Source organism: Streptomyces sp. CC224B, from assembly GCF_030010595.1.
Taxonomy (GTDB): domain Bacteria; phylum Actinomycetota; class Actinomycetes; order Streptomycetales; family Streptomycetaceae; genus Streptomyces; species Streptomyces longispororuber.
Map to the genome: position 1 here is coordinate 1 of NZ_JASCXL010000034.1, position 56,622 is coordinate 56,622.

At 73.5% G+C, this 56,622-nt stretch carries 51 protein-coding genes and 2 pseudogenes (1 of these 53 only partly in view); 16 read left to right on the top strand and 37 right to left on the bottom strand.

Translation table 11 applies throughout. From position 1 onward, the window contains the following. Window positions 1–20: 20 nt before the first annotated feature. Entirely contained in the window at window positions 21–518 is a 498-nt protein-coding gene (locus tag QK440_RS15995; protein WP_282793761.1) for a hypothetical protein, read from the bottom strand. A 42-nt stretch (window positions 519–560) separates the two neighbouring features. Further along, window positions 561–623, bottom strand: a pseudogene (locus QK440_RS41405) (hypothetical protein); the annotation flags it as partial. 557 nt (window positions 624–1,180) lie between these two features. Between QK440_RS41405 and QK440_RS16000 the strand changes: the two are divergent. Then, on the top strand, window positions 1,181–1,666 hold the full coding sequence (locus tag QK440_RS16000; RefSeq protein WP_282793762.1) for a nuclear transport factor 2 family protein: 486 nt from the start codon (window positions 1,181–1,183) through the stop codon (window positions 1,664–1,666). 128 nt (window positions 1,667–1,794) lie between these two features. On the opposite strand, the gene QK440_RS16005 is transcribed toward QK440_RS16000, so the two are convergent. Then, window positions 1,795–2,760 carry a zinc-binding dehydrogenase gene (locus tag QK440_RS16005; RefSeq protein ID WP_282793763.1) on the bottom strand — a complete coding sequence of 322 codons (966 nt, stop codon included), beginning with the start codon at window positions 2,758–2,760 and terminating at the stop codon, window positions 1,795–1,797. Window positions 2,761–2,950: 190 nt separating this feature from the next. Here QK440_RS16005 and QK440_RS16010 point away from each other — a divergent pair, with 190 nt between their 5' ends. Further along, window positions 2,951–3,613 carry a TetR/AcrR family transcriptional regulator gene (locus QK440_RS16010; RefSeq protein WP_282793764.1) on the top strand — a complete coding sequence of 221 codons (663 nt, stop codon included), beginning with the start codon at window positions 2,951–2,953 and terminating at the stop codon, window positions 3,611–3,613. A 243-nt stretch (window positions 3,614–3,856) separates the two neighbouring features. Further along, window positions 3,857–4,060 (top strand): cold-shock protein, encoded by a 204-nt coding sequence (locus QK440_RS16015; protein ID WP_037622929.1) that lies wholly within the window; start codon window positions 3,857–3,859, stop codon window positions 4,058–4,060. 239 nt (window positions 4,061–4,299) lie between these two features. On the opposite strand, the gene QK440_RS16020 is transcribed toward QK440_RS16015, so the two are convergent. Together QK440_RS16020 and QK440_RS16025 are read right to left on the bottom strand one after the other, a co-directional pair. Next, entirely contained in the window at window positions 4,300–5,070 is a 771-nt protein-coding gene (locus QK440_RS16020; RefSeq protein WP_282793765.1) for an alpha/beta hydrolase, read from the bottom strand. Window positions 5,071–5,152: 82 nt separating this feature from the next. Further along, on the bottom strand, window positions 5,153–6,496 hold the full coding sequence (locus QK440_RS16025; RefSeq protein WP_282793766.1) for a tetratricopeptide repeat protein: 1,344 nt from the start codon (window positions 6,494–6,496) through the stop codon (window positions 5,153–5,155). A 10-nt stretch (window positions 6,497–6,506) separates the two neighbouring features. Here QK440_RS16025 and QK440_RS16030 point away from each other — a divergent pair, with 10 nt between their 5' ends. Beyond that, window positions 6,507–7,841, top strand: coding sequence for a hypothetical protein (locus QK440_RS16030; protein WP_282793767.1), 1,335 nt, complete (start codon window positions 6,507–6,509; stop codon window positions 7,839–7,841). A gap of 728 nt (window positions 7,842–8,569) precedes the next feature. Further along, a complete protein-coding gene (locus tag QK440_RS16035) occupies window positions 8,570–8,740 on the top strand; it encodes a hypothetical protein (protein ID WP_282793768.1) in 171 nt (56 codons plus the stop codon). A gap of 31 nt (window positions 8,741–8,771) precedes the next feature. Here the strand turns inward: QK440_RS16035 and QK440_RS16040 are convergent, their stop codons facing one another. From QK440_RS16040 to QK440_RS16080, 9 genes are all read right to left on the bottom strand, one after another. Next, window positions 8,772–9,155: a VOC family protein gene (locus tag QK440_RS16040; RefSeq protein ID WP_282793769.1), complete on the bottom strand. Its 384-nt coding sequence runs from the start codon at window positions 9,153–9,155 to the stop codon at window positions 8,772–8,774. A 132-nt stretch (window positions 9,156–9,287) separates the two neighbouring features. Further along, window positions 9,288–9,530, bottom strand: a complete 243-nt coding sequence (locus QK440_RS41410; protein ID WP_349239296.1) for a hypothetical protein — start codon at window positions 9,528–9,530, stop codon at window positions 9,288–9,290. A gap of 126 nt (window positions 9,531–9,656) precedes the next feature. Next, window positions 9,657–10,910: a hypothetical protein gene (locus tag QK440_RS16050; protein ID WP_282793770.1), complete on the bottom strand. Its 1,254-nt coding sequence runs from the start codon at window positions 10,908–10,910 to the stop codon at window positions 9,657–9,659. Window positions 10,911–11,060: 150 nt separating this feature from the next. Then, complete coding sequence (locus QK440_RS16055) at window positions 11,061–11,681, bottom strand: hypothetical protein (RefSeq protein WP_282793771.1); 621 nt, start codon at window positions 11,679–11,681, stop codon at window positions 11,061–11,063. Beyond that, a complete protein-coding gene (locus QK440_RS16060) occupies window positions 11,651–12,433 on the bottom strand; it encodes a hypothetical protein (RefSeq protein ID WP_282793772.1) in 783 nt (260 codons plus the stop codon). Before QK440_RS16060 ends, QK440_RS16055 begins: the two co-directional genes overlap by 31 nt. Before the next feature lie 5 nt (window positions 12,434–12,438). After that, on the bottom strand, window positions 12,439–13,539 hold the full coding sequence (locus QK440_RS16065; protein WP_282793773.1) for a nitroreductase family protein: 1,101 nt from the start codon (window positions 13,537–13,539) through the stop codon (window positions 12,439–12,441). A 5-nt stretch (window positions 13,540–13,544) separates the two neighbouring features. Further along, a complete protein-coding gene (locus tag QK440_RS16070; protein WP_282793774.1) occupies window positions 13,545–14,975 on the bottom strand; it encodes a SagB/ThcOx family dehydrogenase in 1,431 nt (476 codons plus the stop codon). A gap of 206 nt (window positions 14,976–15,181) precedes the next feature. After that, entirely contained in the window at window positions 15,182–15,319 is a 138-nt protein-coding gene (locus tag QK440_RS16075) for a hypothetical protein (RefSeq protein WP_282793775.1), read from the bottom strand. A 271-nt stretch (window positions 15,320–15,590) separates the two neighbouring features. Next, on the bottom strand, window positions 15,591–16,298 hold the full coding sequence (locus QK440_RS16080) for a hypothetical protein (protein WP_282793776.1): 708 nt from the start codon (window positions 16,296–16,298) through the stop codon (window positions 15,591–15,593). A gap of 166 nt (window positions 16,299–16,464) precedes the next feature. Between QK440_RS16080 and QK440_RS16085 the strand changes: the two genes are divergently transcribed. Continuing rightward, window positions 16,465–19,824 (top strand): BTAD domain-containing putative transcriptional regulator, encoded by a 3,360-nt coding sequence (locus QK440_RS16085; protein ID WP_282793777.1) that lies wholly within the window; start codon window positions 16,465–16,467, stop codon window positions 19,822–19,824. A 287-nt stretch (window positions 19,825–20,111) separates the two neighbouring features. On the opposite strand, the pseudogene QK440_RS16090 reads toward QK440_RS16085, so the two are convergent. Continuing rightward, window positions 20,112–20,756, bottom strand: a pseudogene (locus QK440_RS16090) (M15 family metallopeptidase); the annotation flags it as partial. A gap of 93 nt (window positions 20,757–20,849) precedes the next feature. On the opposite strand from QK440_RS16090, the gene QK440_RS16095 reads away from it, so the two are divergent. Then, on the top strand, window positions 20,850–21,806 hold the full coding sequence (locus tag QK440_RS16095; protein WP_282793778.1) for a MerR family transcriptional regulator: 957 nt from the start codon (window positions 20,850–20,852) through the stop codon (window positions 21,804–21,806). A gap of 132 nt (window positions 21,807–21,938) precedes the next feature. Here the strand turns inward: QK440_RS16095 and QK440_RS16100 are convergent, their stop codons facing one another. Continuing rightward, entirely contained in the window at window positions 21,939–22,481 is a 543-nt protein-coding gene (locus QK440_RS16100; RefSeq protein WP_282793779.1) for a DUF1707 domain-containing protein, read from the bottom strand. 403 nt (window positions 22,482–22,884) lie between these two features. Here QK440_RS16100 and QK440_RS16105 point away from each other — a divergent pair, with 403 nt between their 5' ends. After that, on the top strand, window positions 22,885–23,682 hold the full coding sequence (locus QK440_RS16105; protein WP_282793780.1) for a hypothetical protein: 798 nt from the start codon (window positions 22,885–22,887) through the stop codon (window positions 23,680–23,682). Between the two features lie 253 nt (window positions 23,683–23,935). Then, window positions 23,936–24,343: a RidA family protein gene (locus QK440_RS16110; RefSeq protein ID WP_282793781.1), complete on the top strand. Its 408-nt coding sequence runs from the start codon at window positions 23,936–23,938 to the stop codon at window positions 24,341–24,343. 66 nt (window positions 24,344–24,409) lie between these two features. Here QK440_RS16110 and metK read toward each other — a convergent pair whose 3' ends face one another. The 6 genes from metK to QK440_RS16140 form a co-directional block, all read right to left on the bottom strand. Then, a complete protein-coding gene (metK, locus tag QK440_RS16115) occupies window positions 24,410–25,615 on the bottom strand; it encodes a methionine adenosyltransferase (RefSeq protein ID WP_282793782.1) in 1,206 nt (401 codons plus the stop codon). Between the two features lie 41 nt (window positions 25,616–25,656). Continuing rightward, window positions 25,657–27,183 (bottom strand): lyase family protein, encoded by a 1,527-nt coding sequence (locus QK440_RS16120; protein WP_282793783.1) that lies wholly within the window; start codon window positions 27,181–27,183, stop codon window positions 25,657–25,659. Then, window positions 27,180–29,165 (bottom strand): FAD/NAD(P)-binding protein, encoded by a 1,986-nt coding sequence (locus QK440_RS16125; RefSeq protein ID WP_282793784.1) that lies wholly within the window; start codon window positions 29,163–29,165, stop codon window positions 27,180–27,182. The genes QK440_RS16120 and QK440_RS16125 overlap by 4 nt, the downstream gene beginning before the upstream one ends. 27 nt (window positions 29,166–29,192) lie before the next feature. Continuing rightward, window positions 29,193–30,164: a quinone oxidoreductase gene (locus tag QK440_RS16130; protein ID WP_282793785.1), complete on the bottom strand. Its 972-nt coding sequence runs from the start codon at window positions 30,162–30,164 to the stop codon at window positions 29,193–29,195. Beyond that, window positions 30,161–31,111 carry a DMT family transporter gene (locus tag QK440_RS16135; RefSeq protein WP_282793786.1) on the bottom strand — a complete coding sequence of 317 codons (951 nt, stop codon included), beginning with the start codon at window positions 31,109–31,111 and terminating at the stop codon, window positions 30,161–30,163. Before QK440_RS16135 ends, QK440_RS16130 begins: the two co-directional genes overlap by 4 nt. Window positions 31,112–31,309: 198 nt before the next feature. Continuing rightward, window positions 31,310–32,164: an SAM-dependent chlorinase/fluorinase gene (locus tag QK440_RS16140; RefSeq protein ID WP_282793787.1), complete on the bottom strand. Its 855-nt coding sequence runs from the start codon at window positions 32,162–32,164 to the stop codon at window positions 31,310–31,312. A gap of 885 nt (window positions 32,165–33,049) precedes the next feature. Between QK440_RS16140 and QK440_RS16145 the strand changes: the two genes are divergently transcribed. After that, window positions 33,050–36,889 (top strand): DNRLRE domain-containing protein, encoded by a 3,840-nt coding sequence (locus QK440_RS16145; protein WP_282793788.1) that lies wholly within the window; start codon window positions 33,050–33,052, stop codon window positions 36,887–36,889. A 67-nt stretch (window positions 36,890–36,956) separates the two neighbouring features. Here QK440_RS16145 and QK440_RS16150 read toward each other — a convergent pair whose 3' ends face one another. Beyond that, window positions 36,957–37,601: a hypothetical protein gene (locus QK440_RS16150; RefSeq protein ID WP_282793789.1), complete on the bottom strand. Its 645-nt coding sequence runs from the start codon at window positions 37,599–37,601 to the stop codon at window positions 36,957–36,959. Between the two features lie 140 nt (window positions 37,602–37,741). Beyond that, a complete protein-coding gene (locus QK440_RS16155) occupies window positions 37,742–38,674 on the bottom strand; it encodes a LysR family transcriptional regulator (RefSeq protein WP_282793790.1) in 933 nt (310 codons plus the stop codon). A 279-nt stretch (window positions 38,675–38,953) separates the two neighbouring features. On the opposite strand from QK440_RS16155, the gene QK440_RS16160 reads away from it, so the two are divergent. Continuing rightward, on the top strand, window positions 38,954–39,475 hold the full coding sequence (locus tag QK440_RS16160; RefSeq protein ID WP_282793791.1) for a YbaK/EbsC family protein: 522 nt from the start codon (window positions 38,954–38,956) through the stop codon (window positions 39,473–39,475). A gap of 134 nt (window positions 39,476–39,609) precedes the next feature. On the opposite strand, the gene QK440_RS16165 is transcribed toward QK440_RS16160, so the two are convergent. After that, window positions 39,610–40,812 (bottom strand): hypothetical protein, encoded by a 1,203-nt coding sequence (locus tag QK440_RS16165; RefSeq protein ID WP_282793792.1) that lies wholly within the window; start codon window positions 40,810–40,812, stop codon window positions 39,610–39,612. Between the two features lie 317 nt (window positions 40,813–41,129). Between QK440_RS16165 and QK440_RS16170 the strand changes: the two genes are divergently transcribed. Beyond that, entirely contained in the window at window positions 41,130–41,495 is a 366-nt protein-coding gene (locus tag QK440_RS16170; protein ID WP_282793793.1) for a hypothetical protein, read from the top strand. Between the two features lie 43 nt (window positions 41,496–41,538). Here the strand turns inward: QK440_RS16170 and QK440_RS16175 are convergent, their stop codons facing one another. From QK440_RS16175 to QK440_RS16205, 7 genes are all read right to left on the bottom strand, one after another. Further along, window positions 41,539–42,912 carry a protein kinase gene (locus QK440_RS16175; RefSeq protein ID WP_282793794.1) on the bottom strand — a complete coding sequence of 458 codons (1,374 nt, stop codon included), beginning with the start codon at window positions 42,910–42,912 and terminating at the stop codon, window positions 41,539–41,541. Continuing rightward, the gene (locus tag QK440_RS16180) at window positions 42,909–43,598 is read right to left on the bottom strand and encodes a hypothetical protein (RefSeq protein WP_282793795.1); all 690 of its coding nucleotides are present in this window, start codon (window positions 43,596–43,598) and stop codon (window positions 42,909–42,911) included. The genes QK440_RS16175 and QK440_RS16180 overlap by 4 nt, the downstream gene beginning before the upstream one ends. Then, window positions 43,589–46,486 (bottom strand): protein kinase, encoded by a 2,898-nt coding sequence (locus tag QK440_RS16185; RefSeq protein ID WP_282793796.1) that lies wholly within the window; start codon window positions 46,484–46,486, stop codon window positions 43,589–43,591. The genes QK440_RS16180 and QK440_RS16185 overlap by 10 nt, the downstream gene beginning before the upstream one ends. Window positions 46,487–46,750: 264 nt before the next feature. After that, on the bottom strand, window positions 46,751–47,776 hold the full coding sequence (locus QK440_RS16190; RefSeq protein WP_282793797.1) for a DUF5937 family protein: 1,026 nt from the start codon (window positions 47,774–47,776) through the stop codon (window positions 46,751–46,753). Between the two features lie 67 nt (window positions 47,777–47,843). Beyond that, complete coding sequence (locus QK440_RS16195) at window positions 47,844–48,854, bottom strand: winged helix-turn-helix domain-containing protein (protein ID WP_282793798.1); 1,011 nt, start codon at window positions 48,852–48,854, stop codon at window positions 47,844–47,846. A gap of 362 nt (window positions 48,855–49,216) precedes the next feature. Then, on the bottom strand, window positions 49,217–49,534 hold the full coding sequence (locus QK440_RS16200; protein WP_282793799.1) for a peptidase inhibitor family I36 protein: 318 nt from the start codon (window positions 49,532–49,534) through the stop codon (window positions 49,217–49,219). A 421-nt stretch (window positions 49,535–49,955) separates the two neighbouring features. Beyond that, a complete protein-coding gene (locus tag QK440_RS16205; protein ID WP_282793800.1) occupies window positions 49,956–50,387 on the bottom strand; it encodes a MarR family transcriptional regulator in 432 nt (143 codons plus the stop codon). A gap of 104 nt (window positions 50,388–50,491) precedes the next feature. On the opposite strand from QK440_RS16205, the gene QK440_RS16210 reads away from it, so the two are divergent. After that, window positions 50,492–51,049: a phenolic acid decarboxylase gene (locus tag QK440_RS16210; RefSeq protein WP_282793801.1), complete on the top strand. Its 558-nt coding sequence runs from the start codon at window positions 50,492–50,494 to the stop codon at window positions 51,047–51,049. Between the two features lie 63 nt (window positions 51,050–51,112). On the opposite strand, the gene QK440_RS16215 is transcribed toward QK440_RS16210, so the two are convergent. Further along, window positions 51,113–51,670, bottom strand: a complete 558-nt coding sequence (locus QK440_RS16215) for a TetR/AcrR family transcriptional regulator (protein WP_282793802.1) — start codon at window positions 51,668–51,670, stop codon at window positions 51,113–51,115. Window positions 51,671–51,767: 97 nt separating this feature from the next. Here QK440_RS16215 and QK440_RS16220 point away from each other — a divergent pair, with 97 nt between their 5' ends. Further along, window positions 51,768–52,376, top strand: a complete 609-nt coding sequence (locus tag QK440_RS16220) for a DUF2867 domain-containing protein (protein ID WP_282793803.1) — start codon at window positions 51,768–51,770, stop codon at window positions 52,374–52,376. 150 nt (window positions 52,377–52,526) lie between these two features. On the opposite strand, the gene QK440_RS16225 is transcribed toward QK440_RS16220, so the two are convergent. Then, the gene (locus QK440_RS16225; protein WP_282793804.1) at window positions 52,527–53,435 is read right to left on the bottom strand and encodes an SDR family oxidoreductase; all 909 of its coding nucleotides are present in this window, start codon (window positions 53,433–53,435) and stop codon (window positions 52,527–52,529) included. A 97-nt stretch (window positions 53,436–53,532) separates the two neighbouring features. Between QK440_RS16225 and QK440_RS16230 the strand changes: the two genes are divergently transcribed. Continuing rightward, window positions 53,533–54,225: a TetR family transcriptional regulator gene (locus QK440_RS16230; RefSeq protein ID WP_282793805.1), complete on the top strand. Its 693-nt coding sequence runs from the start codon at window positions 53,533–53,535 to the stop codon at window positions 54,223–54,225. 120 nt (window positions 54,226–54,345) lie between these two features. Here the strand turns inward: QK440_RS16230 and QK440_RS16235 are convergent, their stop codons facing one another. After that, window positions 54,346–55,047: a methyltransferase domain-containing protein gene (locus QK440_RS16235; protein ID WP_282793806.1), complete on the bottom strand. Its 702-nt coding sequence runs from the start codon at window positions 55,045–55,047 to the stop codon at window positions 54,346–54,348. Between the two features lie 192 nt (window positions 55,048–55,239). On the opposite strand from QK440_RS16235, the gene QK440_RS16240 reads away from it, so the two are divergent. Beyond that, complete coding sequence (locus tag QK440_RS16240; protein WP_282793807.1) at window positions 55,240–55,860, top strand: L-threonylcarbamoyladenylate synthase; 621 nt, start codon at window positions 55,240–55,242, stop codon at window positions 55,858–55,860. Between the two features lie 44 nt (window positions 55,861–55,904). On the opposite strand, the gene QK440_RS16245 is transcribed toward QK440_RS16240, so the two are convergent. Together QK440_RS16245 and QK440_RS16250 are read right to left on the bottom strand one after the other, a co-directional pair. Next, window positions 55,905–56,366: a cyclic nucleotide-binding domain-containing protein gene (locus QK440_RS16245; RefSeq protein WP_282793808.1), complete on the bottom strand. Its 462-nt coding sequence runs from the start codon at window positions 56,364–56,366 to the stop codon at window positions 55,905–55,907. Window positions 56,367–56,585: 219 nt separating this feature from the next. Then, a protein-coding gene (locus QK440_RS16250; protein ID WP_190138361.1) for an EF-hand domain-containing protein crosses the window boundary here: on the bottom strand, window positions 56,586–56,622 show its 3' portion. The gene runs 221 nt beyond the window's last position; only the last 37 of its 258 coding nucleotides appear in the window; its start codon lies off the right edge, out of view — the gene reads right to left on this strand; the stop codon is at window positions 56,586–56,588.

A 56,622-nucleotide genomic window follows, 5' to 3' on the forward strand; every position in this document is an offset into this window, starting at 1 on the left:
AGGCCGGCGTCCACCTCGCCTCACTCATCCTCTGGCTCAGAGAACCCACCCAAGATCCTTTGCCAGACAGGCCCTAGCGAGCCACCGGCCGGACTGGGCTGGTCGGCGCGGTCGATCCGGCCCCCGGCCGGCGTGGTGTCCAGGGCGCGGTCCACGGGGCCTGGGGTCAGTGCGCTGACCCGTTCAGCCATGCCCTCGCCGTAGGCGGTCACCTGGGCGCCGATCTCTTCCAGGGCGGCGGCCCGAGCCGGCCCGGCGGTGGCGATCACCCGAATACCCCGGTGCAGCGCGAAGCGCACCGCCGCCTCACCCACGGTGGTGCCCGCGCCGTGGACGAGCAGCAGCTCACCCGGCTGAACGCCGAGGTCGTCGAGCGCGCGCCACGCCGTCTCGGCCGCCATCGGCAACGCGGCGGCCTGCTCGGCGGTGACGCCCTCGGGGATGCGTGCCCAGGCCGGCATCAGCGCGTACTCGGCGGCACCGGCCGTCGGGCCGTCGAAGGTGGCCGGGCCGAACACGCGGTCGCCGATCCGGACGCCGTCGACGCCCTCACCGAGCGCGTCGACGGTACCCGCGACCTCAAGGCCGAGCCCGCGCGGCAGCGGCGGCAGACGGTCGGCCAGGAGACCGTCGACGACGTGCCAGTCGGCTCATGGCCCAGGCCGCCGCCGAGCTGCGCGAAGTGGTCGCGCCACCAGCTCCAACGATCCGCTGAGTCGGCCGCAAACACGCCTCGCAGGTAAGCGTAGAACCGGCTGTCCCGGAAACGGCCTTCCCTCAGTGCGGCTTCCTGGTCCATCTGGTGGGTTCCTTGAGAGATCGTCGCCGGTAGTGACTGCGTCCGGCCGCTGACTGATGGTGTCCGCGCCAACTGGACCAGTGCAGCAGTTTGACCGTGGTGATGGCCGACGCAGTGAGCAGGCGAGCATGGCGAGGGTCATGTGCCGGTGCCATGAGGTCCAGTGCCTGACCTGGTAGTGGTCGAGCCCGTTCTGGCTCTACAGCCGGCTTCACTTGGCGCCGTCGGTGACAACCAGCCTGCCTATGTGACACCTACCGTGCTTCGGCTCACTACGACCACAGCTTCAAACACGAGACGTACCCCAGAAGAGCCACGATGCAGAGGGGGGGCTTCTTTCGGACTTGACCTCAAGTGTGGTTCAAGGCGGAGGCTCGAGCCATGACCACGCAGACGGATCACGCCGCGATCAGCACGCTCATCAGCCGCTACTTCCGCACCATGGACCGGCGGGAGTTCGAACGGGACTGGGCCCGTGCCTACTTCACCGACGACGTGCGCACGGTGACCCCGATAGGCGCGTCCGACGGAATCGACGCGCTGGACGACACCGGCGAGGCACTGGGGAGGTACGCCCGTACCCAGCACATCGCCTCGGACGTCCTGGTCGACGTCCGGGCCGACGCGGCGACAGCCACGGCGTCCTGGAACGCGCTGATGACACATGTGCACCACGCCGCCACCCTGCGGCAGCGCGGCGAGGGCGCCGACCCCCTTTTCGTCGTGGGCGGTTACTACGAGGCCGAGCTGCGCCGCACACCCGCGGGGTGGCGGATCAGCCACCTGTCCGTGCGGGCACTGTGGACGACAGGGCAGCCTCCAGAGCTTCCCCCCGAGGCTCGGCCGGCGTACTCCGGCCACCGCTGAACACGCCCCTGTCGAGGCACCAAGACGGCTGCGTCAGGGCGTTCCGCCTCACAGGTGTGACCGGTCCGGGAGCACCGCCAAGCGGGTGCCCTGTCGTGGCCCGGGCCGTGTACGCGTTCCTGCCCCGCTCAGGGCACCAGCACCACCCTCCCGAAGACCTCCCCCGCGTCCATCGCGCGGTGCGCGGACGCCGCCTGGTCGAGTGGCAGCACCTCGTGCACGACCGTGCGCAGGGCCCCCTGCGCGGCCTCGGTGAACTGGGCCGACCGCACCGCCTGCCGGTCGGGGCCGGGCACGGTGTCGGCGCTGAACGTGGCGAACGACAACGATCTGCGGAAGGCGGCCAGCAACCGCATGCCGAAGTCCGCCGGCGGCTGCCCGGCGACCACGCCTACGGCCAGGTACCGCCCGTTGGCGTCCAGCCTGTCCAGGAAGTGCGGCAGCCCGGGACCGCCCACGACGTCGATCACCACGTCGAAGTTCGCCGGCGCGTCCGGGCCGCCACCCTCGCCCGAGCGGTCGAGGACATGGGTCGCGCCGAGGTCCCGCAGGCGGGCGCCGCGCTCCGCCGACGAGGTGGTGACCGCCACCGCGCCCGCTCCGCCCCTGGCCGCGAGCTGGACCGCCGTGATGCCGATGCTGCCCGCCGCACCCCGTACGAGCACCCTCTCGCCGGGCGCCAACCGGGCCCGGGCCAGGGCGAAGTGGGCGACCACGCCGGAGCCGCCGAGGGTCACCGCGGCCGCGCCGCTCAGGCCGTCGGGCAGGACCAGGACGTCCTCGACCGCGGCGACGGCCTGCTCGGCGTACCCACCGGACAGACCGGTGAACGCCCACACCCGCCGTCCGGCCCATGAGGCGTCCACCCCCTCCCCCACCTCGGTGATCCTTCCCGCGACCTCGCTGCCGATGAGGTGGCCCTCCCGGAAGCCGTGGCCGGACAGCGTTCCCTGGCGGATCACGGCGTCCACGCCGCCCACCCCGACCGCCTCCGTGGCGATCCGCACCTGCCCCGGGGCGGGGACGGGTGCGGGCACATCGACGACCTCCAGACCGTCGGGGTCCCCGAACCTCCTGACGACGACGGCTTTCATGGCTGCTCCTCTGCTCGCTGTTCCTTGGTCCTTGGCCCTTGGCCCTTGGCCCTTGGTCCTTTCGGCGGACCTCTGGAGGGGCGGATTACGGTGATCGCCTCGTGGGCGTGCAACCGATCCCCCCAGCCAGGGCCGCACCGCCTTGGGACCGTAACGAGCGCCCCCGCCCCCGTGGCCGAAGTGAGAGACGATGAGCAACCAACTGCCTCGGACCGAGCGTTCCGATGCCCGAGACAACCGGGCCCGCATCCTGGACGCCGCCCGCGCGGTGTTCGGCGAGGAGGGCCTGAGTGCGCCCATGCGCGAGGTCGCCCGGCGCGCGGGCCTCGGCCCCGCCACGCTGTACCGGCACTTCCCGACCAAGCAGGCACTGATCGCGGAGGCCTTCGCCGAGCAGCGGCGGGCCTGCCACGCCGCCGTCCGCGACGCCCTCGCGGATCCGGACCCGTGGCGCGGGTTCCGGGGCCTGGTCGAACAGATCTGCGAACTCCACGCGCACAGCCGGGGCTTCGCCGACGCCTTCATGACGGCCTTCCCCGAGGCCATGGACTTCGCCGCCGACCGGGAGCGGACCCTGTTCGCGGTCGGCGAACTGACCCGCCGCGCCCAGGCGGCCGGCCGCCTGGGCCCCGGCTTCGTCGTCGACGACCTGGTCCTCATGCTCCTGGCCCACCGGGGCCTGCACGAGGCGCCGCCTGCCGACCGGATCACGGCCTCCCGCCGCTTCGCCGCGTACGTGATCGAGGCGTTCCGCACCGTACCGGAGGCGGCGGCCCCCACGCCGCTGCCGCCCGCACCACGCCTGCGGCTCAGCCGCTCGCCCGGCACGCCGTGGAGCGGCCCCGAAACCTGACCGCGTTGTCCGGTCCCTGCCACAACGCGGCCGGAAAGTGCCCCACGTCATGGAGTTCGACGCGTCTTGCAGCCGTTACCCACTGGTGCGGGATCATCTCGCCATGTAGCGTCGTCGTCAGATGTCGTGGTTCGCAGGACCTGCCCGCGCCTTGGCGCGGGCGCTTTGCTGTGCAGTGCCGGACCAGGGCGATCACCTCCAGGGCCGCGCGGTGCGGCCCGACGTCAACTGAGAGGCACCAGCATGGCCAGCGGAACTGTCAAGTGGTTCAACGCCGAGAAGGGCTTCGGCTTCATCGCCCAGGACGGCGGCGGTCCGGACGTCTTCGCGCACTACTCCAACATCAACGCCACCGGCTTCCGTGAGCTCCAGGAAGGCCAGGCGGTCACCTTCGACATCACCCAGGGTCAGAAGGGCCCGCAGGCGGAGAACATCACCCCTGCCTGATCCGGCACCACGCCCGGTACGACGCGGTTCGCGCGCCCAGCGCGGCGTACTGCCCGGGTGAGCACACAGCACAGGCCCGCCGGCCTCACGACCGGCGGGCCTGTGTGGTGTCGCCGGGGCCGCGCGGCGAGTCCGGTCGGCCGCGACGTGTGGCCGCGTTCCGGCTCGTGCGCGCCGACGTGGAGGCGTGCCGCGCCCGGCCTTGTGTGGTGTGGTGGCCTGATGTCGACGGACGTGCCTCATGCCGGGGACAGGTGGGTGAGGAAGGTCCGTACGGCGGCGGCGAAGGGGGCGGGGGCGTCTTGGTGGACGACGTGGCCGGCGGGGAGTTCGACCAGTCGGGCGCGGCCGGTGCGGCGGGCGATCATTTCTCGGGCGTGGTCCTGTGTCAGGACTTCGCTGGCCGTTCCCCGGACGAGGAGGGTCGGGCAGGTCACCGACTCCCAGTCGCTCCAGTAGGCGCCGGTGAGGGCCTGGTGGGACCGCACCGTGTCCGCGATGTCGAAGGAGTACCCCCAGCCGTCGTCGTAGTGGCGCAGGCAGCACTCGACGTACGGCGCCGTCGGGCCGAGCGCCTCGGCCCACGCCTGGCGGGACGGGGCGCCGCGGGGCAGTTGTGTGGTGAGCGACCAGTCGGCGTTCACCTCGGCGCCGACGTCCTCGACGATCAGGGCGGTCACCCGGTCGGCGTGGCGGGCGGCGTACTGGTAGGCGTTGACGCCGCCCATGGAGTGGCCGAGGACCGGCACCGGTCCGACGTCCAGGTGGCGGTGGAAGGCCGCGACGTCGGCGACGTAGTCGTCGCGCCCGTAACTCTCGGCGCGGTCGGACTCACCGTGCCCCCGCTGGTCCAGAGCGATCACCCGCCACCGCGGCGCCAGCTCCCGGGCCAGCGGGGCGAACACCGCTGCCTCGTTGTAGTGCCCGTGCAGAGCCAGCACCGGCAGGCCCGGACCGCCGAAGTCGAGGTACGACAACCGCCGTCGGCCGACTGCGAAGGACGCGCGCATGGCCCGGATGCTAGCGCCGGCCCCGGCTTGTCCGACGGGCGTCCGCGACAGCTTCACCTCCACGCGCGGCCCCGGCCGCGCCTCAAGAGGAGCCGGTCGGGTCCGGGCCCGGTGGGTCGGTGGTGTCCGGTGCGGCCACCGGGGCGGTGAGGACGGACCAGACCGGGTCGTACAGCGCGACGGCGTGTTCCGGGGTCTCGCCACCCGCCGGGGTCTCGCCACCCGCCTCGGTCTCGCCCCGCGCGAGGCTTTCGACGAAGTCGGGTACGGGATCGAAGGCCTGGTCGGGGGCGTTGCCGGGGGCCTGGTCGGAGGCGCCGGGCGGCGCGTCCTCGCAGAGCAACGGCTTCTTCGGCTTGCCCAGGTGGGCCAGCGTGGAGCGGGCCGCGCGCGCGAGCCCCGGATCGTGGACGTCCGCGACGCAGGCGGCCACGGCACGCTCCAGCAGGGGACGCGCCGCCGCGCGGTCGCCGGACTTCGCGTGGAAGGAGCCGAGTTGGTACAGGCCCAGGGCGGTGAGCCGCTCGTCCGTGCCGGTCTCGGCCAGCGCGAGACCCGCGCGTGTCCACCTGATGGCCGCCGCGCCGTGGCACGCCGGACACAGCGTCCAGTAGGCCTTGCCCATCTCCAGCGACGCCACCGCGACCTTCGCCTGGTCGCCCGCCTGCCGGAACGCCCGGACCGCCCACGCCAGCAGGGCCAGTGCGGCGCGCGGGGACGGCTCCCGGCCGCCGTTCAGGAGCGTACGCGCGTGGGTGAGGGCCACCATGCCGGTCCCTGAACGGTCACCGGGGCTGGCGCGATACAGCCGCGCGGCCCGGGCCAGGGCCTCGGTCGCGGCCATCGGCTCGCCGCGCCGCCGCAGCAGCTCCGCGAGGGCCACGAGCGCCATGGCCTCGCCCTGCGGATCGCCTGAGTCCCGTGACAGCCGGACGTCCTCGCGGTGGACGGACGCGGCCTCGGCCAGGTCGCCGCGCAGGGCGTGGACCAGGCCGAGGTTGTGCAGGGCCGCGCTCGCCACGCGCGGCCGCCCGGCCTCCGTCGCCACCCGCACCGCTTCCCGCAGCCGTGCCACCGCCTCGTCCAGGCGGCCCGTCAGGCGGCACGCGTTGCCGAGGAAGCAGAGCGCCGCCGCCAGGTCCGGCGGCTCCAGCAGCCGGGCGGCCGCCAGCGCGTGCGTGCCGCAGCGGTACGCGTCGGCGCCGTGCCAGTGGCTTTCCAGGTAGCGCTGGAGGGTGAGCGTGACCGCGAGGGCGGTCCGCGGGCGGCCTCCCTCCCGGGCGGCGGCAACCAGGGCGACGAGGTTGGTGCGCTCGGCGTTCAGCCAGGCCAGGGCCTGCGCCGGTCCGGGGAAGGCCCCCGGGTGGGCGTCCGAAGAGGCGGGCGGGGCGGGGGGGTGGGGGCTCGCGGTGTGGGGCGGTGTCACGGAGTTCGCCGTGCGGGGCGGTGCCCGGGCGCTCGCCGTGCGGAGCGGTGTGCTGAGGTTCGCCGTACGGGACGGTGCCCGGCCGCTCGCTGTACGGGACGGTGTCTGCGGGCTCGCCGTGCGCGGCGGTGCCCGGGAGGTCAGCGGTCGGGTCGGCGCCCGGGACGTCGGCCTGCGGGACAGCTCCCGGGAGCCGGGGCCCGCCCTGTCGCAGGCAGGCGTCCGCCGCCGCCGTCAGCGTCGTGCAGTGGTCGTCGAGGCGCCGGGCTGCCGCGCGCACCTCGTCCAGGGCGGAACCGGCGCCGCAGCGAGCGCCGACCTCGGCCCCGGTCCGCTCGGCCTTCTCCACCGCGTACAGCCGTACGAGATCGTGCAGGGACCAGCGTTCGGCGTCCCGCGCGGGCAGTTCGGGCACCGGCAGGTGGGTCCGGGTGAGCAGGTGGTGGCGGGACAGGTCGCCGAGGTGGCGACGGGCCTGGTGGTGGGGCAGGTCGAGCAGGACGGCGGCGGTGGCGGTCGAGACGTCCGGGCCCGGGGCCGTGGCGAGCAGGCGCAGGGCACGGGCCGTGGCCTCGGGCAGGCGCCGGTAGGACAGGTCGAGGCTGGCCCGGACCGCCAGCGGCCGCCCCTCCGCGTCGTCCTCGTCGAGCGCGAGGGCGTCCAGCCGGTCGCGGGCCTCCCGCAGCAGGTCCGCGTGCGCCGCGAGCGGCAGGGCGGGGTCCGCGCGCAGCAGCGCGGCCGTGACGCACAGCGCGAGCGGCAACCGGCCGCACAGCTCCGCCAGTTCGAGCGCGCCCGCGGGGTCCGCGGCGCACCGCGTGTCCTGGGTGTCCCCGGCCCGCAGAGCCGTGTCGAGTACCGTCACGGCTTCCTGCGGCGGCAGCGGGCCGAGGGTCACGCGGTGGGCGGGCAGCGAGGACAGCGCCTGGCGGGAGGTGATCAGGGCGCGGTGCGGTGCCCCCGGCAGCAGCGCGCCGTACCGGCCGGCCCCGCGGGCGTTGTCCAGGACCACCAGCAGCGGTGTCCCTCGCGCGGCCAGCTCGTGCAGCAGCCGCTGCCAGGCGTCCAGGGCGCCGTCCTCGGTGCCGGGCAGCTTCCGGGCGGGCACGCCCATGGCGCGCAGCAGCCGGTCCGCGACCGCGCCCGCGCTCACCGGCTCCCGGGTGCTGTAGCCCCGCAGGTCGGCGTGGACGGCACCACCGGGGAACCAGCCCCTGCGCCGCGCCTGGTCTGCCGCGTGCAGCGCCAGCGCGGTCTTGCCCACCCCGCCCATGCCCGCGACCGCCGAGACGACGACGGCGGGCGCGTCCGCCGCGTGCGGCCGGTCCGGGTCCAAGTGGCCTAGTACGTCTGCTACTTCGGCCTCGCGTCCGGCGAAGTCCGCGGGTGGCGGCGGTAGCGTGACGGGTCCCGTCGGCACCGCGCCCGGGGCCCGGTCCCGCGTCCGCGGGCGTCCGCCCCGCACCCCGGCGTCCCGCTCCGCGCGCGCGTCGGCCAGCAGGCGCCGCCACTGCTCCGCGTCGAGGAAGATGTGTCCGCGGGCGCCGGTGAGCCCGTCCGTACGGCGCCGGTCCTGGCGGCGGCGGGCCTCCCGTTCGAGGTGGGCGACCAGCTCCAGGAAGACCTTCTCCCGGTCCTCGGCACAGACGGTGTCACCGCTCAGCCAGGCTCCGAGTGTGCTGGTGCTGACGGGACGTCCACCAGTCCGTCGGCCTCGCGGTACGGGGTGTACGGCGTCCGCCATCCGCCGCAGCGACGGCGTGCCCGCGGCCTCGCGCAGCCTGGCCAGCTCGGCCACGAGTCGCCCGACGCACCGCCCGGCGCCTGCCCCGCCACCGTCCAACTGCCGCCTCCTCAAGGCCCCTTGTGGATACCCGTACCGCGCCAGTCAGGCGTGCCGTGCCGTGTTCCCGGCCCTGGACACCCCCGGACACCCGGTCACCACCGCGCCGACCTGGCCGACCACGGCTCCCCATACTGGTGCGCGATGGCCGGAAACCCCTCGGACACCGCTTCATGGGCCGACCAGCGGCCGCACCGGGCGGCCGCGCCCGCCCTCACCTGGAGCAAGCCATGTGCTGTCCGCGCGCCACCCCCTCCACCCCGGAGAACACGATCCGTCGGCGGCGTGCCGCCCTGCTGCGGGCCGCCGCGCGCCGCGTGGCCCTCGCCGCCGTCTCCGGGGCCGCGAGCGCCGTGGTGACCGCGCTGGTCCGCCTGCTGCACCTGCCGCCGCTGTCCTGACCGCCGCCCCGGCCCGGCGGGGTCCGTGCGGTCAGAGGGGCCGCAACCGGGAGCGCAGGAGGCAGAACTCGTTGCCCTCCGGGTCGGCCAGGGTGTGCCAGCTCTCGGCGCCGGTCTGGCCGACGTCGGCGGGCCGGGCGCCGAGGGCGAGCAGCCGCTCCAGTTCGGCGTCCTGGTCGCGGTCGGTGGGGTTGACGTCGATGTGCAGCCGCAGCTTCCCGTTCCGCGGATCACTGCTGGGGCTGAGGACGAGCGTGGGCCGGGGTCCGCCGAACCCGGCGCCGGGCGGCCCGATCTCGATGCTCCCGTCGTCCTCCCGGCCGATCTCGACGTAGCCGAGCACCTCGCTCCAGAAGGCGGCGAGGCGCTCGGGATCGGCACAGTCGATGACCAACTCACTGATGCGGCATGCCATGTGCGGCAGTTTACGTAGGGGCCGGGGTGACGTCCGGTGCGGGAGGGGCGGTCCCGACCCATGACCGCGCGGGCCGCGTCCGGGAACGCCGGCCGCTGCCCGCGCCGGGCCTCCGCCAAAGGCGGTTCCGCGCTAGCGGCACGGCTCCTGGCCGTCCAGCAGTCGCCACGCGGTCAGGGCGGGGTACGTCGCGACCGCGGAGCTGTGCCCGAACCGCGACGAGGGCATCGCCTGCGCACTGCGGCTGCTGCAAGCGGGCGGTCCGGTCGAACGGCACCAGTGGGCCGGTACGTTCCACGGCTCGCGGGCGATGGGCACCGCCGAGGTGTCGCAGCGGCAGTACGCCGAGGTCGGCGCGGTGCTGCGGCGCGCCATCGCCGGGTGAGCGTGCCGTGGCCGCGGGTGGTCGACCGGCCGCCGTCACCGGTGCCGGTGCCGTCGCTGGGGCCGGTGCGTGCCCGGTGCCGGTGGGGGGCGGTCGTGCGTCGCGGGTCAGGTGCGCTACGTGGTCCGGGGTGCCGCCCAGGCCTCCGTCAGGTAGCGGGCCCGAATTCCCCCGGCCCCCACCAGCGCCTCCCTCGCGGCGGCCGGGCCCTGCCCCGTCGTGCGTGCGTGCAGGCGCAGGGCGTGCAGGGTCTCGGCGTAGCCCTGCGCGTAGGCCCGGTTGGCCTCCCGGATCTGGTGGCCGGCCGGGATGTCGCCGAACAGCGTGGGCGAGACGGCCGCGACGCGCCGCACCACGTCCTGTGCGGCCCGGGCGCCCCGCTGTCGGCGTACGTCCGTGACGACGACGGGCAGCAGGCGCTTCACGCGGAACCACAGGGCGATTTCGGTGAGTCCGGGGTGGGTCTCGGCCGCCTGCCGCTCGGCGAGCACGGCCCAGCCCTCCAAGGCGCTGATGTCCCCCAGGACCGCCGCGGCGCCGCCGAACCGCAGCCGGGCGTGGTGGGCGTGCAGCGCGTGCCCCGGGAACGCCTCGTGGGCGAGGAGCAGCAGCAGGGCGAGCCGGTCCCGCGCGGGGGCGTACCGGGTGGTGGGGACCTCGGTCCCCAGGAACACGACGCCGCCCCGGTCGCCGGGCCGGAACAGGGCCACCGGTACGAGGTCGGCCAGCGGGCCGCGGGCGGTGCGCACCTCCGGTGGCCGGAACCCGGCCGGAGGAGGCGGCGCGCAGGTGGCGAGCAGCAGTCGCAGGAGGTCGGGCGGCGCGCTACCGGCCAGCGCGCGTGCCAGGGCCGCCGCCTCGTTCGCGTAGCGGCGGCGGGCGGACGCGTGCTCGGCGGCGGTGTCGAGCAGCAGCGCGTGCAGGGCGGCTCCGTCGTGGGCGTCGAGGAGGTGCGCTCCCTCTTCCCCGGCGGGCGTGGGGCCGTGGCCGTCGGCGGGGGCCGGACCACGGCGGTGCGTGCCGTCACGCCGGTCGGCCGGGGGCAGGCGCGCGGTGGTCTCCTCCTCGGGGCCGCACGGTACGACGAGGGGCTGTCCGGCCGTCGCGGCGGCGTGCAGGGCGCGCAGGTGGTGGCGGCACTCGTGGCGCGCCCACGGCTGATCGGCGGCCAGCGCGCGCAGGTGGGTGCGGGCCTCGGCGAGGCCGGTGCCGCTGTGGGCCAGGCGGCGCAGCCAGCGTGCCTGCCCGCGCGCCCAGTCGTCGGCCTGCCGTGCCACCGCGCGGTCCCAGGGGGTCGGCGGGCGGTCGGCGAGGCGGCGCAGCCGCGCGGACAGGGCGCCCAGTTCCGCGGCGCGGGCGGCCAGGTCCACGGGATGGGCCCAGTCCGGTTCGGCACCCCGCAGCCAGGCCGCCGCGGGGCGCGCGGCGGAACCAGACCGCCGCGTCGGCCAGGCCCCCGGCCAGCACTCCGTCGAGGTCGCCGGTCGGATGCGGTGCCTGCCGTGCGGCGGGGCGGGCCGTCATGTCCCCGCGCCCACGGGGACGGCGGCGCCCTCGTGCCGGCGTACGGCCAGGGCGGTGAGCAGCAGTCTGGCCGCCCAGTACGCGACGAACGCCGCGAAGGCCCCGGGCAGTCCCGCCACCGCGCGCCCGCACAGCGCCCCGGGCAGCAGGACCGCGACGGAGCAGATGGTGTTGATGGCCATCTCCGCCCTGGTCAGCAGCAGTACGCGGGCCCGGACGATCCAGTAGTGGGCGACGGCCAGGATGGGGCAGGCCGCTCCGAGCAGCAGCAGGAGCGGGCCGGCCGCGCGGGCCACCGCCGGGTCGGAGGTGAAGACCCGGGCGGTGCCGGGCACGACGGTGACAAGCGCGCCCAGGAGGAGCCCGAGGACGCCGTGCGCGCGGCCGAGCAGCCGCCGCACCTCCCGCGTACGGGAGGCGTCCGCCGCCCCGTCGAGCAGGCCGAGCAGGCCGAGCAGGACCAGCGCGCCGCCCGCGAGGCCGGAGACCAGTACGAACACGATCAGGTGAACCTCCAGGGCGATACGGGCAGCGCCCAGGCCCACCGTGCCGCCCCGCGCCACGAGCGCCGTCCAGGCCGGCACGGTCACGTGGTCGACGACGGCGGAGAGCGCCAACGGCCAGGACACCGCGGCGAGACGGGACCGCCACCACCGGCCGGAACGCCGCCACCGGCCGGAACGCCACCACCGGCCGGGCCGCCGCCATCGGCTGGACCACCGCCACCGGCCGGAACGCCCCGGCGGGTGGCCGCCGCCCGGTGCGAGGGCCCGCCGGAGGAGCGGCGGCCCGCCCTGCGGTACGAGGACCCGCCGCGCGGACAGCGGCCCGCCGTGCGCCCGGCCGATGACCGCGCAGGTGACCGCGGTGGCGATGAGCGTGGCGAGGCCGTCGCCCGTGGCTCCCCACGCGGGGAAGAGGCCGGATCCTGCCCAACAGGGCGGCCGGCGCGGGCGACGAGGAGCAGACGCGGCGGCTCACCGGCACCGGGACGGCCGTGGCCCTGGCGCTGTCCACCGGCTGCGCGGCCGTCCTTGCCGGTGGCACACCGTACGTCCTCGCGGCGGTGTCCGGTTCCGGGGAACTGGCGGGTGAGGCACAGGGATACCTCGTGCAGGTTGAGCAGGAAGGCGCCGAGGACGTTCGCCGCCACGTCGACGACGCCGCCGACGACGGCGACCGCCGCCGGCGCGGTGGCGCCGTGGTGGCCGACGACCGCGAGGTCGACGACCGTGGACAGCAGGGGCAGCAGACCGGCGACCATGAGCGGCACCGAGAGGACCGCCACGGCGCGCAGAGTGGTGCGCTCCCCCGCCACGGGCTCGGGGCCCGTGCGCGCACCACTCGCGCCGGGGTGTCGGTCGCGCACGCCCGCTACCCCGCGCTGAGGCAGTACATGACCTGGTGGCGCGCGTCGGACAGGCCCAGGCACGCGTTGGCCGCCGAGTCGCGCGCGGCGGGGCTGATGTGGGTCGACTTCTCCAGCGCGGTCGCGCTGAGCAGGAGGTACCCCATGGCGTGGGCCGCGTCGAGCCACAGGTGTCGCAGCGCCCGCTCGTGCCGGTAGCGCCACTGGTACCGCTCGAAGTCGGCCACCAGCAGCACCGTGGCCGCCGCCGACAGGGGCGCGGGCTGGCCGACCAGGATCGCGGACATCCGGCGGCGGAGCGCGTCGGCGTCGGTATCGGTGTCGGTGTCGGCACCGGCGTCCGCGTGGGCACCCCCGTACGGACCGGTGCCGGGAGGCCTGTCCGTGTCCGTGCCCGTGTCCGTGTGTGTTGCCGGGGTCGGTGTCGACCGCGGGGACAGCGGGCTCAGGCTGTCGTCCAGGACGTCGTAGCGGTAGAGGCCGCTCGGCAGGCCGTCCACCGCGTAGCAGACGACGTAGACGTCCAGCGCGCAGCCGAAGCTCGCCAGCAGGGACAACGGGTCCTCGGTACGGGTGTGGAGGGACAGGGCGGCCCGCATCCGCGCGCAGCCGGTGTGCAGGATCCACCCCAGTTCGGCCGCCGGGAAGGGGCGCCGCCGCGGCCGGGGCACCGAGCGCCGGGCCGCCAGGACGCCGCCCACGTCGAGCGTCGCGGACACCGAGCGGTGGTCGAGCCTGACCGGGGCCGGGCCGGTGGGGGGCGGCTGCGGTGCTTCGCCGCGGTCGCGGTAGGCGGCCAGCACCCGGCGGCGGATCCCGCCGTCGGGGTCGTCGACGTCGGCGTACCGGGAGCGCCGCGAGAACAGGTAGTACGGCGCGCACCAGCCCCAGTTGCGGGCGATCCACCGGTCGAAGTCGCCGCAGTCCTTCTCCGACTCGTCGATGAGCAGGCCGAGTTCGGCGCGGCGGGGCCCGTCGTAGACGAGCTCCAGCGCGGCCCCGGTGGACAGGCCGAACTTCCTGGCGCCGCCGGGCTGCACCAGTTCGAGCCCGTGACCGGTGTCGTCGGGCCCGGGGACGGGCCGGAGGTAGTGCAGGCTGACCACGGTGTTCAGCGCCTTTCGGACGAGGCGGGGTGCGGGGGCGGCGGTGCGGGCGGTGACGCGGTGCTCGGCCCGTCCTCGGCGGCAGCCGCCCTGTCCAGCGCGGCGGTCGTACTGTCCTCGGCGACGGCCGCCCCGTCCTGCGCGGCGATTGCCCCGTCCTCGGCGACGGCCGCCCCGTCCTGCGCGGCGATTGCCCCGTCCTCGGCGACGGCCGCCCCGTCCTGCGCGGCGGTCGTACCGTCCGGCGCCCCCGAAGCGCGGGCCACGTACCCGTCCCCCAGCGCGACGGACAGCACGGGCGCCTCCTCCTCCGGGGCCAGCCGCAGGACCTCGCTGACGCGGGTGTCGTCGATGCCGTGCTGCCCGAACGCGGCGACCCCCATGGCCTGCGCGACCACCTCCGTGGTCGTGAGCAGGTGCCCGACGTCCATGAACAGGGTGCGGAAGGTGCGCGGCTCCCGGTAGCGGTACATGTTGCGTCCGAAGACGCTGGTCATCACGAGCACGGCGCGGGTGGTGAACGGCGCCCGCAGGGCCCCGAACAGCGCCCGGCGGGCACACTCCGCGTCCAGGTCCGCGACCCTGTGCAGCGCCTCGTCACCGCAGCGGTAGTGGTACCAGCCCTCCGCGAGACCCGGTACGTCGAAGACGCACGCGTACCCCTCGGAGGGGTGCCGCGCCCCGCCGGAGGGACTGGTGCGCCGGACGAAGGGAGCCGTGCCCGGTCCTCCGCCCCGGCTCTCCAGGACGCCGAACACGCTGGACATCAGCCGCAGCAGGACCTCCGCGTCGAGTGCGCCCGCGCGGCGCGGCGCCCCGGTGGCCTCCTCGAACCGGGCGGTCAGGGTCGGCAGGACGTCGGTGACCCGGGGCGCCGGGACGCCGCCGCCCGGCCCCGGGTGCCCGGCCGCCCCTGGGTGCACGTCCCCCGCCGGGCGCGGCCCGTCGGCGCACGTCTTGTACCGCTGGCCGTCGAACTCCTCCGCGCGGTAGGCGCGCATGATGGCGCGGTCCTGCGTCCAGCCGTCGACGCTGTAGTCGTAGAAGGGGTAGTCGAACGTCATCAGATGGTGGTCCGCGGCCTCGCTCCAGCCGTACGCCCGCCACTGGGAGAGGAGTTGCTCCACCCAGCGCGTGCGGTCCGAGGTGACCGCCGCCACCAGGATGTCCTTGCCGAGGAGCGTGTCGAAGGCCGTGGCCAGGTCGGCCTTCCGCGCGTCCGCGTGGGCGGCGACGGCGTCCACGGCCGCCGCCCGGGAGGTCGGTCCCGCGGCGACCACGCACAGGGCCGCGGCGTGCCGGCCGATGGCGAGGTGCCGTTTGGTGACCAGGTCGACCGCGAGCCATCGCGGGTTGTTGAAGGAGCCCGGCGGCACCAGCCGCACGGCGGGGTTCAGCCGGTAGCGTTCTTCGGGCCTGACGTCTGCGGTGTGCACTGCTCGTGTCCCCTCGTGTCCCTCGTTTCCCACGCGCCTCTTGGGCCCGTACGGCCGTACGACCCCCGCACGGGCCCCCGTAAGCCCGCGCCGGGCCGCCCCCGGAACGGCACCAGGAAGGTCCCTGGGAGAGCCGCCCGGGGTGGCGCCCGTGCCGGCGCCGGGGTCGAGACCCGGTGCCGGCACGGTGTGCGTGCGCGCCCGGACTAGCCCATGTCGGGGCGGTACTGGATCAGGGCCGCGGCCGCGTCCTCGACCTCGGTCACCGCGAAGTCGTCGATGTCGGGCACCTCGGCGCGCGCGTCCACGTCCTGCGTGCGCGGCGTCTCTTCTTCCTGCTCCATGCGTTGCTTCCTCTCTCGATTCATCCGATGCGCTCGATGCACTCCACGTGCTCGATGCGCCCTGTGCGGTGTGTGCGGTGTGGGCGCTCTGCACGGTGTGTGTTTCCGCCCGAGCGGTCCCGCGTGCCGGACCGCGTGCGGTCCTTCTCCTGGTGCCGCCCCGCCCGCGGCCGGTGCCGGCCTGCGGTCACGCCCGGGTTCCCTTCTCCCACCGCGGTCGCGCGCGGCTCACGCTCCGCGTTCCGCCCGCGCGCCGCCTTCCGCGCGCGGCTCACGCCCCCGGCGGAAACTCGATGTCGTCGCCCCGTCCGCCCTTGTTCCGCAGTGCCCGGAACCCGAAGCTGAGCAGGACGATCTCCTCTCCCCCGGCCACCGGGGTCCGCCCGTGCGGGGCGAACACGCCGTCGAAGACCAGGATTTCCCGCTCCCCGAGCTCCACGAAGCGCCGCTCGCGCCCCTCCAGGAACACGGTCCTGCTGCCCGTGCAGCCCTCGTTCGGCGGCCGGTGGTGCAGGCACAGAAGCAGGGTGATGTCGCCGTAGCGCTCGTCGTCCAGGTGCAGTTCCAGCGCGCTGCCGTCGAACAGGTAGCCCAGGTAGGTCGACGCGTGCGGCGCCCGTACGGCGACGCCGGTCACCGACTCCACGTACCGGGCCAGGTCCACCGTGCGCACCAGCTCCAGCGCGGCGACGCCGAACTTCGCGTTGACCTTGCCGTTGTTGTACTCGGGATCGGTACGGAAGCCGCGGCGCGCCTCGGCGAGGAGCGCGATGCGCCGCCCTTCCGTGAACCAGGCGGGGCGGTCGGTGCGCGGCCGGTCGGTGAACAGCCTGCCCGCGAGCCCCGCCGCGGCCTCGTCCACCAGCCGGCCCGCCTCGGTGCCGGGCCCCGGGAGGTCCTGCACGGTGACCGTCCTGCGGAACCACCGCGCCCAGGCGAGTGTGGCCGCGATCTGCCCTGTGTCGTCCAGCGCTCCCATCCGTCCGCGCCCCCTTCCGGCCGATGGCCGCCGTCGTCCCGTTCCCTCACGGTGCGGGCGGGCGCTGTCGTCGCGGTCACGTCCCGGTCACACGCCCCGCCAGGAGGGCGCCCGGGCGAGGTTGGGCGGAGCAGCCCCGCCCCTCGTCACACAGTGCGATACTCAAGTGACGGTGCGCGTACGCGCGGCGTTCGGCACGGGCGCGGACGGGGGCTCGATGGGCTTCGAGTTCAGGCTGCTGGGGCCGGTCGAGGTGGTGTCCGACGGCACCGCCGTGCCGGTCCCGGCCGCGAAGCAGCGGATCGTCCTCGCCACGCTCCTGCTCGACGCGGGCCGCGTCGTCCCCGTGGAGACCCTGGTGGACCGGCTGTGGGACGAGGACCCGCCGGCGGGCGCCCGCAACACCCTGCAGAACCACGTCCTGCGGCTGCGCCGCACCCTCGGGGCGTGCGGCGGCCCCGGCCCTGCCGGTCAGGGACCGGTGCGGACCTGCCAGCGCGGGTACGCGCTCGACGTCGCCGAGGGCGCGCTCGACCTGCACCGGTTCGACGTCCTGACGCGGCACGCCAAGTCGGCCCTGGCGGCGGGCGACGCGGCGCGGGCCTCGGCGCTGCTGTCCGAGGCCCTGGGGCTGTGGCGGGGGCGCCCGCTGGCCGACGTGCCGTCCGCCTCCCTCCAGCGCGACGTCGTACCCTCCCTCCTCGAACGCCGCACGGTCGCCCTCGAACTGCGCGTCGGGGCCGACCTGCGCCTGGGACGGCACACCGAACTGCTGCCCGAGCTGGCCGAGTTGACCGCGGCGCACCCGTTGCAGGAGCCGTTCTGGGCGCAGCGGATGCTGGCCCTGCACCGCGCGGGGCGTCAGGGCGAGGCGCTGCGCTGCTACCGCACGGTCAGCGCGCTGCTCGCCGAGGAACTGGGCGTGGACCCCGGCGCCGCACTGCGGGACCTGCACCGCCGGATGCTGGCCGACGACCCGAGCCTGGCCGGTCCCGCGCCGCGCGTCGCCGCCGGCGCCCTGGACACCGGTGGCTCGTCTGCCGCCGCCCGGGACACCAGTGGGGCGCGTGGCGCCACCACCGGGTCGGGCCGTGGTCCGCGTGCCGCCGCTCCGGATCCCCGCGAGGACAGCGGTCCGCGCGCCACCACTCCGGGCCCCCGCGAGGACAGTGGTTCACGTGCCGCCGCCCCGGGCCCTGGCAGTGCGCGCCGTGCCGCCGCCCCGGCCCCCGACGGCGCACGCGGCGGCACCAACCCGGACCCCGGTGGTGCGCGCGGCATCGCCTCCCCCGCCCCCAGTGGCACGCACGGCGCCACCGGGCCCCGGGGCGGCGGCGCTCCCCCGCACGCGCCCGTGCCCGCTCCCCGCCCGGAGCCGGCCGCCCCCGGCATCGGTTCCGTGCCGCGCCCCGGTGCCCAACTCCCCGCCGACACCACGTCGTTCGTCGGGCGGTGCCGCGAGCGGGCCAAGGCCGCCCAGCTCCTGGACATCGCCCGGCTCGTCACGCTGACCGGCGTGGGCGGGGTGGGCAAGACCCGGCTGGCGCTGCGCGTGGCCGCCGACGTGTCCGGGTCCTGCCCGGACGGGGCGTGGGCGGTGGACCTGGCCCCGCTCACCGACCCCAGGCTCCTCGACCGGGCCGTGTGCGAGGCGCTCGGTTTCCGCGACCACTCCGCGCTGCCCGCGCGGGAGGTGCTCGTCCAGCGCCTGCGGGACATGCGCGCCCTGCTGGTCCTCGACAACTGCGAGCACGTCGTACCGGCCGCCGCCGACCTGGTGCACGCGCTGCTGCGCGCGGCCCCCGGCCTGCGGGTGCTCGCCACCAGCCGCCATCTGCTCGGCGTGCCGGGCGAGCACGTCCTGCCGCTGCCCCCGCTGGCGCAGGACGAGGCGCTGCGCCTGCTCGCCGACCGGGCGCTCGCCTCGGCCCCGGGCCTCGCCGTGGCCGCCGCGCACGGGGACACGGCGCGCGACCTGTGCCGGCGCCTGGACGGCATCCCGCTGGCCATCGAGCTGGCGGCGATCCGCCTCGCCACCCTGTCGGTGGAGGAGATCCTCGAACGCCTCGACGACCGCTTCCAGGTGCTGGCCGACGTCGACGCCCACGGCGGCGCCACGTCCGCGTCCCGGTACGGCCGTACGCTGCGCGGCGTGGTCGACTGGAGCCACGACCTGTGCACGGGGTCCGAGCAACTGCTGTGGGCGCGGCTGTCCGTCTTCTCCGGCGACTTCGGCCTGGAGGCGGCCGAGACCGTCTGCTCGGGCGACGGGATCGACCGCGAGGAGGTCGTACGGCTGCTGTCCGCGCTGGTCGCGAAGTCCATCCTGAGCACCGGCAGACGGGCCAGCCGCACCCGGTACCGGATGCTGGAGACCATCCGCCAGTACGGCCGGGCGCGGCTGCGCGAGCGGGGCCAGGAGACCGCGCTGCGCCGCCGGCACCTGGATTACTACCGCTCGCTGGCCGCCGCGGCCGCGGCCCGCTGGTGCGGCCCCGAGGAGGTCGACTGGCTGGCTCGGTTGCGCCACGAGGTGCTCAACATCCGGGCGGCCCTGGACTTCGGCGCCACGCACCCCGGCGCCGCCGCCGCGGGCCTGGAGATCGCGACGAGCCTCACCCGTACCCGGTTCTGGTTCTTCAGCAGCACGCTCGGCGAAGGGCGCCACTGGTTCGAGCGCACCCTGGCCGCGGAGGCCGGGGCCCACGCCGGGGCCGACGGCGGGGCCGGGGCAGCCGCGGCGCACGAGGTGCCGTCGTCCGGGCCCCCTCCCGACCCCGTCCGCATCGGGGCGGTCAGCCTCCAGTCGTGGATCGCGCTGTGCCAGGGGGACCGGCCCGCCGCGCGCCGCTTCCTCGACGACTGCTACGCCATGTCGGCGCGGCTGCCGCACGGCCCCGCGCTCCCCCAGGTGCTGTTCATCCGGGGCGCCGACGCCATACTCATCCACGGCTGCGGCACGTCGATCGCGCTTCTGGACCGGGCCCGGGCCCGCATGCGGGAGGCGGGCCTGACCGGCGACGCCCATATGGCGACCATGCTGTGGGCGATGGCGTGCGGCTTCTTCGGGGAGCGGGAGGCGGCGTTCGCGGCCTGTCAGGAGTACGTGGCCGACGGCCGGACCCACGGCGGGCCTTGGGCCGGTTCGTGGACCCTGTGGGTGCACGGCCTGACCGAGCTGCTGCACGGCGACCCGGGCGCCGCCGTCCGCCTGGTGCGTGACAGCCTCCTGCCCCAGTGGGCCATCGACGACCGCTGGGGGCCGGTGTGGGGCGTGGAGTCGCTCGCCTGGGCCGCCGAGGCCACGGGCGAGCCGGACTACGCCGCGCGGCTCCTCGGCGCCGCCGCCCGGCTGCGCCGCACGACGGGCGTCTCCCTCGACGGTTTGACCCCGTTCTACGACGTCCACGTCCGTACGGTCCGCAGGGCCCGCGCCGCCCTCGGCGACGAGGCCTACGTGGCCGCCTTCGCCCGCGGCACGGACACGACCGGGGCCGGGCTGCGGGACCTCGTCCTGCGGACGTGAGACGGCCGCCGGAGCGCCCCGCCACGGCACGCGGACATCCACGGAGCCGCTGGACCGCCGAGTCGCCGCAGCGCGTGTGCCCCGGGCCTCGGCACGGCTCAGAGACCCCGTACGCCCGACTCCTGAACCACGTTGGCCTGCTCGGGGTGCGCGGGGTCGCGGGACGGCACGCTGCCTCCACGGCTGTCAGGACCGTCCGACACGGAACCGTCAGCCGCGGGACCGGCGGAACCAGCGGGACCGCCAGACGCCGGGCCGCCGGACACGGGACCGCCGGACACGGGGTCTTCCCGCGGGCCGTAGAGGGCCGCGGGCGCCCCCGTGACCAGCGCCCAGTAGCGGTCGCCGAAGGACCAGTGCCACCACTCGGTGGGGTAGTTGACCAGGCCCGCCGCGGTGAGGGCGGAACCGAGCGTCTCCCGGTTGGCGCGGGCCCGCGCGCTGATGTTCGCGGCATGGGTGTAGCAGGCGCCGTCGCTGTCCTCGGGGTCCGCGTCCAGCCGCGTGCCCATGTCGAGTTCGCGCCCGTCGGCGTCCGCCAGGGTGAGGTCGACGGCCGCGCCGGCGCTGTGCGGGGCGACGGACGGCGGTGACACGTACCGGCTCGCCGCCGCGTGGGTCCGCTCGGCGGACCAGTCGGGGTGCAACGCGCGCAACTCGCGCATGTGCTCCTCGAAGTAGGACCGCTGCAGCGCCAGCGGCCGGTACCCCTCGACGAACACCAGACGCAACCGGTCCGGGAGCAGCGTCTGGGCCTTCAGCAGCCGTTCCAGCAGGCCGGCGCGGACGTACGCGAAGACGCCCGCGGCGTCCTGCTGCCGGTCGTCGACCAGCAGCCCGCCGTGACGGCGTACGTCGACGAGGTGTTCCCCGCACTCCGCCACGGGTATCGCGGCGACCCTGGCGTCTGACATCAACACGATCTCGGTCATCACGCGATGATCCCGCGTCGCCTCCCCGTCCGGAAACCCCTTGTGTGCCACACGTATGGAGTCTCCAGCGGGGGGAGACCGCACGATGGGGTCATGAACGGCGACGCGCTCCTCTCCATCGGTGAACTGTCCCGCCGGACCGGCCTCCCGGTCCGGACCATCCGGTTCTACTCCGACGCGGGCGTCGTGCCCCCGGCCGACCGCAGCCGGGCCGGGTACCGGCGCTACGACGCCGGTGCCGTGGCCCGCCTCGACCTCGTGCGGACCCTGCGCGAGCTGGGCCTCGACCTCGCCACCGTCCGCAAGGTGGTCGAGCGGGAGGTCCCGCTGTCCGAGGTGGCCGCGGCCCACGCCGAAGCCCTCGACGTGCAGATCCGGGTGCTGCGGCTGCGCCGCGCCGTGCTGACGGCGGCGGCCGGACGCGGCTGCACACCGGAGGAGTTGGGGCTCCTGCACCGCCTGACCCGGCTCTCCGGGCGGGAGCGGCAGCGCCTGGTCGACGACTTCCTCGACGCGGTCTTCGGCGGGCTGCGCGCCCACCCCGCGTTCACCGCGGTGACGCGGTCCCTCACGCCGGAGCTGCCCGACCACCCGGACCCGGAACAGGTGGCCGCCTGGGCGGAGTTGGCGGAGCTGTTCCAGGACGCGGACTTCCGCTCCAGCATGAACCGGATGGCCGGGGAACTGGCGGCCGACCGCGCGCGGGACGACACCACCGGGCTCCCCGTCGTCCTCGCCGAGGCGGTCCGCGCCCGGGTCGAACCGGCCCTGGCAGCCGGTGTCGACCCGGCGTCGGCGGCGGCCGCCACGGTCATGGCCCCCGTCGTCGCCCACTACGGCCGCGTCCTCGGCCACACCGAGGACCGCGGCGCCGCCGCCGACACGATGCTCCGCCACCGCCTGGCGGACCGCCTGGAGGACATGAAGGACCCGCGCCGCGACCAGTACCTGCGCCTGCTCGCGCTCGTCAACGGCTGGCCGGTCCCGGAGAGCCTCGCCCCGGTGCTCGACTGGTCGGTCCGGGCACTGCGGACCACGTCTCGCGCCTGAGACCCGACGCGGAACGCGTACGCGTCCGTCCGTCGACCGGTCCCCCGCGCCGTGCCGGGCCCGACGTCCACGCGTACGCGACCGGGTGGCCGTACGACAGGTCCCACCCGGACGCGGAGCAGCCGGACCGTGTCAGCGCCGGGCGTGGCGGATCGTCAGGCGGCCCATGCCCATCGCGCCGAAGACACGGATCCTGGGCCTGCCCGGGCCGGGGCGCCGCGGGGGCTTGTAGCGCGTGTCCTTCAGGCCGGTGTACAGGTCGTCGAAGTCGACGACCGCGTCGCGGGGCACGGTGATGCCGGCCCTGCCGGTGCCGAGGTGCAGCTCGATGTCGATGACCGGGTGCTCGATGACCGCGCGGGACAGGTCCAGGCGCACCCTGCCGTACGCGGACTCCACCTTGAGGTGCCGGGGCACCCGCCAGGCGCCGCGCCGCTTGATGCGGCCCGTGGCGGCGTTGATCGTGGCGGTGGTGCCCTTCTCCTCCCGCGGGAGCGCGGCCAGGGCCGCCTCGACCTCGTCGTGCGTCGTGGCGGTGAGCACCTGGTCGAGGCGGGCGTCCATCTCCTGGTGGGAGACGTGTCCCGCGGCGTACGCCTCCTGCAGACGCCGCACGGCCTCGTCACGCTCACTCTCACCGACGCGCCTCTGCGGGTCTTCCGACAGGGAGTTCATCCCCACACTGTAGGCCCACGTCAGCCGCATGGTGCATGTGCTGCGCGGGAGTTGACCGCGCCTCCCGCGCTCATGGCTCCTGAGGCGTGCCGCACCGCGCGCGTTCGTACGGCCGTACTCCGTGAGGGTGGCTCTCCCCCGCCGGGTGGCTCGTCCGCCGTCGTGTGGCTCTTCTCTGACGTGTGACTCTTCCATGACGTCGGAGGAATTGTCTGCCGCAGAACACACGTGAAGATCTGCATCCGGGGTAGGACAGCGTAACTTGGGACGGAAGCAGCCGTTCTTGTGTGCCGTGTCTTCGGACCAATCCCACCCCGCGCACACAGGATCATGGCGCGAAACATACGGGTAGGATCCGCCAACACCCGTTCGTACGCAGGAGAGCGCAGGAGAGGTGGACGCCATGTCTGACGCCCTGACCGAACCGACCGGGCTCGAGAGTCAATACGCCGCGCAACTGTCGGCGGACCTTGAGCGCAACGCCACGGAACAGGACCGCATCGGTGCGGAAGTGATCGCCCTGCAGGAGAGGTTGCAGGGTCTGCGGCGCGACCGGGAACTGCTGCTGAGGCTGCAGCGGCTCCTGGGCGAGCAGTCCACACAGGCCGAGCAGTCCCAGGAGGACGTGCGGTCCACGGAGGCTGAGCAGTCCACGGAGGCTGGGCCGCGGGCCGCGGAAGAAGCCGTATCACAGGCCACGGAGGAAGCCGGGGCGAAGGCCGAGGCGGCCCCCGCGAAGCGCGTCCCGGCACCCCGGGGATCCCGTCCCGCCACGCGCGCCACCAAGACCCGGGGGAGCTCGGCGGGGACCAAGACGAAGCGACCCGGGCGCAAGAAGCCCGCGCCGCCCAAGAGCAGCGGCAAGGAGAAGGCCAAGACCAAGGACGGGGCCAAGGCCGCGTCCCCGACCGGGCCGACGCTCATCGAGCTGGTGCGCGCGCACCTGGGCGAGCAGAAGGAACCCCGCTCGGCCGCCGAGGTCACCGCGGCGCTCACGCAGAACCACCCCGAGCGCGCCGTCAAGACCACGGTCGTCCGCACCACGCTGGAGAACCTGGTCGCCAAGGGGCAGGCCCAGCGGTCCAAGCAGAAGAACTCCGTGTTCTACAGCGCCCCCGAGGCCGGTGAGCAGCAGCCCGCGCCGCCGCAGGACACAGCGGCCGCGTCGCAGCCGGAGCCGGAGGCGAAGCCGGAGGGCTGACGCGCCGCGGGCGGCACCTTCCGTGAGGTGGCACTCTCGGTGGTGTGCCACCTCGCTGAGATGTCAGCTCCCATGAAGTGGCACCTCCCGCGAGACGGCATCCTCCGTGTGTGGCGGCACCCGCGCTCCCGGACGGCGGAATGCGAGGAACGGCACCGGATGTTGCAGCGCACGAGGGATCCGTCCGGCTCCCTGACCGGTGCCGCCCTCGCCACCCGGCACGGCGGCCGCGCACCTGAAGGAACGCCCGCACATGACGCACGACCAGCGCACCATCACCAACCCGCCCACGCTGCACGACCCGACGCCCTTCGGCTACAGCCACGCCGTCTCGGCCCCCGGCGAGACCGTGCACATCGGCGGCCAGTACGCCTCCGACGCCACCGGCGCGCCCGTGCCCGGCGACTTCGCGGCGCAGGTGGACCTGGCCTTCGAGCGGCTCCGCTCGGCCCTGGAGGGCGTCGGGCTCGGGTTCGAGCACGTCGTCCGCCTCGGCACGTACATCGTGGACCACGACCTCGACAAGCTGGCGGTCCTCGGCAAGGCCCTGCACGCCCGCTTCGGCGACCGGCTCCCGGCCCAGACGCTCAGCGGCGTGGCCTCGCTCGCCCTGCCGGGCATGCTCTTCGAGGTGGACGCGGTCGCCGTGCGCCCCGTCTGACCGCACACGCCCCCGCGTCCCCCGCCCGACGGAGCGGGAGCGGTCCGCACGCCCGGCGGCGGTACGTCATCCGGCCGCGTGCCGCAGCGCGGCCACGCGGTCGGTGCGCTCCCAGGTGAACTCGGGCCGCTCCCGCCCGAAGTGGCCGTAGGCGGCGGTGTGCGCGTAGATGGGGCGGCGTAGGTCGAGGTCGCGGATGATGGCCGCGGGGCGCAGGTCGAAGACCTCGGTGACGGCCCTCTCGATGCGCTCCGCGGGCACGGTGTGCGTGCCGAAGGTCTCCACGAACAGGCCGACCGGCTCGGCCGTGCCGATGGCGTAGGCGACCTGGAGCTCGCAGCGGGAGGCGAGGCCGGCCGCGACGACGTTCTTGGCCACCCAGCGCATCGCGTACGCGGCCGAGCGGTCCACCTTGGAGGGGTCCTTGCCGGAGAAGGCGCCGCCGCCGTGGCGGGCCATACCGCCGTAGGTGTCGATGATGATCTTCCGGCCGGTGAGGCCCGCGTCGCCCATCGGCCCGCCGATCTCGAACCGGCCTGTGGGGTTGACCAGGAGGCGGTGGCCCTCCGTGTCGAGTTTGGTGCCGTCCTCTGCCAGGTGGCGCAGCACGGGTTCGACGACGTACTCGCGTATGTCGGGGGTGAGGTGGCCGTCCAGGGTGGCGTCGGGGGCGTGCTGCGTCGAGACGACGACGGTGTCGAGGCGGACCGGGCGGCTGCCCTGGTACTCGATGGTCACCTGTGTCTTGCCGTCGGGGCGCAGATAGGGGATCGACCCGTCGCGGCGGGCCTGCGCGAGGCGGCGCGAGAGGCGGTGGGCGAGGTCGATGGGCAGGGGCATGAGGGTGGGTGTCTCGTCGGTGGCGTAGCCGAACATCAGGCCCTGGTCGCCCGCGCCCTGGGCGTCCAGGGGGTTGTCGGCGCCGAGGACGCGCTGTTCGTACGCGGCGTCGACGCCCCGGGCGATGTCGGGTGACTGGGTGCCGATGGACAGGGACACCCCGCACGAGGCGCCGTCGAACCCCTTGGCCGAGGCGTCGTAGCCGATCTCCAGGATCTTGTTGCGGGCCAGGGCGGCGATGTCGACGTACGCCGTGGTGCTGACCTCCCCGGCGATGTGCACCTGCCCGGTGGTGAGGAGGGTCTCCACGGCGACCCGGGAGGCGGGGTCGGCTTTCAGGAGGGCGTCGAGGACGGTGTCGCTGATCTGGTCGGCGATCTTGTCGGGATGGCCTTCGGTGACGGATTCCGAGGTGAACAGGCGGGTGGCCATGGCGGCTTCCTTGGGTCGGCGGGTGCGCGGTGGCGAAGGGCTCAGCGGGGTGTGGTGGGGGCGTGCGGGGCGGCGCAGGCCCGGCGCAGGGCCCCGGCGACGAGGCGGTCGGCGGCGCCCGTGTAGTCGGCCGGGTCGAGCAGGGCGTCCAGGGCGGCGGCGTCCAGGTGCCCGACGACGTCGGGGTCCTGGGCCAGCACGGCGGCGAGGGTCAGGCACTCCCGGTCCGCCCGCGCGGAGGCGTCGGTGAGCAGCCGTGCGGCCCGGGCCCGGCCGAGGTGGGGCGCCAGGGCCGCCGCGAGGCGTTCCGTGACGATCTGGCTCCTGGTCAGCGCGAGGTTGGCCCGCATGCGCTCCGGCCGTACGACCAGGCCTGCGGCGAGTTCGTACGCGGTCGCCGCCGCGCCACCGGTCAGGCGCAGGCATTCGCGCAGCGGCAGCCACTCGGCGTGCCAGGCGCCGGCCGCGCGCTCGTCCTCCGACACCAGGGCCTGGGTCAGCACGGTGGCGTAGGCGGGGACTTGGAGGGCGGCGCTGCGGATGAGCGTGGCGAGGACGGGGTTGCGTTTGTGCGGCATCGCGGACGAGGCGCCGCGTCCCGTCCCCGTCGGCTCGGCGACCTCCGCGATCTCGGTCCTGCTCAGGGTGGTCACGTCGGCGGCGAACTTGCCGAGCGCCCCGGCGGTGAAGGCCAGGGCGGCCGCCAGGTCGGCGACGGGGGTGCGCAGCGCGTGCCAGGGCAGCGCGGGGCGTGCCAGGCCCAGTTCGGCGGCGTAGGCGTCGACCAGGCGCTCGGCGTAGCCGGTGTCCTGGCCGGCGGGCGCGGTGGTGCCGCGGCGGGCGTACGCCAGGTAGCCCGCCAGGGTGCCGGCCGCGCCGCCCAGGGAGACGGGCAGGGACCGCTGTACGACGGCCAGGCGGTGCTCGGCGTCCAGGACGAGGGAGCGCCAGCCCGCGGCCTTGAGGCCGAAGGTGGTGGGGACGGCGTGCAGGCCCAGGGTGCGGGCGGCGGTGACCGTGCCCCGGTGCCGGTCGGCGAGGCCCGCGAGGGCGGACGCGGCGCGCTCGAGGTCGGCCCGCACCAGGGTCAGGGCTCGTGCGGCGACCAGCATGGCGCCGGTGTCGAGGATGTCCTGGCTGGTGGAGCCGCGGTGGACGTACTCGGCGGCGCGCGGGTCGCGCCGTGCGACGGCGTCGGTCAGGGCGCGGACGAGGCCGACCACGGGGTTGGCCGTGGCGCGGGAGGCCAGGGCCAGCGCGCGCGGGTCGAAGAACTCCGCCCGCGCGGCGCCGGTGATGGCGTCGGCGGCGCTCGCCGGGACGGTGCCGACGGCGGCCTGGGTGCGGGCCAGGCCCGCCTCGGCGTCGAGCATCGCCTGGAGCCAGGCGCGGTCGCCGACCGCCTCCTCGACGGGGACGCCCACGCGCACCGGTGACAGCAGCCCGCTGTCGTCGGCCGTCGCCGTCCCCGCGGCGGGCGGTTTGCCGTGCCCGCTGTCCGGTCCCGTCGGGGCGGGCACTCCCGTCGCTTCCGGTGCGGGCCGCCCGGACGGTGCGGGGTGGGTCATGGGGTCGCCTCCATCAGGTCCAGGTCGCGGCCGTGGGGTGTCGCGGGGCGCGGGCGGGCGGGGCGCAGCGTGAGCACGGCGCGCGCGATGGCGTCCGCGTCGCCGAGGGTCACCGAGTCGACTCCGGGGCGGATGCCGGCGGCGGTGACCCAGTGCACGCCCTCCGTGGGCACGCCGTAGGCGAAGCGGCGCGGGTGGGCCCGGCCGCGGGCGTCGAGGAGGCGGGGCGGGCGCGGGGTGACGGCGAGTCCGCCGCTCTCGTGGTCCGGGCCGTTCCTTCCTTCGATGCGGTACGGGGTGACTTCTCCGGCGGCGAGCAGGTGGCGCAGCAGGGCGTCGCCGGTGCGCCGCAGGTCGGGCTCGGGCAGGCGGGCCTCGATCAGCGCGGTGGCCCTGACGGGGGGCGCGTCGACGGCGGGGGAACGGGCGGTGAAGGCGGGCGCGGGGCCCTGGGTGTCGAGGGTGACGTCCAGGTCGGGGCCGAGGAGGTGGACCACGTCGGCCTCGACGAGGGCGCGCAGCTCCTCGACGCGCGAGACGGGCGGCCCGATGGACAGGAAGGCGTTCAGGGGTGTGTACCAGCCTTGCAGGTCGTCGCGGTAGGAGGTGCCGTCCACCCCTCCGTGGTCGACGCAGAGCCGGATCTCGTTGCGCAGGTCGCGCAGCACGTCGAGGGCGGCTTTGAGGGGGCCGCTGAGGTTGCCCTGCCGGGCGGCGCGCACGTCGTCGGCCAGGTGGCGCAGCAGCCAGGCGCGGTGGTGGGCACGGGAGGCGAAGCGGCGCCCGTGGTGCGGCCGTGCGAGGCGCTCCCAGTCCCAGCGGTCGGCCTCGGCGATGCCGTGGGCGTCCAGGAGGCGTCGTAGCGCCCGCTCGTCGGGGGCGGCCAGGTAGCGGTCGGCGAAGTCCGTGGCGCCGGGGTGTCCGCGGGAGGCCAGGAGGGTGCCGTAGTAGACGCTCTCGACCTCCCTGGCGATCAGCGGCCACAGGTCGGTGCCGAAGTGGGCGCGTGCGCCGCGGCGCCGCAGCCGGGCCGCCGTCTCCTGGGTGACGAGGCGCGGTGTGTACCGGCCGTGGGCGCCCTTCTCGTTCTCGCCGCGCGCGTGGTAGGGCAGGCCGCGGCGGGATCCGGCGGCGATGACAGGCTCGCGCCCGGAGGGCTGGTAGACGAGCCGGCCGCGCTGCCGCGTGAACAGGCCGCCGCGGCCGCGGGTGAGCAGCGCCAGGTGGTCGAAGAAGTTCAGGCCGAGGCCGCGCAGCAGCACCGGTTCACCGGGCGGCAGCACGGACAGGTCGAGGTCGGCGGGGTTGGCGGGGCCCACGTAGGTCAGGCCGTGGGCCGCGGCGGCGCGGGCGAAGCGGTCCTCGTGGGCGGTGGCGGCGGCCGGGAGGTGCCCCTGGGCGAGGACGACGGCGCCCAGGCCCTCCAGGCGGGTGCCGTCGGCGAGGGTGAGCACCTGGGCGGCGTCCGGGCCCCCGTGCGCGTCGGTGAGGCGTACCGCGCGGGTGCGGTGTTCCACGATGCGGCAGTGCGCGGGCGCGGCGGCCGTCACCCAGGCATGGACGTCCTGCAGGTAGCGGCCGTAGAAGGCGCGCGTCGGGTAGGAGTCGGGCAGCAGGTCGCGGGCCTCGGCGCGCACCTGGTCGTCGTACTCCGCCGGGCTGCCGGGCAGGGCGGTGTGCTTGGCCCAGGCGTAGAGGCTGGGGCCCTCCTCGACGGGCCCGGCCATGGTGACGGTGGCGTCGGTGTACGCGGTGACCTGGCTGGCCACGGTGTTCATCAGCAGCAGCCGGGACTGGGCGGTGCGCCAGACCCGGCCGGGGCCGGGCGGGTAGGGGTCGATCACGTGGACGGTGAGCGGGGTGGGGCGCGGGTCGGCGCGCTCGTTGGCGCACAGGCGCTCGAGGACGGCCAGGCCGCGCGGGCCCGCGCCGACGACGGCCACCTCCCGGCGGGGCGAAGGGTGCGGGGTGTGCGGGTGCATGGTGCCGGTGTCCTCCGGATCAGCGGGTCAGGAATGGTGCAGCAGGACCTTGCCGAGGCTGGCGCGGCGCTCCAGGTGGGCGTGGGCGGCAGCGGCGTCGGCCAGGGTGAACTCGGCGTCGACGCGGGCGCGCAGCGTCCCGTCGAGCAGGCCCGCGAAGACGGCTTCGGCGCGGGTGGTGAACTCCTCGCGGGTGAGCACGTGGTGGGTGAGGGTGGGCCAGGTGAGCTTGAGGGAGCCCTTCTGGGCGAGCAGGAAGGGGTCGATGGGCTCGGCCTTGCCGCTGGCCTGTCCGAACAGGACGAGGGAGCCGCGCGGGCGCAGCGCGTCGAGGCTCGCGTGGAAGGTGCGCCGGCCCACGGAGTCGTAGACGGCGTGGGCACCGGCGCCGTCGGTGGCGGCGCGCACCGCGGCGGTGAAGTCGTCCCGGTCGTAGCGGACCACGGTGTCGACGCCGAGTTCGGCGGCGAGCGCGGCCTTGGCGTCGCTGGAGACGGTGCCGACGACCCGGGCTCCGGCCCGCTTGGCGAACTGCACGAGGAACTGGCCGACGCCGCCCGCCGCGGCGTGCACGACGACGGTCTCGCCCCGGGCGACGGGGTGCGCGTCGTGCGCCAGGTAGTGGGCGGTCATCCCCTGGAGCATGGCGGCCGCGGCCAGGCGCGGGTCCAGGGCCGGCGGCACCGCCACGGCGAGCCGGACCGGGACGGTGACGAACTCGGCGTAGGCGCCGGGCGCCTCGGCGTAGGCGACGCGCTGGCCGACGGCGAGTTCGGTGACGTCGGCGCCGACGGCGTCGACCGTGCCGACGGCGTCCATGCCGGGGGTGTAGGGCAGCGGGAGCGGCATGGAGCCGGTGCGGTGGTAGACGTCGACGTAGTTGACGCCGATGACGTCGGTGCGCAGGCGGATCTCGTCGGGGGCGGGCTCGGGCAGGGGGATGTCTTCGAGGCGGAGCTGTTCCGGTCCGCCGTGGGCGTGGACGCGGATCGCCTTCATCGGGTGCTCCCTTGGCTGTTCCGGAGGGGTTCGGCGGGGGTCGGGGGCCCGGCCTTCGCGAGGGCCGCGCCGTGGTCGGGGCGGTGGGCGGCCAGGCCACCGGCGATCATCAGGGCACCGCCCGCGAGCTGGAGCGGGGTGGGCGCCAGGGCGAGGGCCACGAGGCTGATGACGACGGTGAAGGCGGGCTCCAGTTGCAGCACACCGGCCGTCTGCCAGGGCCGCAGCCGGATCAGGGCCTGGTGCAGGGTCACGTACGCCAGGCAGAAGTTGGTGACGGCCAGGACGAGTTGCAGGGTCAGTGTGGCGGCGTCGGGGTGCCAGCGCAGGCGGCCCGGCACGAGGGGCAGGACGGGCAGCAGGACGACTGCGGCGGGCAGCAGCCGCCACAGGCTCAGTTGCAGGGGCGGCACCCGGTCCATGAGGGTCTTGGCGGGCAGGTAGGCGAGCCCGGCGAGCAGTGCCCCGAGGAGGACGAGGAGGTCTCCGGCGCGCAGGGAGGTGAGTCCGGCGGTGGGGCTGCGCATGACGACGAGCAGCCCGCCGAACAGGGTGACCGTGAGGCCCAGCGTCTGCCACCAGCGCAGCCGGTCACCGAGGACCGCCACGGACGCGAGCACGGCGACGGGGCCTTGGAGCTGGATGAGGAAGCCGCCGTTGACGGGGCTGGTCATGCTCAGTCCCGTGACGACGAGGGCGAGGGAGAGGCCGGTACCGATGACGGAGACGAAGCCGAGCCGTATCCGGTCGCCGCGGTCGAGGCCGCGGGGCAGCAGCGGCCGGTGGCGCGCTGCCAGGTAGGTGCCCAGCAGCGCGGCGCCGATCGCCAGGTTCAGCTCGGTGGTCAGCAGCGGGTGGATGTCGACGGTGACCCGGTTGGCCAGGACGGCGCCCGCCCCGAAGAACGCGGCGGTCAGGAGCGCGAAAGCGTAGCCGTGCGCGGGCATGGGCGGGGCCTTTCCGAGGGCGTTACGTGTCGGTGGTGACCGGGGGTGCCGCGGGTGCCGTTGGTGGCGGTGGTTCCGGCGGTGCCCGTGGTGGTGGTTGTGCCGGTGGCGCGGGTCGTACCGCTGGTGCGGGTCGTACCGCCGGTGCAGGTCGTGCCGCCGGTGCAGGTGGCGCCGGTGGTGCCGTCCCGGTCCGTGTCACCGTGCGCGCAGTCGGACGGTGTGGCCGCGCTCGATGCCGTGCCGGGCGGCGAAGTTGCCCTGGTTCAGGGCGAGGCCGAGCTGATTGCGGCTGGCGATGTAGGCCAGCGGTTCGCCTTCGCCCGTCTCACCGAAGGTATGGCGCAGCGGGGTGCGCATGAAGGTGCCGTTCACTTCGATTTCCAGTTCGGCACCGAATGCGATGCGCTGCGCCTCAAGGAATTCGCGGGTGATGTTGGTCCATACGTTGCCGTAGTTCTTGTCGAGAAGGGCGACTTCGCCGACGACCCAGCCGTCGACGAGTTCGGGCTGTGCCGTCTCGAGCAAGGTGATGTCGGTGGCGGCGAGTTCTTCGCCTATTTCGGCGAAAGGCACGCCGTTGGCCATGTGCGCGGCCGCGGACATGACGATGTCACGGCCGTAGAACGTGGGGTCGATGACGGGCCGGCGCACCTTGTCCGCCGTGATGTGCCGCACCTCGGCCACTCCCGCCTCCACGACGATGCGCGTGAGCAACCCGTTGTTGGGGGCGAAATAGGTGTGGCCCTGCGGGGTGCGCAGCCCGATCGCGTCGTCCTGGACACCCGTGTGCGGAAACGTCACACACGCGAAGATCGCGTCGGCGGGGAAGTAGCGGAAGGAGTCCCGGATGTAGAGGCTCGCTTCGTAGATGTCGAAGGGGGTGACGTCGTGGGTGACGTCGACGATGTTCGCCTGGGGGGCGATGCCGAGCACCATCCCTTTGCAGATTCCCACGGCGTCGTCGACGAGTCCGAAGTCGGTGAGCAGACCGACGATGGGGCGGTTGCCGACGAGCGTGGTGGCGCGTTCGGTGGCGGTGGTGACGGACATGACGTGGTCCTTTCGAGTATGACGACATGGCGGGACGCGGGCGTACGCGAAGGCGGAGGCGGGCGCCAAGGGCACCTGGGCAGCGGGACCGGCAGAGCCCCTGACGACTGACGGGCTGGCGACTGACGGACTGACAGCTGACGGACTGGCAGCTGACGGATCAACAGGAGGGGCGGGTGAGCGGCACGCGTGGTCGGGCCATGGCGCGTCGGGCGGACCTCACAGCATCTGCTGAAGCAAACACATCGCCCCCTGTAATGCTCGGCGAGGGTGTCGAGAACTACGCGGAGGGCACCGCGGAAAGGGAAGAAGAGAAGCGGCAGGCGCAGCTCCGCCTTTTTGCTCGGCTTTTACGGGGCGAGGTCCCAGGAATCTGAAACGTCCAGGGCGCCGCTGTGGGCGCGCGCCGCCGGGGCGGCACCGACAGATTCCTGGCGCCTCCGAGTACCAAGGCGTAGGTGCCGCCGCTGCGGACAGCCGGTTTCCCATCTGTCTTCCCCATGGCTCTCCTTGGCTTTCTGTCATCGGCCCGGCGAACAGCGCGTGTCACCGCATGAGTTCGTTGAGCCGTACTGGACATGCAAGTAAGCCGACGATGCCCGACGGCAGCGCGGGAGGCCAAGCAAGATTCCGCTGAGTGGACCACATACCCGCGACCTGGAGCGCGCCGGGGAGCACGTCACGCGCGGACTGCGTCTCATGTCGTGCCGTTGGAGGCGAAGCCGTCGAGGACGTGAGGGCGGCCCGCAGGCAGATCCCGCAGGCAGATGTCGAAGGCCGCGGTGAGACCGGACACATTGGTCTGCACCAGGTGGTCATGTGCAGGTAAAGTCCCCGCTCGTTGCGCTTTTGACGGCGCGACACATGCGTATACAAAGGGACATAGTGAAACGTAACAGTCGAATATCGGCCGGGCGAAGAGGCCGCCGCCTGGCGTTGGCCACGGCCCTCGTGGTCGTGGCCGAAGCCGGTCTGCTGTCGGTCGCCGGCACCGCGGTCTCCGCGCCGGCCGACCCGGAGACGGGCAGCACCCGGCCCACCAAGGTGTCCAAGAAGGACGTTCTCGAGTCCGACCTGAAGTGGGCCGCCTCGCACGCGAAGGGCTCCAAGGCGTGGGCCGTCGTGGAGGCGAGGAAGACCGGTAAGAAGGTCGTCGTCGACGACGAGACGACGGCCACCACCTACACGGTCGCCAACCCCGACGGCACCCTGACCACCGAGCTGACCTCCGGCCCCGAGCGCGTCTGGCGCGACGGCAGGTGGCGCAAGGCCGACGCGACCCTGAAGGCCGCCGCCGACGGCGCCGTGACCGCCCGCAACCACCCCGGCGGCCTGCGCCTGGCGGGCAAGAGCGGCACGACGCCGCGTTCGCTCCGCGCGGCGGCCGCCGCGCCCGCCCGTGACCTGGTCACCCTGGGCGAGGGCGAGAAGCAGATCACGCTCCAGTGGAAGGGCGGCCTGCCCGCACCGGTCCTGGACGGCACCCGCGCCACGTACGAGGACGCGCTGCCTGACGCCGACGTGATCGTGGAAGCCACTCGCAGCGGCTTCGAGCAGTTCGTCGAGATCAAGAAGCGCCCCGCGGGCGCCTACACCTACACCCTGCCGGTCAAGACCCGGAACCTTGAGGCCAAGGCCAACAAGGACGGCTCCATCAGCTTCACCGACCCGGCCACGGGCACGGAAGAGGCCGTGATGCCCGCGCCGGTGATGTGGGACGCCTCCGTCCACAAGGGCTCGGGGCTGCACACGAACCGGGCCCCCGTCGACGTCGAGGTCGTCAACCGGGGCGGGGGCGACGTCGACCTGGTCATGACTCCGGATGCCGCGTGGCTGGCCGACCCGAAGACCCGGTTCCCGGTCACCGTCGACCCGGCCACCAGCGCGCTGTCGAACCTGGGCGACACCTACGTGCAGCAGGGCGAGACCAAGTCGTTCTGGTCCGACGTCGAGCTCGACCTGGGAAACCCCGGCACGAAGAACGGCGACGGCACACCGCGTACGGCCCGTTCGTACATCAAGTGGAACACCGAGCCGGTCAAGGACGCCCTCATCGAGAAGGCGACCCTGTCCCTGTGGAACTTCCACTCCGGCAACACCGACTGCAAGCCCAAGGGCTGGACGGTCTGGGACACCGACGACCCCTCCGGCTCCGTCACCTGGGCGAACCAGGACACGGTCGGCAAGTGGCGCCAGCAGTTCACGCACGCCAGTGAGACCAAGGGCAACTCCGGCTGCGCGGGGCAGGGTGACGGGTGGATCAACGCCGACGTCACCAAACTCGTACAGACCTGGGCGTCGGCCAAGTCGGGCACGGGCACCAGCGGCCTGCGCGCCTACTCCGACAACGTCCAGGACTGGAAGCGCGTCAACTCCGCCAACGCCACCAAGGACCAGCCCAAGCTGACCGTCACCTACAACTACCGGCCCGCCTCTGCGGACAAGCGGCAGGCCGGTTCCCCGTTCAAGTCGTACGCCGGTGTCTGGGCCGTCAACACCACGACGCCCACCCTGCGCGACACCTTCGACGACGCGAACAACGACAAGGTCAACGCCACCTTCGAGATCTACGACGCGGCGACGAACAAGCCCGTCGACCTCGGCACCGAGTTCGACGTCCTGGTGTCCAAGGACGTCCCCGCCGGCAAGCCGGCCGAGGTGAAGGTGCCGGCGGGCAAGCTCAAGGACGGGCGGACGTACAAGTTCCGTACGTCTGCCTATGACGGCACCCACCACAGCGAGGACTGGTCCGCCTGGACCTCGTTCGTCGTCGACACCACCGCCCCCGGCGAGCCGAAGAGCGTCACGTCCGCCACCTACCCCGAGAACTGGGGCGGCGGAGGCGCCGGTGTCGCGGGCCTGTTCCACGTGGACACCGGGGTGGCGGACGCACGCGACGTGCAGTTCCGCCTCGACCCGTTCGTGGACGACGCCGAGGGTGCCAACTGGACCACCGCCGCCACCGGCGCGTCGAAGGCCCCGGCTCCGCGTGGCGTCGCCGCGCCCCCGGTGGGCAACACGGCTTCGTACAGCGTCACTCCGGCCGCGGACGGCAACCACGTGGTGCAGACCCGCACCGTGGACCGCGCGGACAACGTCGGCCCCATCAAGGACTACGGTTTCACCGCGGGCAACCGCGACTACAACCGCAAGCCGAAGATCGACATCAAGCTGCCGGCCAACGACTCCAGCTCGCAGCAGCCGGAGCCGTCCGATCCCCCGCAGCCCGCGTGGAAGAACTGGAAGAACGGCGGCGGCCCCACGGCCCGTACCTTCCGCACCGGCGCGCACTCCGAGGTCACCGTCACTCCGAAGGACCGGGCTTCCAAGGAGTTCACCCGGAAGGCCGCGAAGCAGCGCGCCACGCGCGCTGCTTCGTACCCGGACCCGGTCGTCAAGGACGCCTGGTGCCAGCCCAGCCTCTTCGGCGCGGCGCAGAAATCCCTGATGACCCGCACCGAGGCATGCGTCTTCCTGGACCTCCAGTTCGTCGCGGAGAGCAAGCTGCAGGACGGTGTCGTGCCGGTGAAGTACCGGGCCAACTTCGAAGTGCACTTCCAGGTCAAGACCGACTCCCGCGGCGACGCCATCAAGACGTGGGTGCAGATCAACCCGGTCTTCAACAACTTCCCGGGCAATGAGCGTGCGGTCGTGATGGGCGCCGGCAACCCGGGCGCCTGGTTCGACTCGATGTGTGTGAGCGACGGCTGCAACACGGGCGGCGACAGCGCGCGGCAGAAGTTCGACTTCTTCGGCGACCTCACCTGGAAGGGAGGCATGAACGGCAACACCCCGGTCGACACCCACATGGCCACCGGTACGGCCGACCACAAGTGGAACGGCAACGTCAACAACGCCTCCGGCACCACGGACAACGACCTGTCGAAGACCATGGCGGTGTTCTTCTCCGGCCGGCCCGCCACCGAGGTCGAGCCCCCGCCCGGCCTCAACGGCAAGAAGGGCGAGTGGAGGGACGACTACGGGCAGTGGGAGTCTCCGAAGCTGCTCGTGACCTGCGACAAGGTCGGCTCCTACGGTCCCGCGGGCTGTGTGCTGCCGCAGTACGCTCCGACGTACCAGTTCAACACCGCCGCCTACCCCGAGGCGGCCGCGCACGCCTGGCTCATCCAGAACAAGTCGAAGGTCAAGGGCCTGGGGCAGAGCTGGGACAAGCCGCTCCAGTACCTGCCGCCGAAGGCGCGGAACAAGCAGGGCTACGACCCGCAGAAGAGCCGCGACGCGATGTGCACCCGCTACCAGGGCTCGAAGTCGGCGGGCACCGGGTGGGTTCCGCGCAAGACGTTCCTGCCCCACCCGAAGACGGTTCTGCACCACGTCGGGCCGCATTTCGACGAGGTCAACTGCGACGAGTTCCCGTTCGCCTCGACCTACCAGTCCGCCGGCATGAAGAAGGCCGACGGCGGTCAGAACGAGGCACCGGGCGCCGGCGCGTCCTGCATGCAGACGGTGTCCGCCACCGCGGACGACGGCAGCGTCCACTTCATGGACGACACCCGCTACGACGCTCCGTCGTTCACGGAGAACTGCGGCCGGTCCTCGATGTCCGGTGACGTCAACCAGGGTTCCATGAGGCCGTTCGGCGAGTTCGCGAAACAGATGCGGCTCTTGGACGAAGAGGCGTACTTCCTCGATCCGGGCAACGCCTGGTTCAAGGAGTGTGACACCACGAAGGCCGAGCTGGTCTGCACCATGAAGAAGCCGTGACCCCGGCCTCCTCACGGTCGTAGGAAAGTGGTCCCGCTCCGGTCCGCCGGAGCGGGACCACCGCTGTTCAGTGCACGGGCCGCCAGTCGTCGAAGGTCTCGTCCAGGCTCGGCGCCTGCGGGTCCTGCCAGACGAGGCAGCCGTACACGATGCCCGGCACCTGCGAGCCCATCAGGTCGGCCGGGCCCTCCGCGAGCGTTCGGTTGACCGCTTCCAGGTAGGCGGCGATCGACGGGTACAGCGGCTCTCCCTGGATAAGGCCCTCGTAGCTGCTCCACTCACCGAGCCCCACGGCCGACAGGTACAGGCCCGTGTCGGTGGCTTCGCGGTGGTTGCCGAAAGGGGCCACCCACTGCGCGCCTGCCCAGTAGTCCTTGCCCTGGTGGTCGAACCCGGCGAGCCGCGGCCGGATCGACTGGGCCGGGGTGAGCAGCAGCCCGTGCGGCAGAAACCGCCCCGTGGCCACCTCGCCCTCTTCGTCGTACTCGTCGATGTCCACGTGCCGCACCCCTCCGGCCACGGCCCACAGGGCCACCAGCTCGGGCGGGAAGCCGTAGCCGCAGTGTTCCCGAAGACGGCCTTCCGCTTCCGCGACCTCGGCCACGGCGGCAGGGGGCAGAATCGACGCGTGCGAGGTGGGGGCGTGCACGCGCAGCCATGCCGCCAACTCCTGCCAGGCGGCGGTCGTACGTTCCGTGTGTTCCATGCTCATGCCGCAGACTCTATGCAGGCACGGAACGGGCCCCGGACCACAGGTGCAGTGGTTCGCGTACCGGCCCTGCCGACCACTCCGGCCAGGCGTGTACGACAGCGGACAGGCCCAGGGCGCTCCGGCCGGGGTCCGGGGCGCGGTCAGTCTCCGGCGGGCCGGGGCGCTGCGTCGCCTTCGTGGCCCCGCACCGCCGCGGCCGCGCTGTGCAGTGCGGCGAGGACGGTCCGGACGGCCTTGCGCGCGGTGCGTTCCGGCCGGTGGAGCACGTCGATACGGCGCAGGGCGTGGACCCCGGTCAGCGGTCTCAGGACGACGTCGGGGTGGGCGCGGGCGGTCCAGCGAGGCAGCAGCGCGAGGCCGCCACCGGCGGCCACGGCCTCGGCGACCACCGCGAACTCGTTGATGCGGTGGACGATGTCGAGCCGGCGGTTGGCGACACTGGCGATGGCCTCGATGGTCGCCATCAGCGGGAAGCCGTCGTGAACGGTGATCCAGGGCTGGTCCGCCACGTCCCCTGGCGTCACCTCGGGCCGGGCGGCCAGCGGGTGGCCGGCCGGCAGAGCGACGTCGAGGGGCTCGCGCAGCAGGGTCGTGGAGGCCACCGTGCGCGGCCAGGGCGCGCCGTGGTCGAGGCGGTGCGCGAGTACGAGGTCGTGGTCGCGGGTGAGCGCGGGGAAGCGGTCCTGGGGGACGTCCTCGTCGGCGAGCGCCAGGCGGGGGCCGTCCGGGCCGTCGAGGCCGCGCAGCAGCAGCGGGAAGAAGGCGGAGGCCGCGCTGTGGAACGCCGCCACCGACACCACGCCGTCCGGGCGCCCCGCGAAGTCGGTGAGGGTGTGCCGCGCCCGGGCCAGGGCGGACTCCACCTCGATGGCGGCTTCGGCGAGGGCCTGCCCGGCGTCGGTCAGCACCACCCGGCGCCCGGCGCGCTCGGTGAGCGGAACCGGCAGGGAGCGCTGGAGCAGTCGCAACTGCTGCGAGATCGCGGAGGGCGTGACGTGCAGGGCCTCGGCCACGGCACTGACGCTGCCCAACTCCCCCAGCTCGCGCAGGATCCGCAGTTGCCGCTCATCCATGCCGACAGTGTAGGGCGGCTACATCTTTGGTTAAGAGGATGGTTCTGGTCTTCAACGTGCTGGTGGTGCAGCGTGGGCGCATGCCCGTTGCCCGCCGTACCGATGCGGTGCTCCTCCTGGCCGCCCTCGTCCGGGGTGCCGGCTGCCTCGCGGCCGAGACGGCCACGCTCGCCCTCCCTCGGCATGGCGGGCAGGGGGGCACGGGAGCCGAGGAGCCCGTGCGCTCCGGCTCGCGCGGCGGTTCGGGCAGCCCACGCAACCCGCGAAAGAGGACGCAACGTGCCTGTCAACGACACCTATCAGCGCCTGATCGACCTGTTCGACACCACCGGGACGCCCTACCGGCTCATCGACCACGAACCGGACGGCACCACGGACTCGGTCAGCGTCCTGCGCGGGCACCCCGTGTCCCAGGCGGCGAAGTGCATCGTCCTGCGCGTCAAGACCGACCGGCGGACCACCCGCCACGTGCTCGCCGTCGTGCCCGGGGACCGCCGCGTCGACCTGGACGCCGTCCGCGCGCTGTTCCACGCGCGGTACGTCGGGTTCAGCGACGCGGCCACCGCCGAGCGGCTGGCCCGTGCCGTGCCCGGCACCGTGCTCCCGTTCACCTTCGACCCGGCCCTCGAACTCGTCGCCGACCCCGACGTCGTCACCCAGCCGCAGCTCTACTTCAACGCCGCCCGTCTCGACCGCTCAGCAGCCGTCTCCGGTGCCGACTACGCCCGGCTCGCTCAGCCGCGCGTCGAGCGCATCGCCGCCCCGCGCACGTCCGACGCCCCGGAAGCCGCACCCGCGTGAGAACAACCCCGACGCCGCGCCGAAGCCTCGTCGGGCGGCGTGGGGTTGTGCGCAGGTGGGTGTCCTCGCGGGTCCCGACGGCCACGAAGAGAGGAGTGGCCGCGGCATCGAGAAGCCTCGCGGAGTCAGTCGGTTCAGCGCAGGGTGCGGACGAAGACGTCTCCGATCAGGTTCGTGTCCTCGGGCACCAGGCCGGGGTAGTAGGAGTCGAAGACCGCCGTCGACCCGTCCGCGCTCAGTGACGCCTCCCCGACGGTGACGGGCTTGCCGTCCTGTCCCGGTGAGAGCAGTTCCTCGTGATCGGTGCGGGGGTCGCGCAGGATCAGCCCCAGTGTCCTGCGGTCAGCGTCGGCCGTGTTCAGCAGCACCTTCGAGCCGTCCGCCGACAGGCCCGACAGCAAGGTGAGATCGGTCGGGGTGTGGCCGTCGTACCGTTTCAGTGTCCCGGTGCGCAGGTCGCGTACGAACGCGTTCCAGGAGGTCCCGGAGTCCCCGTTGGGGTCGGTGCCCGGAACCAGGTTCGTGGCCACCGAGCTGAAGCCGACCTTGGAGCCGTCGGTGCTCAGCACCGGGGAGAGCGCCGACCTGTCGGCGGGCGCGCCGTCGTGGGTGACGTCGGCCTGCACGGTCCTCCCCGTCACCCGGTCGTACACCAGGATGTCCGCCTTGTCGTCGTCCGAGGGCCCCGAGTAGCCGACCCGGTAGGCCACCTTGCGGCCGTCGGCGCTCATGGAGACGTCCGCGCAGTCGCGGGTCGTGGAGGGTCCGGCCCGCCACAGCCGCTGGGTCCGGCGGTCCAGGAGCATGACCCGGCAGCGGGACACCCCGTCCTCGTCGGCCGCGGTCCGGGCCACGAAGGCGACGTAGCGTCCGTCGGCGCTGAGCGGGGCCGCGCCGTGGTACGCGCGGTAGCCGCCCTCCAGCGCGGGCGCCACGGGCTCGACGCGCCCGGTGCGCAGGTCCATCACGTGGACGGAGTACTGCTGGGTCGTGGCCGCGTACGACGTGAACGTCAGGTGGTGCCCCGAAGCGGAGACCCGGGGCGCCATCGTCGACTCACCCGGCACCACCACGCGCTGCAGGGGCGCACCGGGAGCCGTCCGGTAGAAGACGTTGCTGGGCACGTCCGTTCCCGGCACCAGGTTGGTCGCCGACGACATGAACGCCACGACGCGTCCGTCCGCGCTGACCGTGGGATCCTCCGAGTGGCGGTTGCCGCCGGCGCCGTCCGGCGCCACGCTGACCCGTTCGGTGCGCGCGCCCCGGTCGTCGCTCACCGCCCCCGCCGGCCAGCTGAGACAGGTGAGGGCCGCCGCCAAGGCGGCAGTCGTGGACATGCGCAACGAACGTCTCATCAGGTGTTTCCCCCTTCAACCGGAGACGGCCACAGCCGCCCCTCGTACCCCGTGATGCCCCGTGACGCCCCGGCACGGTCGTGCGGAGGGCTCACGCGATGAAAGCGCGGAGCGCGTCCCGGGTCAATGCGTGCGCGGGCAGGGTGTCCTTCTCGCAGGCCACCGGGAAGGCGCCGGCGTCCCTGGCCGGGTGTCGAGTGACCAGCGCGTGACCGATGCGACAGGGCGGAGCGGAAGCATCAGTGGTGCAGGAGGCGGGCTACCGCCCCTCCCCCACATCCGCGAAGGAGCCGTCAACCATGAACCAGAACAAGAACAAGACCCCGGCACACCGCTCCGCCCGTCTCGCCGTCAAACTGGCGACCGTGGTGGCCGCCGCGACGCTTCCGGCCGCCGCCCTCGCCCCCGGCGCGGCGGCGGCTCCCGAGGCACGCGCGGCCGCCAAGATCCTCACGTGCAGCACGGACACGGACGGCTGGACGGGGCACGCGCACTGCAAGAACAACACCAACGTGGTGCGGGCCTTCCGTGCCGTGGTGGTCTGCGGCGCGTGGCCGGACGCCTTCGGCGCCTGGCGCACCCTGAAGCCGGGCGAGTCCAACGTGTCGAGCGCGCGCTGCTTCGGCGGCACCGGCGTAGGCAGCGTGGACTGGCTGGAGGGCTGATCCCTCCAGCCCGAACCCCGCGCTGTACACGAGGGCATGTGGTTCAGATGGCTGCTTCCAGCGCCTGCCGGAAGGACTCCGCGGTCGTGGTCGCGATGCGCGGGCTGTCGATCAGCGCCTCGTCGATCACGTCGGCGAGGCGGCGCGGGATCGCCGGGTCGCGGTCTCTTATCGGCACAGCCGCGTCCCGGAGCAGCACCATGACGGGGTCCACATGCGGCGGGAAGGTACGCGGCGTGGTCCCGGTCAGCATGCGGTACAGGGTCGCCGCCGTGGCCCAGACGTCGACCTCCGGCTTGGCGTACTTGTAGTCCACGACCTGCGTGCGGGGCATGTAGGCCACCGTGCCCGCCACGGTGCCGGTGCGGGTGAGCCCCGAAAGACCGGCCTGGTCGAACGCCTTGGCCAGGCCGAAGTCTCCGATCTTGACCGCCGCGGGCGCACCGGACGCGCCGAGTGCCGTGAAGAGGATGTTCGACGGCTTGATGTCCCGGTGCACCAGGCCATGGCGGGTGTGGGCGTGGTCGAGGCCGTCGAGCACCTGGGCCGCGATCGCGACGGCTTCTGCCGGTGGCAGCGTGCCGCCCCGCGCGGTGAGCAGTTCCGACAGGGTGCCGTACGCGCAGAACTCGCAGGCCAGGTAGAACGTGGCGCCCTGCGCGCCACTGTCGTGGTAGCCCACGATGCGGGGATGCCGCAGGCCGCGGAGGGTCTCGATCTCCCGCAGGAAGGCGTTCCTGGCACGGTGACCGACCGCCACCTCGGCCAGCAGGACCTTCAGCGCCACGAGCTCGCCGGTGTCCAGGTGCCGGGCGAGATGGACAACGCCCTGCCCGCCCCTGCCGAGCTCGCGCACCACCTCGTAGCGGCTCATGCTCGCCGCCTGGGACAGCAGGCCCCGCACGAGGGCCCGGGGGTCCTTCCGGCAGGCGCCGCAGATGATGTCGCCCGGTCGCCCGCGGTCGGCGTTCTCCGGTGCGTCGCGCCCGCAGTGGGCGCAGTACACCCGGGTCGGCTTCAGCGTGGTGGCGCCGGTGACGGTCTCCACCCGCAGCAGCGTCCGGCCGAGGCGCACCTCGTCGCCGTGGGTGAGGTCACGTTCCGGGAACGCCGTGCGCGCTGCCTGCTGCGGCGTCTGGTCCGGCCGGCGTCTGCCGATCTCCTCGCCGTTGACGAAGGTGCCGTTCAGGCTCCCGAAGTCCCGCACGCGTACGTCGGGCGGGTTGATGTCGAAGAGGCAATGGTGCCGTGAGACACGCCGGTCGTCGTCCGGCAGCCTCGGCCAGCAGTCGGAGGCTCTGCCGAGCACACAGGTCGTGCGTTCGGTGAAGGAGAACGTCCGTCCCACGGACGGGCCTTCCCGCACGGACAGGATGACGGCCGCCCGGTCCGTCCCGGCCGCCCAGTCCTCGCTCATGCCGTATCGCCTTCAGGCTCCAAGCCCTTGGGGGATTCTCCATCGCTGAGCGGTTCTTGAGGGGGCGTCCCTTCCGGAAACCGGTACTCCCAGTCCAGTTCCCAGACGCAGGTGACGCCCCAGTGGTCGGTCGAGACCACGAGGTGGCCGTTGTCGCCGATCCCCAGCCACATGATCTCTCCCTCGTGGTTTTCCAGGCTGCGCAGGCAGGCGCCGGTGCCAAGGTCCCACACCCGTACCGGACCGTCCCCTCCGCCGGTGACGGCGAAGTGGCCGTCACCGCTGACCAGGACCTCATGGACCGGAGGGCGCACGGCTTTCCTGACGGCATGCCGGCACCGGCCCGAGACAAGGTCCCAGATGCGCAGCGTCCCGAGGTTGTCGACGGAAGCGGCTCTCGCGCCGTCCACGGAAGCGCTCACTTTCACCGAGGCGACCACGGCAGCGGGGTGGCGTTCGTGGCCCGCGAGCACATGGCGGCGCGTCCCCGCCGGTGCGTCCCACACCTCCACCCTGCCGTCCCCATGGGTCGACAGCAGCAGGTTTCCGATGATGCTCCAGGAGATCAGTGAGTCGTCCCGGCTTGTCAGCTCCTGGAGGCATCTCCCGGATCGCACGTCCCAGATCCGCCGCACTCCCGGCTGCGCCCAGGAAAAGGCGATGCGCCCGTCGGTGCTCATGGCCACGTCGATAACCGTATCGGTGTGGCCGACGAGAGCCTGCGCCGGCACGCGCCGGTCACGAGGTCCCACACGCGGACGACCGCGCCGTCCGAGGTGAGCCCGGTCCGGCCGTCGGCGCTCACCGCCGACGCGTGAAACCGCTCGGCCTCGCTGCGCAGCACGTGCAGGCACCGTCCCCGCTCCACGTCCCAGACCCGCGCGGTGCCGTCCCGGTTGCCCGTCGACAGTGCGATCCGGTCGTCCTCGCTGAGCACGAGAGCGCCGACATATCCGCTGTGGCCCTGGAGGAGGTGGCGCAGACTGCCCTTCTTCAGGTCCCACACCTGGACGTCATGGCAGTCCTTGCTGCGGTTGAGCAGGATCGGGGTCTGGTGGCCCACCAGGCGTGGCTCCTGACCCGCGATGGGCGGGGTGGCATCGAGCCATGCCCCGGTGAGAGTGGTGCGCTGTCCGGTTCGCGCCACCTCGTGCCAGCGGTCCAGCAGCGGACGGTGCCGCTGGTATCCGGGCACGGCCCGCGCCCGGCGGATCTCCTGGGCCGCGGCGTCGAAGCGGCCCTGGGCGATCAGCGTGGTCGTCCGGTCCAGGGCGGCGCGCACGACGCCGCTCTCCTGGAGCCGGTGGGTGACCGGGCGCGGGCGCGGGTAGCTCCAGGCGGCGGCCGGCCCCGCCCCGGCCCATTCCCGCACGGTGACGGTGCCGTTCCGGTCACCTGTCAGGACGGTGCGGCCATCATCACCGAAAGCCATCGAGAGGGGGTCGCCCTGCTCCCTCCAGGTCTGCAGGCACCGCCCGGTGGCGGTTTCCCAGAGTTCGATGGTGTGGAACTGGGCGAAGAGCGCGTGCCGGCCGTCGGCGCTCACCGCCAGGATGTCCGCGGGTGCGCCGGGGCGGGTGATGGCGCGGCTGGTGCCCGCCGCGAGGTCCCAGACGCGCACCGTGCCCTCGGCCTGGCCGGTCCACGCCTCCTTGGTGACGAGGGTCCGGCCGTCGGAGCTGAGTGCGGCACGGGAGGAGTCTCCCTCCACGGTGCCCAGCAGCCGGCCGGTACGCGGCTCCCACACCCGTGACGGGCGTCCTCGGTGGTCGAGTACGACCGCGACACGCCCGTCCGCGCTGAGGACCGCCCTGCGGATCCCGGCGTCCTCCGGCCCCTCGACCAGCGCCCGCAGGTACCGGCCGGTCCCGGCGTCCCAGACGCGGATGATCCCGGTGTCGTGTTCCGTCAGTACGAGCCGTCCGTCCGCGCCCATCGCGACGCCACGGGCCTCGTCGAGGCCGTCTTCGGCGTGGACGAGGGTGTGGCGGAGCCGGCCGGTGCGCAGCTCCCAGATCTGCGCCGGGCTGCTGTAGTCGCCGGTGACGGCTCGGCGGCCTGCTGCGTCGATACCCAGGAACAGGATGCCGTACTGGGCGTCCGTCACCTTCACGGTCCGCACGCTGCGGCCGTCGGCGAGGGCCCAGACGCGGATCGTGCCGTCCGAGGATGCGGACACGCCGGTCCGGCCGTCCTGGCTCAGGGCCACCGCGTTGACCTCGCTGGTGTGTCCGGTCAGGGCCCGGGGCGGGGCGACGCGAGGGAGGCGGTCGGCCTGGTCGAGCGCCGCGGCGATGTCCGCCCCGGCGGGGCCGCGGCCGGTGGCGGCCCGCAGCGCCTGCCGGGCGGCTTCGGCGTCGCCGCGCTCCAGATGCACCAGGCCCAGCAGATACTCGCCCGTGCCGTCCTCGGAGTGCGCCGCGCGGACCCGCTCGAGTTCGGCGACCAGCTGGGCATCGGTGATCCGTGCGGCACGCCACAGGTGCAGGCCTCGGTTGAACACCGTATGGGGGTGGTGGGGATCGGCTTCGGCGGCCCGCCGCCACAGCTCCTCCGCTTCCTCGGTCCGTCCGAGGTCCAGCATCGACAGGGCCTGGTTGCACAGTTCGTCGGCGAGGCGCCCCGCCGTCCGGGGCTCGGGGCGCGGGTACGGCTCCCCGCACGCCTCGCCGTAGACGGCTGCCGTCTCCGCGGCCAGCTCGCCCATGTCCCGGGGTCTGTCGGCCGGATCCCAGGCGAAGCAGCGTCGCAGCAGTGCGACAAGACCGTCCGGCAGGGCGCCCCGCCGGTCGGCGACGTAGGCGGCGAACACCTCCGCGGCGGTCTGCCCGTACCGGCACGGTGGGCGCCCCATGAACATCTCCAGCACGGTCAGCGCCCATGACCAGGTGTCGGTCGCCCGCGTGAGCCGGGTTCTCGGCCGCCCGGAGTCCGCCGTCCATACGGCCGCTTCCGCCTGCTCCGGCGAGCAGTACGCCGGGGTCATCCCGCCGAACCCGGCCAGCACGCTCGCGCCCGGCGGGACTGCCGTGCTCTCCCCGGCCACGGCACGGGCCCTGGCCAGTCCGAAGTCCGTCACTTTCGCCGTGCCCTCGCGATCGAGGAGCACGTTGGCGGGCTTGACGTCCTGGTGCACGAGGCCGTGCCGGTGGGCGTGTTGCAGCCCCCACGCGGACTGGACGGCGATATCGAGGATCCGGCGCAGCCGTTCCCGGCGACTACCCGCGTAGAGGTGCCCTTCCCTGATGGCCTGAGCGAGGCTGCCCCCGTCCAGCCATTCGGCGAACACCCTGGGCACGCCCCCCAGCCTGCGCACGTACACACAGTTCGCCGTATGCGGGTGCTCCCCCAACCCGACCCACGTGGCGGCCTCGGCCTCGAAATCACGTAACCCCCTCTCGGTGGCCACCAGTTCGGGCCGGGGCACCTTCACCGCGAGTTCCACGTTCCACCCGCGGTGCAGCACCCGGTAGACAAGTCCCATGCCCCCGCTGCGGATCACATCCCGGACCTCGTACAGACCGAGGATCACCTCACCCGGCCGCCACACAGCCGGTACCTGCCCCTCCACCACCTGCCGCTCCCCTCCCGGCCGACCACACAAACACCGGACGGCTCCGCCGACCACATCCCAATGAACGTCTTCCCGGCTCGGATGTCCATCGAGCTGGTGCGGTGGTCCGGTGCACCGGCTTCACAGCCGAGCGCCGCCCGGTCCCACCGCTCCCCCGGCGCCCGCGGCGCCGCACGCGTCCGTGCCCGTGGTGTGGGGAGGCGGGCGTCCACCAGGGCATCAGGGTGTGGGGCGGCCGTGGCGCGTGTCCATGCAGTGGGGTGGTCAGGTTGGAGGGCGCGTCCGGGCGGGTGCGTTGAGCAGGGTCATGCCTGCGGTGGTGGGTGCGTGCAGCATGGCGTTGCGGCGTCGGGTCGACGTGGTCAGTCCGGCTTGGCGCAATACGGTGGCGTGCTCGCTGGCGCTGGCCGGCGCGATGTTCAGGCGAGCGGCGAGTTCGCGGGTGGTGGTGCCGGGGCGTTCGGCGATCGCGTACAGGACCGCGGCGCGGGTGCGGCCGAGGAGGCCTTCGAGGGCCTTGGGGGCGGCCGGACGGCTTTGCCAGGTCACCGCGGCGGCCGGGGCGCTGCGCGTCTCGCCGCACGACGCGGGATACGTGACCACGGGCTGCGGTTCGGCGTAGGGGTCGACGACCGGGGCCTCGGCTCCGAACATGGTCGGCACCAGCAGCAGGCCACGACCCTCCATACGCAGCTCGCCGCTGTGTCCGCCTGCCACGGTGAGGGACAGCACTGGAGGGTTCCATGTGATGTGGCGTGGGCAGAGGCCGGTCAGCAGTCGTTCGATCCCGCCCTCGGCGAAGGCGCGCGTCCGCAGTGCCCGGTCAGCCGTGAGGAGTTCGTGCACGTGCGGCCAGTACGGCGCCAGCACATACTCGTACATCTCGCTGACCGTCCGGTAGAGGAGCCGGAGCAGCTCGGGGTCCTGGCTGACTCGCGACGCCCACGCCGGCAGCCGCCTGCCGCGGCGCTCGGCGACGGCGGCCAGCTCCTGCGCCAGGAGGCGGCTGGATGGTGCGTGCTTGCGCTCCAGCAGTTCCTGCGGTTCACCCGGCACGGCAGGCAGCAGGCACGTGGGCGACCGGCTCATGACCGAGACCAGGTCCAGCACCATCTGTGCTCGCGGCGGCAGCCGGGCGAGGACCTCCCGCCGCCAGGCCCCGAAACGTACGGGCTGGCTGTCGCGGCGCAGCAGGCGCAGGGCCAGGTCGAGTTCCAGGAGCGCGGCGGGCGCACTCGCCACGCGCGTACGCGCCACATCCTCGGCCGTGAGGTGAATGTGGAAGGTCACCGTTGTCCGCTCCTCGTCGCCGCGGGGGTCGTCGCGGTCTGCTGGGGCCAGTGAGTCCGTGGCCGGGTCATGGGCCGGGTGTGGGGTGTGGTGCGTGGAGGAGGGAGAGGCCGAGGGCGGTCGGGCTGTGCAGCGCGGTGTTGCGATGGCGCGTGGTGCGCACCAGTCCGGCTTCGCGGAGAGCTGTGGCGTGTTCGCTGGCGCTGGGGCTCGCGGCACGGATCAGTGTGGCGAGTTCTTTGGTGGAGCAGCCCGGATGCTCGGCGATGGCTTCGAGCGCCGCCGCCCGGGTGCGGCCGACGAGTGCCGCCAGAGCGGGCCGGTCCGTGGACGGGCCCGGCGCGGAAGGCGGTAGCAGAGGGGTGGCGGAGCTGCCGCCGAGGGGGTACCTCAGTACGGGTTGCGGCTGTGCGTCGATGTCGATGCTGGGCGCTTCCAGGGCGAAGGCCGACGGGGCCAGCAGCAGGCCGCGCCCCTCCAGGTGCAGGTCGCCGTCGAACCCTGACAGCATCGCGAGCTCCAGCACGGGCGGGTTCCAGCGGATGCGCCGCGGGTGCAGCATGGAGAGCAGGTGCTCCATGCCGCCGTCGGCCACCTGGCGCGTACGTGCCCCGCGGTCGGCCGCGGTCGCACTCGTGATCTGTTGCCAGTGCGGAGACAGCAGCACGGCGAAGAGGTGGTCCAGGCTGTCGCACAGCTGGCGCAGCAGGTCGCGGTCGTCGGCCAACGCGTGCGCCCACGGCGGAAGTGGCTGCCATGTGGCGACGTGAGCCAGATCCCGCCGTATCCGGGACCGAGGCGTGGCGCGGACGTTCTCCAGCGCTTCCTGCGGCCCTTCGAGGCCGGCGGGTGACAGGAAGGTGGGGGCCCAGCCGCGGGGCGGGACCAGGTCCAGGACCATGCGGGCGTCGGGGCGCAGCCCGCGTGCGGCACTTCGGCGCCAGGCGCCGAAACGGACGGAGTGGGTGGAGGTCTGCAACGTCCGTACCGCGGCGGCGAGTTCCATCAAGGCCGGCGGCGCCTGAGCCAACCGGGTGCGCGCCAGGTCCTCCAACGTGAAGTGGATGCGGTAGTCCACGATCTCCCCGTCGGCAACGACAGCACGGTTGTTGCCGATTCTCCGGGTATGCCGTTGTTCGGTCCAGACCGAATCACGTCGCGGATCGCACCACGCGAAACGGAGACTGGACGCGGAGCCGGTCGGTACGCCTGCCTCGTCCCGACGGGTTCCGGTGCGGCCACTGTCGAGGGGGGGGCGTGGGCCCATGTCCGTTGCGGGGGTGCGGGCATGGGCCCACGCGGGTGCCTACGGAATCGCGTCGAGTCTCCACCAGGGAGAAGCGGGAGGAGCAGGAGAAGCAGCGGAGGCGGGGCACCGGACCAGGACCGGCAACGCCCCCTGGGTCACGCGAAAAACGCGGCAAGCACGCACAACACGCCTCAGCAGCTACGCACGTACCAGACGGGCGTCCAGTCGTAGCTGGAGCTGGCGGAGTAGGCGCCGGGCGTGGTGTGGATGACGTTCTTGTTCTGGTCCAGGAACTGGGCGCGTGTCCCCGCACTCTGGTTGTTGATCCAGGAGCCGTGTCCCTCCCAATTCGACAGGGCGTAGGTGTCGCACCGGTAGAGGTTGTACTGGGAGCCGGTGAAGTCGGTTCCGGTGAACAGACACAGGTTCCCGGTGGGGCAGTCGGCGGCGGCTGCCGGGGTGGCCAGGCCCAGCAGCGCCGCAGCGACGAGTGCCAGGGCCGCGAGCAACGCCGCGATCGGCCTCCGCAGGGCCCTGCCGGGCCCTGCCGGGCCCTCTGCCGGATGGTCCAGGCCGGTGCCCTGCTGTACTGGCGGTGGAGGTCGAGCCGGTGACGGTGCGTCGCACAATGTCCTCCCACATCGAAGGGAACGGCCGGCTGCCCGCGTCAACCTGACGCGGGGCCCAAGGACAGGACAGCAAGGACCCCGAAGCCATGCCCCCGGCATCCATCCGATTCACCCGTTAGGGGACTGCCCTCCGCCCCAGGCAGCGCACGACGCACCTGTGACGGAGCGAGGCCCCTCACCTCGGCGCGATGCTCACCTGCACCTTTGCCTGCCAGTCGCCGCAGAGCGATGAGGGTTGCCTCGCGGCGGACGGTCACGCCCCGGTCAGGCTGACGGCCCCGGAGGTCCGACACCAGGAGCACTAGTCGGTTTCGAGGACGGTGAGCAGCTCGGCGAGGGCGGGGAGGGCGCGTTCGATCGCTTCGCGGCTGCTCGGGGTGAGATCGGCCAGGGCGCGGTGCAGGGCGGCCGTGCTGGTGCGGTCGTAGGCGTGGAGCATCTCCAGTGCGGTGGCCGACGCGGTGAGGCGGACGGTGCGCAGGTCGGTCGTGGAGGGTTCCCGCTCGACCAGACCGGCGGCGGTCATGGTGCGCAGGAGGTTGCTGACCGTGGAGGGGGCCAGACGCAGTCGGTCGGCTGCCTGGCGAGGTGACAGCGGTCCGGCTTCGGCGAGTGCCCGGAGTAGTTCGATCTGGGCCTCGGGAAGGTCGGGGAGGCCGACGGTGCGCCGTGTACGCAGTATCGCCCGGCGCAGCGGGCCGATGAGGCGGCCGAACTCGGTGGCAGTGTCCATGGGCTGATTCTCCCGTACAGATGATTTTGTCGCAAAATAGTTTTGTGCCAAACTGAAGTGGTCGGACGCGCCAACGCCGACAAGCACCGCCAAGGAGGTCACTCATGACGAACGACGCCGCCACCGCCGGCAACGGAGCCTTCCAGACCACCGTCGAGCGGCCCGTCCCACCACAGGACCTGTCCGGGATCGTCGGCCACCGCTTCGTCTACACCTACGCCAACGGCTGGCAGTACGAGATGTACGTGAAGAACGACCACACGATCGACTACCGGATCCACTCCGGAATGGTCGGCGGCCGCTGGGTCAAGGACCAGCGGGTCGACCTCGTCCAGTTGGACGACGACCACTTCAAGGTGTCCTGGAACGAGCCCACCGGCACCTCCGTCGCGGTCAACGTCATGCCTCGCAAGCGGCGCCTGCACGGCGTGATCTTCTTCCCGCACTGGGTCGAGGAGCACGGTGAACGCACCGTCTGCTTCCAGAACGACCACCTGGACACCATGCGCCGCTACCGCGACCAGGGGCCTACGTACCCGATCTACGTCGTCCCCGAGTTCGCGAGGATCACCCTCTTCGAGTACGTGGGCGCCGACGACGATTCCGTCATCTCCGTCGCTCCCGACGAGCTCCCGGCCGGCTGGTCCGACCGCAGCAACTGATCGCCGGCGGGCAGATGACGCGGCCCCGCATCCCACCGGAGCCGGCGTACCGCGAGGAAGAACCTAGGCCAGCAGCCTGTTCCTGACCGCGGTCAGGACGTCCGTGCGGCTGCGCGGGCCGTTGTCGGCCGCGATGAGGTGGTCACCGATGCGCAGCGAGAAGGTGATCAGGCAGCGGGCCTCGACATCGCCCTCGTCGGAGCAGAAAGCACTGTAGAGCTCGCGCAGGTAGTCCATGCGCCGGTTGTCGGCCCGGCGGAGGCGGCGCGCGACGCCTTCATCGCGCCGCGCCCAGTCACGGACCGCGAGTTCGACCCCGGCGCTGGTCACGGGCGTGTTGCTCGACCCTACGAAGTCGAAGAGCCGCCCGAGCCGCTCGCGGGCGTCGCCCCCCTCGTGTTCGATCCGCTCGATGACGTCCTCGGTGACCCCGTGCTCCCAGGTGTCGAGCATCTCCTCCAGCAGGGCGGCGCGGTTGCGGAAGTAGCCGTAGAAGCCGCCCTTGCTGACGCCGAGCGCCTGGGCCAGGACCTCGACCCGGACCGCCTCAGGTCCGCCTGCGGCGAGCGCCCGCAGCCCCTCCTCGATCCACTTGCTCCGAGGCGTCCGGATCACGCCCATGCCGTGTCTCTCCTCACATGCCCTCACCCCCGTATACGGTGCCGTATACGGGGGTCTATGCTTGCTCTATACGCCACCGTATAGGCAGGAGTCCGTCATGAGCGATCTGCGTCTCCCCCCGGCCGACCACACGTCCCGCCCCTGGCGGATCCATGAGATCGCCGGCGACTTCCGGCTTGAGGACGTGTGGGCGCTGCCGACGCCAGGCGGCCCGGACGACCTGCACCACTTGGTCCAGCAGATGGCGGACGGCCAGGGCGGCCCCGACGGGGGCAGCCCCGTGGGACGCTTCCTCTTCGCGGTGCGCTGGAAGCTCGGCGCGCTGCTCGGCTGGGACAAGCCGGACTCGGGTGTCGGCGGCCGGGTGGCGACGCTGCGGGACCGGCTGCCCGACGATCTGCGCGACGGGCCGCGGGGGCCCGACCTCACGTCGGCGCCCTTCACCTCGGTCTTCCAGACGCACGACGAGTGGGCTGCCGAGTGCGCCAACAAGACCATGCACGGGGTGATGCACATAGGCTGGGTCCCCGACGGCAACGGCGGCTACCGCGGCCAGATGGCCGTACTGGTGAAGCCCAACGGCCGCCTGGGCTCCCTGTACATGCTCGGCATCAAACCCTTCCGCTACCTGGGTGTGTACCCGGCCCTGATGCGGTCGATCGGCCGGGAGTGGCAGGCGAACGCGGCGCGCCGCGTGCCGCGCTGACCCGAGCGTGGCCGCCGACGACGTACGCCGACGGGCAGACCTGCCGCCCCGGACCGGCCGACGACACGTCCTGGCCGACCGGCGGTCGCCTCCGGGAGAGCGAACAGCGCCGGACGCCCCCTGACCCGCCGCCTGGACTGGCCAGCGTCGTCAGGGCTGGACGGAGACCCCCGTGAGGCGTTCGGCCTCGGTCCACAGGCGTGCCGCGACGCTCTTGTCCCGGGCGCTGCGGGGCAGGGGGACGGCCTTGGTCGGGCCGACCATGGACCAGCGCGGCCCGTAGTAGCCACCGGCGGTGGCGTCAGGGCTGGTAGCCGCGTACAGCAGGGGCTCCGCGCCCTGTTCCGGCGCCTGGGACGGAACGATCCTGTACAGCAGCGACTCCAGCAGTCCGGGCCGTCCGCCGTCCAGGGTCGGTCCGGAGGTCATCAGGTTGGTGCGGGTGTAGCCGGGGTGCGCGCCGGCCGACAGCAGGGGCCAGGCGTGCCGCGCGGCGAGCTCGGCCAGGTGGACCGTCATCAGCAGGTCGGCGAGCTTGGACTGGGCATAGGCCCTGGTGGGGCTGTAGCGGCGGGCAGACTGCAGGTCGTCGAAGTCGATACGCGCCCGGTTGGCCGTGCCGCTGCTCATCGTGGCGACCCGCGGGGCCGGGGCGGCCAGCAGGAGCGGCAGGAGCCGGACGGTGAGGGCGAACGGGCCGAGGAAGTTGCTGCCCATCTGCAGCTCGAAGCCGTCCGCGGTCTCCGTGCGGCGGGGCACGTTCATTACGCCGGCGTTGTTCAGGAGCAGATCCAGTGGCCTGCCGTCGGAGACCAGGCCGGCGGCGAAGGCGCGGACCGAGGACAGGTCGGCCATGTCCAGACGGCGGACCTCCACCCGGGCGCCGGGGAGCGCGGCGAGGATCTCGTCGCGTGCCTGCTCGCCCTTGGCCGGCGTACGCACCGCGAGCACGACGTGGGCCCCCGCCCCGGCCAGCCGCTTGGCGGCCTCCTTGCCGGTGCCGCTGTTCGCGCCGGTCACCACGGCGAGCTTTCCGTGCTGGTCAGGAACCTGGTACATGGCGAAACCCCATTACGTACTGCCGGTATCTTACCCACTCGACGATAGCGGACCGCCGGTACGTAAACAACGTACCGGCGGTTTGTAACATGGCGGGGTGACCTTCCAACGTGCCCGTACCGATGAGCAGCGCAGCCAGCGACGGCGCCAGATCCTGGACACCGCGGCCACGATGCTGACCGAGATGCCGGTCGCGAAGCTGAGCCTGAACGAACTCAGCCGCCGCGTCGGCTTGGCCAAGGCGAACGTGCTGCGCTACTTCGAGTCCCGCGAAGCCGTCCTGCTCGACCTGCTCGACGCCGAGGTCCAGGAGTGGGTCACCGAACTGGAGCGCGCACATCCGCCCGGTGACGGAACCGCACGCGAACGCGGGGACCGGCTGGCCGACATCCTGGCCGCCTCGATGGCCCGGCGCCCGGTGCTGTGCGATCTGCTCAGCGCGCAGGGCGCGGTCCTGGAGCACAACATCTCCACCGAGGCCGCCATCCGCCACAAGCACGCAGCCCGGCAGTCCCTGCAGAGCCTGACCCGGCTCGCGCTGCGCCACCTTCCGGAACTCGGCACCGAAGGCGCCGCCGGCCTGGTGGAGACGACCCTGCTGATGGCCATGACGGCCTGGCCGTGCAGCCGCCCCTCCGAAGCGATGCTGGCGGCCTACGCCTCCGACCCCGAACTGGCCGCCATGCGCCCGGACTTCACCGCCCTGCTGCGCCGCACGACGGCAGTGACCGCCTCCGGCCTGCTGGCTCGACACGAAACACGGAGCGGCGCCAGCCCGGCGACCCCCTGACCGACTGCGCTCACGACTGCGCTCACGTGTGTCACCACGCCGCACTCCCGCCCAGGGGGTCCCGTCCCCCTCTTCAGCCTCGCCACCGCGGAAGCGCCTGGTACGACCTGCGGCGGTGCTTCACGGGCGGTGGAGCCTGACCGCCAGGAAGAGCGGCTGCGTGTGGGTCTTGTCGTACCTTCGTGGGTCGACCCGCCGGGCCTCCTCCGTGGCTCTCGGCTCCACCAGTTCCTCCAGGACGAACCCGGCGCCCAGGAGTTCCCCGAGGAACGTCTCCAGCGTCATGCGCCGGTAGCGGAGGACACCGCTCCCGAAGGGCAGTTCGACCCGGTCGCCGGAGAAGTAGGAGCCGCCGAAGTACGTCCAGTCGCTCGTGGGGTGCGTGGTGGAGACCAGGAGCGTGCCGCCCGGGCGCAGAACGCGGCGGACCTCGGCGAGCAGCTGTCCGCGTGCCTCGACATGGTGGTAGACGAGGGCGAGCACGGCCAGGTCGAAGGCGTGGTCGTCCAGGAAGGAGAGGGGCTCCTCCAGGTCGTGGTGGTGCAGGGCGGTGCCGCCCCCGCTGCCGGCGAGGCGCGTCCGCGCGGCTGCCAGCAGGGTCTCGCTCCCCTCGACGCCGGCGACCCGCTCGGCGCCCCGCGCCAGGAGCTCGGCGGCGTAGTGGCCCGCGCCGCAGCCGAGGTCGAGCACCCGTCGTCCTCGTACGTCACCGGCCAGGCGCAGCATGGCCGCGCGGTCGGTGTGCGCGTTGTAGGCGCTGTCCGTGGCCTGTGCGGCGAAGTGCTCGCCCATGTCACCGTGGTACGCGGTCTCAGCTCTCACCCGGCCATCCTCGCAGCGGGCGCCCCCGCACCGCAGTCCCCCGTCGACAGCCGACGGGCCGGCGCCACCGGCCGGTGAGGCCGGTGCGCCCTCGGGCCGCCGGGCCGACGCGCCGCGCGCACAACCGGCCGTACCGCCCGGGTCACGTCCGCGCCCCGGCACTCGCGCCCTGATCGCCTAGACTCGACGGCGATGGCCACTTACTTCGACGTGCACCCCGACAACCCCCAGCGGCGCAGCATCAGCAGCGTCGTCGCCGGCGTCCGGTCCGGCGCGCTGATCGCGTACCCGACGGACTCCTGTTACGCGCTGGGCTGCCAGCTCGGCAGCCGCGACGGCATCGCGCGGATCCGGGCGATCCGCAACCTCGACGACCGGCACCACTTCACGCTCGTCTGCCAGAGCTTCGGGCAGCTCGGGCAGTTCGTGCGGCTCGACAACGACGTGTTCCGCGCCATCAAGGCCGCGACGCCCGGCAGTTACACGTTCATCCTGCCCGCGACCAAAGAGGTGCCGCGCCAGTTGCTGCACCCCAAGAAGAAGACGGTCGGTGTGCGGATCCCCGACCACGCGGTCACGCAGGCGCTGCTGGCCGAGCTCGGTGAGCCGCTGCTCTCCAGCACGCTGCTGCTGCCCGACGAGGACGAGCCGCTGACGCAGGGCTGGGAGATCAAGGAGCGCCTCGACCACCAGGTGGACGCCGTCATCGACTCCGGTGACTGCGGCACCGAGCCCACGACCGTCATCGACTTCTCCGACGGGGAGGCCACGATCGTGCGCCGGGGCGCCGGGGACACCGCGCGGTTCGAGTAGCCGGTCACGGCCCGGGGGCCGCCACCGCCCCGGGCCGACCGTCCTCACCAGGTGCTTCCGCTGCCGTACGGGGCGTAGAGGTCGAGGAGGCGGGTGCGGGCCGCGTGCAGCCGGTGGGCGACGATGCCGCCCACCCACTCGGCGATGTGCTGCCCGAACGCGGGGTCCCGCCGGCACAGCGCGCGGACGGCCGCGGCGTCGAACTGGTGGGCCCGTACGGGCGTCGTGGCCTCGGCTCCCAGGTGCCAGGTGTACGGGGCGTAGAGCCAGGACCAGCCGACGAGTTGCTGGTGGCCGAGGGTCTCGATGACGGCCGCGCGCCGGCCCGGCACGCGCAGGTCGAGGGTGACCGTGCCGGTGCGGACGATCCAGAACCGGTCGGCGTGCCCGCCCTCCTCGAAGAGCCGGGCCCCCTGCGGGAACGACACCTCCTCGGCGACGTCCCTCAGCTGTGCCTGGTCGGCGGCGGACAGGGCCCTCAGCGTGCTCGGCGGTGCGAGGTGCATGGCATGCCTCCAGAAGTGCGTGAGCGCCCGGCACGGGAGGAGCGCTCGCCCCCTTCATGGTGTGCCGGGACCGCCGCGCCCCCGTAGGGCCGTTCGGCCCGCGCCGAGGGCCGTACGGAGGTGACGCGCGGAGGCCGTACGGTCCCCGCGCGTCCCCGGGAAGCCCCCGCGCGTCCCGTCGAAGCCCCCGCGCGTCCCCGTGGGAGCCGGGAGCGCGGCTCAGCGCCAGCCGAAGCGGCGGTCCACCACGGCCGCG

Excerpts from the sequence above, each read along its gene's own strand:
- QK440_RS16120 (WP_282793783.1), bottom strand. The coding sequence starts at position 27,183 with ATGACCCACCCCGCACCGTCCGGGCGGCCCGCACCGGAAGCGACGGGA.
- QK440_RS16135 (WP_282793786.1), bottom strand. The coding sequence starts at position 31,111 with ATGCCCGCGCACGGCTACGCTTTCGCGCTCCTGACCGCCGCGTTCTTC.
- QK440_RS16105 (WP_282793780.1), top strand. The coding sequence starts at position 22,885 with ATGTCTGACGCCCTGACCGAACCGACCGGGCTCGAGAGTCAATACGCC.
- QK440_RS16095 (WP_282793778.1), top strand. The coding sequence starts at position 20,850 with ATGAACGGCGACGCGCTCCTCTCCATCGGTGAACTGTCCCGCCGGACC.
- QK440_RS16110 (WP_282793781.1), top strand. The coding sequence starts at position 23,936 with ATGACGCACGACCAGCGCACCATCACCAACCCGCCCACGCTGCACGAC.
- QK440_RS16210 (WP_282793801.1), top strand. The coding sequence starts at position 50,492 with ATGACGAACGACGCCGCCACCGCCGGCAACGGAGCCTTCCAGACCACC.
- QK440_RS16240 (WP_282793807.1), top strand. The coding sequence starts at position 55,240 with ATGGCCACTTACTTCGACGTGCACCCCGACAACCCCCAGCGGCGCAGC.
- QK440_RS16150 (WP_282793789.1), bottom strand. The coding sequence starts at position 37,601 with ATGAGCATGGAACACACGGAACGTACGACCGCCGCCTGGCAGGAGTTG.
- QK440_RS16220 (WP_282793803.1), top strand. The coding sequence starts at position 51,768 with ATGAGCGATCTGCGTCTCCCCCCGGCCGACCACACGTCCCGCCCCTGG.
- QK440_RS16205 (WP_282793800.1), bottom strand. The coding sequence starts at position 50,387 with ATGGACACTGCCACCGAGTTCGGCCGCCTCATCGGCCCGCTGCGCCGG.
- QK440_RS16225 (WP_282793804.1), bottom strand. The coding sequence starts at position 53,435 with ATGTACCAGGTTCCTGACCAGCACGGAAAGCTCGCCGTGGTGACCGGC.
- QK440_RS16170 (WP_282793793.1), top strand. The coding sequence starts at position 41,130 with ATGAACCAGAACAAGAACAAGACCCCGGCACACCGCTCCGCCCGTCTC.
- QK440_RS16020 (WP_282793765.1), bottom strand. The coding sequence starts at position 5,070 with ATGCGCGCGTCCTTCGCAGTCGGCCGACGGCGGTTGTCGTACCTCGAC.
- QK440_RS16125 (WP_282793784.1), bottom strand. The coding sequence starts at position 29,165 with ATGCACCCGCACACCCCGCACCCTTCGCCCCGCCGGGAGGTGGCCGTC.
- QK440_RS16010 (WP_282793764.1), top strand. The coding sequence starts at position 2,951 with ATGAGCAACCAACTGCCTCGGACCGAGCGTTCCGATGCCCGAGACAAC.
- QK440_RS16245 (WP_282793808.1), bottom strand. The coding sequence starts at position 56,366 with ATGCACCTCGCACCGCCGAGCACGCTGAGGGCCCTGTCCGCCGCCGAC.
- QK440_RS16040 (WP_282793769.1), bottom strand. The coding sequence starts at position 9,155 with ATGGCATGCCGCATCAGTGAGTTGGTCATCGACTGTGCCGATCCCGAG.
- QK440_RS16080 (WP_282793776.1), bottom strand. The coding sequence starts at position 16,298 with ATGGGAGCGCTGGACGACACAGGGCAGATCGCGGCCACACTCGCCTGG.
- QK440_RS41410 (WP_349239296.1), bottom strand. The coding sequence starts at position 9,530 with ATGGCGCGCCGCAGCACCGCGCCGACCTCGGCGTACTGCCGCTGCGAC.
- QK440_RS16130 (WP_282793785.1), bottom strand. The coding sequence starts at position 30,164 with ATGAAGGCGATCCGCGTCCACGCCCACGGCGGACCGGAACAGCTCCGC.
- QK440_RS16075 (WP_282793775.1), bottom strand. The coding sequence starts at position 15,319 with ATGGAGCAGGAAGAAGAGACGCCGCGCACGCAGGACGTGGACGCGCGC.
- QK440_RS16140 (WP_282793787.1), bottom strand. The coding sequence starts at position 32,164 with ATGTCCGTCACCACCGCCACCGAACGCGCCACCACGCTCGTCGGCAAC.
- QK440_RS16005 (WP_282793763.1), bottom strand. The coding sequence starts at position 2,760 with ATGAAAGCCGTCGTCGTCAGGAGGTTCGGGGACCCCGACGGTCTGGAG.
- QK440_RS16215 (WP_282793802.1), bottom strand. The coding sequence starts at position 51,670 with ATGGGCGTGATCCGGACGCCTCGGAGCAAGTGGATCGAGGAGGGGCTG.
- metK (WP_282793782.1), bottom strand. The coding sequence starts at position 25,615 with ATGGCCACCCGCCTGTTCACCTCGGAATCCGTCACCGAAGGCCATCCC.
- QK440_RS16155 (WP_282793790.1), bottom strand. The coding sequence starts at position 38,674 with ATGGATGAGCGGCAACTGCGGATCCTGCGCGAGCTGGGGGAGTTGGGC.
- QK440_RS16035 (WP_282793768.1), top strand. The coding sequence starts at position 8,570 with ATGTGCTGTCCGCGCGCCACCCCCTCCACCCCGGAGAACACGATCCGT.
- QK440_RS16175 (WP_282793794.1), bottom strand. The coding sequence starts at position 42,912 with ATGAGCGAGGACTGGGCGGCCGGGACGGACCGGGCGGCCGTCATCCTG.
- QK440_RS16000 (WP_282793762.1), top strand. The coding sequence starts at position 1,181 with ATGACCACGCAGACGGATCACGCCGCGATCAGCACGCTCATCAGCCGC.
- QK440_RS16100 (WP_282793779.1), bottom strand. The coding sequence starts at position 22,481 with ATGAACTCCCTGTCGGAAGACCCGCAGAGGCGCGTCGGTGAGAGTGAG.
- QK440_RS16165 (WP_282793792.1), bottom strand. The coding sequence starts at position 40,812 with ATGTCCACGACTGCCGCCTTGGCGGCGGCCCTCACCTGTCTCAGCTGG.
- QK440_RS16015 (WP_037622929.1), top strand. The coding sequence starts at position 3,857 with ATGGCCAGCGGAACTGTCAAGTGGTTCAACGCCGAGAAGGGCTTCGGC.